This is a genomic window from Pseudoduganella buxea, assembly GCF_009720835.1.
Taxonomy (GTDB): Bacteria; Pseudomonadota; Gammaproteobacteria; order Burkholderiales; family Burkholderiaceae_D; genus Rugamonas; species Rugamonas buxea.
Genome location: NZ_WNKZ01000021.1, coordinates 1 through 57,671, shown reverse-complemented (window position 1 = coordinate 57,671; position 57,671 = coordinate 1). Strand labels below are relative to the sequence as shown.

Genomic DNA, 57,671 nt, shown 5'->3' with positions numbered 1-57,671 from the left:
GAGCTCATGAATTGGAGCCCGGCATGCAACCCATCATTGTTATCGGCGACAAAACCAGTCACGGCGGCACGGTCATTACCTGCTCATCCACCTGCGATACGCATGGAAAAGGCTGGGCACGCATTGGCGATAAAGTGTCCTGCCCGAGGTGCAAGGGAATATTCCCAATCGTTCAAGGTGACGCTACCCTGACCGACGAAGGCATGGCGGTGGCTTACCACGGCTGCAAGGTCGCCTGCGGCGCCACCTTGATCGCCGCGCAGCAATTCACATTCACCCGTCACGCGAAGAGCGGTGCATTAGGCGCTGCGGACGATGCTGGCGCCGCGCAAGAGGCACGCTCTGGCATGACCGGGCCGATCGGGTCCGGACTGGCGGCCACCTACGAAGACGAATCCCTGCCAGGCGAGCGATTCCGGGGCCGCTTCCAGCTGGTCGATGGCGCCACCGGCAAACCCGTGGCCGGAATGAAGGGCCGCATCCGCTCGACCGGCGGTCAATACATCATCGGAAGTACCGATGCCGATGGCTTTACCGAATGGATCGAGCGCGACGCCGCGGAGGCACTGGCCTTCGACTTGCAGGGAGAAGAGCCAGCATGACGGCGCCAACCACGCCAGCGCCGCCTCTGGCTACGGGCGGGATGTCGCAGGACGGCACCACGACGATCGTAACGATCCACCGCCCTGAGCTCGATCCAGCTGACAAGAAGGTGCTTTGTTCGGCTATCTGCAAATGCAATGCGATGCCCAGTGTCGGTGTGAACGGGCAGTCGCTGAAGCAGTCGTGTGTGTCCAACAGGCTCAAGGCGCTCGACGCAGTGAGCAGGCACCGCACTCCATACAAGGCCGAGGTGACTTACGATATGACAAAGCGACCGCCCGCGCCGATAATGGACAAGGAGGTCGAGACGATGCCCAGGAAACTCTGGAAGGGGTGGACGAAGACGCTCTGGCCCAAGGACCCGGAACGGCCAGTGCCTTACGAGCCGGGCGTTGGCTACACGCGGCGGCCAGACGTGGTGATCGTGATAGATCCCATGAAGCCGCCGACGCAGGACAATATCAACAAAGTGGTCGAGATCAAATTCCCGGGTGACGCTATCCGAGGAAATCAGATGTTCGACTACGAAAGGATCGCCGGGGACAAGAATAAGGCTGTTCGTATCGGACCTAAAGAGTGCGACTGCGCGCTACAAGAAACAAAAAAGGCGGAAGTGCCGGTCGAAAAGATCAGCATCGCGGCCGCTGCGGCGATGGCGGCTCGCATCGCGATTGCAATCATCACGAGGCGCCCGCCACCGCCGGTGCCGGGATGGTAAGCAAATCTGGGAGCAAACATGACTGATCTGCCCTTCGATCCGGTAAAGCTGATGCGCGAGCACCCGGAGAAAATGCGCATACCTGGGGGACTTTTCTATCCTCACGGGCCGGATGATTACATCGGTGCCGTCCCAGCCCTTTCCGGCGTTCTGTTTTTCCACGGCGGCCATGAATTGGCGGTTCGAGAAGCTATCTGCGCCTGCTTCGATGAGTATGAGGCAGTCGCCAAAGCGCACTTGACCTGGCTGTGGCGCGCGGAGCCGCCCGTGGGGCCGAACAAGATCGCCTATCCGAAGGCGAAGCCGATGCGCGAACTGATGAAGCAGCTGAGTGCCAACCATATGGTGAGCTTTGCTTACACCAGTGGCAAGCAGTCGGTTGACGCGGGCGACTGGGAGTTCCAGGTGTATGGCTTGCAAGGCTGGCGCGCAAAAATGGGTGACTGGGGGACCAGTGCTTTACGCTTTGCCATTCCCTTGTTGAGCCTCGACGACCATCCGACGCTGTTCCAGTCCATGTTCGTCAGTTTTGCCCGCCGGCTGCACGCCCTGCATGGCTATGGCGGTCACGCACTGGTGCTGTCGGCCGCCCGGTCGAATGAAAACGAGGCGTTCGAAGCCTACCTGGGCGGCATGCTCAACGGCCTCGATGCGGGCGACCTGATTCAGGCTGCCGCCGATGCCGAGAAGGGCATCAAGACGGTTTCTTGGTTGACGGCGGTGAATTACACGATGGTGAAGCAGCTCGGGGGCCTCGACGTACTGCGCTCCGAGTTGCCGCGTGACTGGTTCGCGCTGTACGACTACGGCGATGGCCTGGTCGTACAGGCCGGACCGGCACCAGAAGGCGCTCCGGTCGAATCCGACGGTAAGCCAGCGCGCCTGGTACTGCCGAACGCGCTGTTCAAGCCCTTGCGCGCGCCGGAGGTCGGCATGCACACCGGCTCCGTGAATGGCGAGCCGCGTTTTGCGGGTTGGGCAGCCCAGCATTGGCTCAAGCGCCTCGATGTCGAGGAAGAGGAACTGATGGCCTACAAGAACAAGCTGCTGGGCGAGCCGAAGCTGACGCCGGCTACCACGTTGCCGGAACGCCTGTAGGCCCGCCAGCGCCCACGTCCAATCGAGTACCCCAGGTGCTGGTGCTTAAACGTCGATATTCCCAGCCCGCAGCGCATTCGACTCAATAAAGTTCCTGCGCGGCTCGACATCATCGCCCATCAACGTCGTGAAGATCTGGTCCGCAGCAATCGCATCCTCGATCTGCACCTTCAGCAGCCGGCGCACGGTGGGGTCCATCGTGGTTTCCCACAGCTGGCTTGGGTTCATCTCGCCCAGACCCTTGTAGCGCTGCTTGGAGACGGTGCGTTCGGCTTCGTCGCGCAGCCAGCCCATGGCGTGGTGGAAGTCGACGACGGCCGATTCCTTGACGCGCTCGCCTTCGCCGCGGCGGATCAGGGCGCCTTCGCCGATCAGGCCGGTGAAGGTTTCGGCGGCTTTCGACAACACGGCGTAGTCGGCGCTGGTGACGAAGTCGGCGTCGATCGTGCTGACTTTCACGTTACCGTGGTGCATGCGCTCGATCCACAGCATGTGCTTTTCCGACAGGTCGTCCGAACGCACGGAAACCGTGACGGCCGGGTCGTCGACGTTGTCGGCCAGGGCTTGCGCCGAGGCCTTGGCCGCGTCGATGGTCGACAGGTCGAGTTTGACGCCCGTCATGATGGCCGTCAGGGCGGCGCGGTCGATCACGCGCGTCAGGCGCGTCATGACGGCGTTGGCCAGGTTGTACTGGCGGGCCAGTTCGGCCAGCGGTTCGCCCAGGATCGGGTCGGCGCCTTCGCGCGGCGTCAGCACGGCCGTGTTCAGGGCCACCGTCATCATGTAGCTGGCTTCCTCGACGTCGTCCTTCAGGTAGCGCTCATCGCGGCCCGCCTTGACCTTGTACAGCGGCGGCTGGGCGATGTAGATGTGACCACGTTCCACCAGTTGCGGCATCTGGCGGTAGAACAGGGTCAGCAGCAGCGTGCGGATGTGGGCGCCGTCGACGTCGGCGTCGGTCATGATGATGATGCGGTGGTAGCGCAGCTTGTCGGCGTTGAATTCGTCCGGTCCGATCGACGTGCCCAGGGTGGCGATCAGGGTCGTGATCTGCTCGGACGACAGCATCTTCTCGAAGCGCGCCTTTTCCACGTTCAGCACCTTGCCGCGCAGCGGCAGAATGGCCTGGAACTTGCGGTCGCGACCCTGCTTGGCCGAGCCGCCTGCCGAGTCACCCTCGACGATATACAGTTCGGACAGGGCCGGGTCTTTTTCCTGGCAGTCGGCCAGCTTCGCCGACAGGCCCAGGCCGTCCATGACGCCCTTGCGGCGCGTCAGGTCGCGGGCCTTGCGGGCCGCTTCGCGGGCACGGGCCGCTTCGACGATCTTGCCGCAGATGATCTTGGCGTCGTTCGGCTTCTCGGCCAGGAAGTCCGTCAGGGTTTTCGCGACGATTTCCTCGACGGGGCCGCGCACTTCGGACGACACCAGCTTGTCCTTCGTCTGCGACGAGAACTTCGGCTCGGGCACCTTCACGGACAGCACGCAGGTCAGGCCTTCGCGCATGTCGTCGCCGGCGATTTCGACCTTGGCCTTCTTGGCAAAGTCGTTCTCGTCGATGTACTTGTTGATCACGCGCGTCATGGCCGCGCGCAGGCCCGTCAGGTGGGTGCCGCCGTCGCGCTGCGGAATGTTATTCGTGAAGCACAGTACCTGCTCGTTGAAGGCGTCGTTCCACTGCATCGACACGTCCACGCTGATATTGGTGTTCTGGTCCGACATGCGCTCGCCGGTGGCCTGGAAGACCGTCGGGTGCAGCACGTTTTTCGCCTTGTTGATGTACTCGACGAAGCCGCGCGTGCCGCCTTCGAAGGCGAATACTTCTTCCTTGCCGGTGCGCTGGTCCGACAGCTTGATGTTCACGCCGTTGTTCAGGAACGAGAGTTCGCGGATACGCTTGGCCAGGATCTCGTAGTGGAACTCCACATTGCCGAAGATGGTCTCATCGGCCCAGAAGTGCACGTCGGTGCCGCGCTTGTCGGTGTCGCCGATGACCTTGATCGGCGAGACGGTGAAGCCATCGACCACTTCGATTTCACGGTTCTGCGGCACGCCGCGCACGAATTCCATGAAGTGGACCTTGCCGTTGCGGCGGATGGTCAGCTTCAGCAGTTTCGACAGCGCGTTCACGCACGACACACCCACGCCGTGCAGGCCGCCCGACACCTTGTACGAGTTCTGGTCGAACTTGCCGCCCGCATGCAGCTCCGTCATCACGATCTCGGCGGCCGAGCGCTTCGGATCGTGCTTGTCGTCCATCTTCAGGCCGGTCGGTACGCCGCGGCCGTTGTCGGTGATCGAGATCGAGTTATCGGAATGGATCGTGACGTGGATTTCCGTGCAATGCCCGGCCAGCGATTCGTCGATCGAGTTATCCAGCACTTCGAACACCAGGTGGTGCAAGCCGGTGCCGTCCGAGGTATCACCGATGTACATGCCGGGGCGCTTGCGGACCGCTTCCAGACCTTCCAGGATCTGGATCGATGCTGCGCCGTATTCTTCCTGCTTTGCCGGGATTGGTGCTGCGTTCTGGCTTTCGGACATGGGACTGCTTTCTCTAGAATTCACAAAATCAGGGACTGACAAGACACTGGCCCGCGGATCAGATCCGCATCGGCATCACGACGTACTTGAAGTCGGGATTGTCCGGAATCGAGATCAGTGCGGACGAGTTGGAGTCGCCCAGCGACACATTGACCTGGTCGCATTTCAGGTTGTTCAGCACGTCCAGCAGGTAGGTCACGTTGAAGCCGATGTCGATATTGTCGCCACCGTAGTCGATTTCCAGTTCCTCGACGGCTTCTTCCTGGTCCGCGTTGGTGGACGAGATCTTCAGCGAGCCGGGGCTGATGATGCAGCGCACGCCCTTGAATTTATCGCTCGTCATGATGGCGGCGCGCTGCAGGGAGCGCAGCAGCTCGTCGCGGCTGATGGTGAAGTCGTTCTTGTAGCCCTTCGGGATCACGCGCGTGTAGTCGGGGAACTTGCCCTCGACCAGCTTGGAGATCAGTTCGATGTCCGTGAAGCCCAGCTTGACCTGGTTGGCCGCGATGTCCAGCTGGACCGGCTCGTCGTTCTCTTCCAGCAGGCGTTGCAGCTCGATGATGGTCTTGCGCGGGATGATGACTTCCTGGCGCTCGAATGCCTGCTCGGTCTTCACCTGGCAGAAGGCCAGGCGGTGGCCATCGGTGGCCACGGCGATGACGTTCTCGCCGTCCAGCACCAGCAGCAGGCCGTTCAGGTAGTAGCGGATGTCCTGCTGGGCCATCGCGAAGTGGACCATGTTGAACAGGTGCTTCAGCGTCTTTTGCGGCAGGGTGAACGAGGCGTTGAAGGTTTCCGCTTCCTGCACGGTGGGGAATTCCTCGGCGGCCAAGGTCTGCAGCGCGAAGCGCGACTTGCCGCTCTGGACGGTCAGGCGCTTGTTCAGCAACGTCATCGTCACGTCGCCCGATTCGGGCAGCGCGCGCAGGATGTCCAGCAGCTTGCGCGCGGCCACGGTGGTGCCGGCAACGTCCGCGCCGGAGCCGATATTGGCGTTCGTCGTGATCTGCACTTCCGTATCGGTGGACAGGAACGAAACGGCTTCGCCTTCCTTGCGGATGAGGATATTGGCCAGAATCGGCATGGTGTGCCGACGCTCGACAATACCGCTCACGATCTGCAGTGGCCGGAGAAGCGTGTCTCGGGTGGTTTTGACCAGTTGCATAAATATCCTCGATGTAAAGTGTTTGTTGAATCGGCCGCGCCGCGCACGGGGCGCGGCGTGGCTCAGCAGTTTATCAAATCTGTACCGGTGCTTCGGTCCGGGGTAATGGCTTGCAAGCCATTACCCGCTGAGTGGGCGGCGAGCATGCTCGCCGAAACCCCCACTCAGCCCTTGAGAGTTTGCTCCAGCACATGCAGCTCGTGGTTGCATTCCGGGTTCTTGGTGCGGTCGTTGGCGATCTTGCGCACCGCGTGCAGCACGGTGGTGTGATCGCGTCCGCCGAACAGCTCACCGATCTCCGGCAGGCTCTTTTGCGTCAGTTCCTTGGCCAGGTACATGGCGATCTGGCGCGGGCGGGCGATATTGGCCGGCCGGCGCTTCGAATACATGTCCGCCACCTTGATGTTGAAGAAGTCCGCCACCGTCTTCTGGATGTTCTCCACGCTGATCTGGCGGTTCTGCACCGACAGCAGGTCCTTCAGGGCCTCCTTGACGATGTCGATGGAGATGTCCTTGCCGTGGAAGCGCGAGTAGGCCAGGATCTTGCGCAGCGCGCCTTCCAGCTCACGCACGTTCGAGCGCAGGTGCTTGGCAACGAAGAAGGCCACGTCGTCGGACAGGGTCACGCCTTCCGACTTGGCCTTCTTCAGCAGAATGGCCACGCGCATTTCCAGCTCCGGCGGCTCGATCGCCACCGTCAGGCCCGAGTCGAAGCGCGAGATCAGGCGGTCGTCCATGCCCGTGATCTCCTTCGGATACGTGTCCGACGTGATGATGATCTGCTTCTTTGCCGCGATCAGCGCCTCGAACGCATAGAAGAACTCTTCCTGCGTGCGGCTCTTGCCGCCGAAGAACTGGATATCGTCGATCAGCAGCATGTCCAGCGAGTGGTAGTAATGCTTGAAATCGTCGAAACCCTTGCGCTGGTAGGCCGTCACCACGTCGCGCACGTACTGCTCGGCGTGGATGTAGCGGATGCGCGCGCCCGGCTGGTCGGCCATCACCTGGTTGCCGATGGCATGGATCAAGTGGGTTTTACCCAGGCCCACGCCGCCGTAGAAGAACAGCGGGTTGTACGACACGCCCGGGTTGTTCGCCACCTGGATGGCGGCAGCGCGCGCCAGCTGGTTGGCCTTACCGGTCACGAAGCTGTCGAAGGTCAGGTCCGTGTTGATGCGGCTTTGCTCGCGTCCCCGTGCATTGGCGAAGTCGTTGGCCGCGGCCGACGACGAGGCCTGCGGCATGTCGCGCACGTCCTGCGTGGGCACCGAGGGCAGGGCGGTGTTGCCGATGGTGTTGCTGACCGGGTTGGCGCTGTTACCGGTACCACCGCCGATGCCGCCGTTGACGGTGGGCGGCGAGGGCTTGCGGGCCGGGTTGGTACGCGGGTCCAGCACGAACTGCACCTCGGTCGGCGCCTCCCAGTATTGCGACGCCAGGGCGGTGATGCGGCTGGCGAACTGGGTTTTCACCCAGTCAAGCTTGAAGCGGTTGGGCGCAGCAATGCGCAGCTTGCCGTTCTCGTAGTCGAGCGGTACAAGCGGTTTTATCCACGCGCTGAATTGTTGCGGCGTCAGCTCCAGTTCCAGTTGAGCGGAACAGGTCTGCCAGAAATTTTCCATGAATCGTCTATCTGCAAAAGCTTGGGGAGGGCGCCGGGGAAACCCCATACGCGCCACACGTAACACGCTATTCTAACTCCGAACCCAACAAGTTATCCACAGGGTTGTTCCAAAATTTGCGGAAAATCGGTGCGGCGGGTGCCCCTGGCGGCCCTGTTGGCTGTTGACAAGCACCTCTCAAATGCTGATAATTCAGGGTTCCCCGCCCGTACTCCGTGATTTTTCAGTTTACGATCAGCGCGGATGAAGCGGGCGATGAGATTGGCCAGCTTGTGCCGGACGTGTGGGCATAAGTGCGCGAAATGTCATTGGCACCAATAACTGAAGGGATAACCCGGCGTGCGTGCTGAGTTTCAGCGCTGTGCGGCAGGCCCGATTTTGCATTTTTTTGCTTCTTTAGCGAGACCAACATGAAACGTACTTACCAACCTTCCGTCGTGCGCCGCAAGCGTACCCACGGTTTCCGCGCTCGTATGGCTACCCGTGGCGGCCGCCAAGTCCTGAACGCACGCCGTGCAAAAGGCCGCAAGCGTCTGGCTGTATAAGCCACTGCTTGTTTGCTGAGTGGACAGTAGTTCAAACAGCTCTTCAGGCGAAGGTTCACACGACTTCGCGCGCGCTCGGCGCATCGTTAAAACGGATGAATTTTCATCCGTTTTTCGTTTGCGCCCGACCCAGAAAAGCGCGCATTTCGTGCTGTACACCCGCCAGAATCAGCTGCCCCACGCGCGGCTGGGGGTCGTCGTTGCCAAACGCCTGGCGCCACGCGCCGTCACCCGCAACACCATCAAGCGCGTCACCCGCGAGCTGTTCCGCCTGACGGGACTGCCCGCCATCGATTGCGTGGTGCGGCTGTCGAAATCGGTCAATACCAAGGCCGGTCCGGCCACGACGGCGAAGCTGAAGGCGGAACTGCGCGTCGAACTGACGCGCCTGTTCGCTGCCCAGGCCGCCCTGTACGCGAAAACCCGGCCCGCGCCATGAAAACCCTGCTTTCCCTCCTGCTGCGGTTCTACCAGGTCGCCATCAGCCCCCTGGTGGGACCTTCGTGCCGCTTCTATCCGAGCTGCTCGAACTACGCGCTGGAGGCGCTGCGCACACACGGCGCGGCAAAAGGCAGCTGGCTCGCGGCACGCCGCGTCTGCCGCTGTCACCCGTGGAATCCGGGCGGGCTCGATCCCGTCCCACCCCGGCATTCTTCAACAACCGCTAGCGGTTGCAACCACTCCTGACTGTACCCAATGGATATCAACAAACGCACAATCCTGTGGATCGTCTTCGCTGTTTCGCTGGTCGCCCTGTGGAACGAGTGGATGATCTCGTCCGGCAAGCCGTCCATGTTCTCGCCGGCGCAAACCACGGCCGCCAAGCCTGCCGCCACCGCTAACGGCCTGCCCGCTCCGGTCGGCAACGCCACCGTCGCCGGCGCCGCCGCCGTGCCCGGCACCGCGGCCCCGTTCAAGAGCGAAGTCGTGACGGTCACGACGGACGTGTTCAAGGTCGACATCGACAGCCTGGGCGGCCAGATCAAGCGCCTGGAACTGCTCAAGTTCAAGGACAATATCGACCCGACCCGCAACCAGCAGCTGTTCCAGCAGGCCGGCAACCGCGTCTACCTGGCCCAGACCGGCCTGGTGGGCGCCGCCGGCCTGCCGAACCACAACACGGGCTTCACGGTCCGCCCCGGCCCGCGCACGCTGGATGCGTCCGGCCAGGTGCAGGTCGTCATGGATGCCGAGCAAAACGGCGTCAAGCTGACCAAGACCTTCACCTTCAAGCGCGGCGACTACACCATCGACGTGCGCCACGACGTGACGAACACGGGCGCCGCACCGGTCAAGCCGGAGCTGTACATGCAGCTGGTCCACGACGGCAACAAGCCGGAAGGTTCGTCCTGGTTCAACCCGAGCTTCACTGGCCCGACCCTGTACACGGACGCCGACAAGTACAAGAAGCTGTCGTTCGAAAAGGTTGAGAAGGAAGACGTCGCCCAGAAGGAAAACCCGGGCAAGACGCACATTCCGGATCACCCCACCAAGGCCGACAACGGCTGGGTGGCGATCTCGCAGCACTTCTTCGTCTCCGCCCTGGTCCCGCAGGACAAGCTGGCGCGCGACATCTTCACGCGCAAGGTCGACACGAATACCTACGCCATCGGCGTGGTGCAGCCGCTGGGCACCCTGGCGCCCGGCGCCACCGTGTCGAACAACGCCAAGCTGTTCTCCGGTCCGCAGGACGAGCAGGCGCTGGAAAAAGTCTCGCCAGGCCTGCCGCTGGTGAAGGACTACGGCATGCTGACCATCGTCGCCAAGCCGATGTACTGGGTCATGGAGAAAATCCACGCCGCGCTGGGCAACTGGGGCTGGACCATCATCGCCTTCACCATCCTGATCAAGCTGATCTTCTTCCCCCTGTCGGCCGCGAGCTATCGCAGCATGGCGCGCATGAAGGTGGTGACGCCGAAGATGACGGCCATCCGCGAGCGCCATAAAGGCGATCCGCAGAAGATGAACCAGGCCATGATGGAGCTGTACAAGACCGAGAAGATCAACCCGCTGGGCGGCTGCCTGCCGATCGTCGTGCAGATGCCTGTCTTCATCGCCCTGTACTGGGTCTTGAACGCGTCGGTGGAAATGCGCGGCGCGCCGTGGATCCTGTGGATCGACGACCTGACCAAGCCGGACCCGTTCTTCATCCTGCCGGTGCTGTACGCCATCTCGATGTTCGTGACGATGAAGCTGAACCCGCAGCCGGCCGATCCGGCCCAGGCCAAGATGATGCTGTTCATGCCGCTGGCATTCTCCGTCATGTTCCTGTTCTTCCCGTCCGGCCTGGTGCTGTACTGGGTCGTCAACAACCTGTTCTCGATCGCCCAGCAGTGGGTCATCACGAAGAAGCTGGCACCGGACGTCAAGATGCTGAGCTGATGCGCCGCTAGCATCTGTTGCCAAAAAAATAGGGACAGACCCCATTTTTCAGGAAACATTTCCTGAAAAATGAAGGTCGGTCCCTTTTTTTATTAAAATCCCACTATGAATCTCGATACTTCCCCCATCGCCGCCATCGCCACCGCCCCGGGCCGCGGCGGCATCGGCGTGGTGCGCGCCTCCGGCAAGAACCTGCAGGGGCTGGCGCAGGCGCTGTTCGGCACGGCCCTGAAGGCGCGCCACGCCACCTATATCCCTTTCACGCAGGACGACGGCAGCCTGATCGACCAGGGCATCGCCATTTATTTCAAGGGCCCCCATTCGTACACGGGCGAGGATGTCATCGAGCTGCAGGGCCACGGCGGCCCCGTGGTGCTGCAGATGCTGCTGCAACGAGTGCTGCAGGCGGGGCATGAATTCGGCGTGCGGCTGGCCGAGCCGGGCGAATTCACCCGCCGCGCCTACATGAACGACAAGCTCGACCTGGCCCAGGCCGAAGCCGTGGCCGACCTGATCGACGCCTCGACGGAAGCGGCGGCCAAATCGGCCACGCAATCGCTGTCCGGCGCGTTCTCGAAGACCATCCACACGCTTGTCGAGCGCGTCACGCACCTGCGCATGCTGGTCGAGGCCACGCTCGACTTCCCCGAGGAAGAAATCGACTTCCTGGAAAAATCCGACGCGCGCGGCCAGCTGAAAGGCATCGTCGAGGCGCTGGACCACGTGTTCCGCCAGGCCTCGCAGGGCGCCCTGCTGCGCGAGGGCCTGAATGTCGTGCTGGTAGGCCAGCCGAACGTCGGCAAGTCCTCGCTGCTGAACGCACTGGCGGGGGCAGACGTGGCCATCGTCACGCCGATTGCCGGCACCACGCGCGACAAGGTCAGCGAGACGATCCAGATCGAGGGCATCCCGCTGAACATCATCGACACGGCCGGCATCCGCGGCCACGACGAAGCGGTGGACCTCGTCGAGCGCATCGGCATCGAACGCACGTGGGGCGAAGTGGGCAAGGCCGACGTCATCCTGCACATGCTGGACGCCAACCACGGCCCCACCCTGGCCGACGAATCGATCCTGGCCGCTTTCCCCGAAGGCGTGCCGGTGCTGCGCATCTGGAACAAGATCGACCTGTCCGGCCACAAGCCGTCGCTGGACCAGTCGCCGGAAGCGACCCACATCTACCTGTCCGCCCACGACCACCTGGGCATCGACCTGCTGCGCGCGGAACTGCTGCGCATCGCCGGCTGGCAGCAGACGGGCGAATCGCTGTACCTGGCGCGCGAACGCCACCTGATCGCCTTGAAGAACGCCGCCCGCCACCTGGACCACGCCACGCAGCACGCCGCCCAGACCGACCAGTCGCTCGACCTGTTCGCCGAAGAGCTGCGGCTGGCGCAGACGCAGCTTTCCACGATCACCGGGGCGTTTTCGTCGGATGATTTGCTGGGGGTGATTTTCAGCCGGTTCTGTATCGGGAAGTGATGGCGTCGCCGAGAGGTTATTGGTCGACAGCGATATGCCGGCAGAGCACCTGACTCAATGGAGACTTGCGTGGGACTTCTCACCTTCAGCCTCAACGTCACCCTGGACGGCTGCATCGACCATCAGGAAGGCATCGCCGACGACGAGACGCACGCCTTTTTCACCCGCCTGATGGATGAGAGTGGAGCGATGCTGTGGGGCCGCACCACCTACGAAATGATGGAAAGCTACTGGCCGGCGGTCGCCCGTGGTGACGTGGCGGCGCCGCCTGCGGTCCATGAGTGGGCGCTCAAGTTGGAGACCAAGCCGAAATACGTCGTATCGGCCACGCGAATGGACTTCCCGTGGACGAATTCACACCATATCGTGGGCGACTTGCGCGCGGGTGTGCAACAGCTGAAGGACATGAATCCGGCTGGCGTGCTGCTCGGTAGCGGCAAGCTGGCGGCCGCGCTGGATCGGGTGGAACTGATCGACGAATACCAGTTCCTCGTTCACCCCCGGATTGCCGGTCACGGCCCCACGCTGTACCAGAGCGGGCTGCCCAGCACGCGAAAACTGGAGCTGCTGTCGGCAAAGCCGCTCCGTAACGGCGCCGTCGCCATGCATTACAGGCGCGGCTGACTATTGGCGAGTGAAAAATCGCCGCAGCCGCTGCACCCTCAATTCCGGCATACGATACTGAACTGGTTCTGCCCGGCGTATTTGTCCTTGCGCGATGGCGGCAAGTAAAGGTTTATCGGCAGCTCCTGCCGATGCCTTGACAATTAAGGTTTTTTACGCGGCCGTACCCGGGTATTCGCCCGGTCACCTTTCGACATCGCCCCACCCATCCAATCCATCACGAACGACAACGCATAAAACATCGCCGGCAGCATAAACAGCATCACCCACCGCCAAGGCCCGGCCAACCTGGGTTCCGTGAACATGCCCAAGCCCAGCAGGAACATCAGCCCCGCGCACAGGTGCGTGAAGACGCGGCCGGGGTCGGCGGGGCGGCCGCGCAGCCGCAGTGCGGCGCAGATGGCGTCGCGCACGGCGTACAGCAGCACGACCGAACCCACCAGGAAGATGCCCACGCCCACATTGCCCAGCGCGCCTTCGCCGGACGCTCCCAGCACTGCCAGGCCCGCCAGCATCGTGCTCACTGCTAGTGCAATCTTGATCAATTCTTTTCGCATGGCAGCGAGCATAGCACCAAGCCGGGGCAGGCTGCTGCTATCGGTGAAGCCACTCTCATTGGCAAAATAATGGGCTGATCCACGGCGAGGATTGGTACTGTTGTGAATCTGCATGAAGGTGCGCCAACGCACGAAACTGCGTGCTTTCAGCTGTTTTAATCCTGCTATTATTTATTCGGGCAAACACCATCGGCCCCGCATTCCGCCTTGCCCTGCCTTGTTGCGTGGCGGATGAAAGGCCGGTGGAGGTTGAGGATTCTCATGCCTGCGCACTTTTCGCTGACGTAATCTTGCTACCAGGCTTGAAGTGCATCCGAAAGGGGAAAATCGTGGAACAGAATCAAGAGCAATTGTCGTCCGATGGCGCGCCGCCGCTGCTGCCCCCGATGCCGGTGCTGTCCGCGGCAACGCGTACGCGTCAGTCGCTGCCCCCGAAAGGATCGTGCTGGTATTGCGAGAAACCGCTCGACAGCGTGCGCCGCTTCTGCGGCAAGGAGTGCGCCGACTCGTTCGACGAGGAAGCCGAGTACACCCGCTGATAAAGCGGCTCGCCCCGCTCCGTCACAGGGCCGGGCGCAGCAGGCCGAGGGCGCGATCGAAGTCGTATTCGTCGATGGCCGCCGCCACTGCCTGCCAGGGTTCGGCCCCTAGCGTTTCCGCCAGCACCATGCCATAGCGCGTCGCCAGGTCCACGGCGGCCCCGTTTCCTTCATCGAGCAGGCGCGCCAGCTCCTGCAGCAGTACCGCACCATCGCTCTGTTCCGGCACTTGCGCCGCCGTCGCGGGCGGCGGGTGGCGTTCCAGCTCCCTTGCGATTTCCACCAGCAGTGCCTGCAACGCCGCTTCCAGTGGACCCACCAATTCGTCGATACCCTGGCCGGCGGCCAGCGCGTCTTCCGCCTGGCCCGCCAGTGCCGCCAGCTGCGGCGCCGAGACCAGCCCGGCTGCTCCCCTGAGGGTATGGATGGTGCGATGGGCCGCGTCACGATCGCCGCTGGCCAGTTGTGCCACCGCGTCCCGGATCGACGAGGCATAGCCGGCGAAGCGGCGCAGCACATTACCGTAGACGTGGCGGTCGCCCAGCAGGCGGGCCAGCCCCCGTTCGGGATCGAGGACGGGCAGGGTATCGGTTGCTTGGTGGTGAAGGGTCATCAACGTGTCGTGAAGGACCAGCTGCGCGTGACGGTGCTGCCGTCGACGGTGCCGCTGAAGCTGACGTCGTACGTCGTGCCCGCGGCCAGCCTGGTCAGTGGAATAATGGCCGCAGCCGATTTCGGTGTTTCGCCATCGACGGCCTTGCTCAGCAGCCGTGTCGCCAGCTCCGCACCGCCGCGCGGGCGCACGGTGAAACTGTTCACCGTGATGGTCGACGTGTTGTCGGCATGGATGCTGACGGGATAGCCGACTTCGTTCTGGTTCGGCACCGGGTCCGGCGACTCGCTGTCGCTGAGGAAATTGGGCGGCACGGCGGTCTGGTTGTTGACCGGGTAGGTCACCAGGTTGCCGCGCCCGAGGCCCGGGCCGTAGCCGTTATTGGCTGAAAAATCTGTCGTGAAATACGTGTAGTTGCTGGCATTCGTGGCGGCGCCCGTGCCCATCTCGCGGAACAGGGGCTCGAACACGACGAAGCGGTGATAGATCGCCGCGATCAGTTCTTCCGCATGATAAAAACCATCGCGTTCGCCAGCGGCGGAAATCACTTCGCCATAGGCGCGCGCGCCCGTAAAGAAATAGCCGGCGTTGTTCAGGCGGTTCAGCAGGGTCTGGCCGGTGAAGCCGGGGTTGCCGGCCACCTGGTCATGCGAGACGGTATTGTTCAGGCGCTGGTAGTTCGAGTGGCCCAGCGCGGCCTGGTCGATGATGCTGTTGCGCGTCAACGTGGACAGGCCGACCTGGTTGCGCCGGTAGTTGAACCAGGCAAAGCCGTCGCTGGCCGTGTCGCCGCTGGCCGTGGGCGCACCGGGCGGCGGCGTGACGGGCGTGACCGGCGTGGGCGTGGGCGTGACGGCACCGTTCGGGCTCGAATCGCCGCCGCCGCCGCAGGCGGCCAGCAGCCCCGCCAGCAGCAGGGCGGTCAGGGGCCATTTACAGGTGTCGATTGCGCGCATGATCAGCTCCGACAGGGGCCGGTTCAGCCCGGCCATGGGCCGATTCTAAGCCAAATCCGCCAGCCCATCGGTTTTCTTGCTTCTTTTCTAACGAGGTTGGGTGGCGCTGCGGGGGTGCCGGCAGCGTTACAATAGCTCCGGATATCAAAAGGCATTGTTGCCGGAAACCTCACAGTCCAGAAAATAATTTGACTACTCCCCACACCCGCCGCATGCAGCGCGCCAAGTTTGCCTTGCCCAGCTTCGTCACCCTGCTGTCGATCGCCTGCGGCTTCGGCAGTATCGTCATCTCCGTCGATAATGCCTACGTCGGCTTCCCCCAGGATTACCGACTGGCTGCCGCGCTGCTGGTGCTGGCGGGGATCTTCGATGCGCTGGACGGCTTCGTGGCCCGTGCCACCGGCACCAGTTCCGAGTTCGGCGTGCAGCTCGATTCGATTGCGGACGTGATGAACTTCGGCTGCGGTCCGGCCATGCTGCTGTACTGCTACGGCTTCGTGCTGATGGGGCCCGCCGATCCGACCCTGCTGCGGGCCGGCGGCATCGCCGCCTTCTTCTTTGTTGCCTGCGGCGCGCTGCGGCTGGCCCGCTTCAACGTCAACGTGGGCCGCACCGACCCGAAATACTTTGTCGGCATGCCCATCACGGCGGGCGCCGCCTGCGTGGCCTCGGTCGTCGTGGCCTGGCCCGAGCCGCCCGATACGTCGCTGCACGGCTGGCTGGTGGTGGCCCTGCTGTTCGTCGTGGGCAGCCTGATGGTGTCGACCATCCGCTTCCCCAGCTCGAAGCAGAACAAAAGCGCGGGCCTGTTCGTGCTGCTGGCAGTGAACGTGGGCCTGCTGGTCTGGCTGCGCGCCTACTACTTCGTACTGTTCTTCCTCGTGTATATCACCGGTACCGTGCTGCTGAACCTGGCCTGGAAGCGGGGCTTCCGCAAGATCCCGCCGCCGGTGGTGTACGAGGACTAAAAACGGGAACTAAAGGCTAGCGCCAGGCTGACCAGAGAGGGCTTCGCGGTAGTGACAATATAGTCGGTCGGAGCGACGGCCGCTCTCGCGCCAAACCGGACGTACACGAACAGAGGTGTGAGCGCGGTGTCTGCTTATCACATGCGACCCCGATCGAGCGCCAGCGTTAACCTCGCCGTCGTTGCTAGAAGCATAAATGGCATAATGGCAGACTCGAGTTGGCCAACGTCATTTGGGTGAGGCGTCGCACGCGCGCACCGATCGATCAGACCTCAACAGAACAATGAGCAATCCTGTAACCCAGAGCATCAAAACCGTCCTGGCACAATTTAGCAGCACTACCCGGCTATACGAACTCACACTGTCGGACGCCGATGTCGTGCTTCCTCCCGGCGGCCTGTTGGTCGAAGCCTTCTTCGCGGTCGATGGTATCCAAGAGCTGGGCGTGCGGGACGTGATTGTTCTGGCGCTCGATGCCCACCTGGACTTGCGCGCATTGCTCGGCAGTACAGCTTCTCTTGAGATAAGCCTGGCGGATGGCTCACGTACCAAATTCTCAGGCGATGTATCGGAAGTCGCGATGCTGGGTAGTAACGGCGGTTTTACGCGCTACAAGCTGCGCTTGACGCCATGGTTGTGGCGGCTAACTCAAGTACGTAATAGCCGGGTCTGGCAAGACAAGACTGTCGTCCAGATCGTCGATTCCGTTCTGGACGGTCTTCGTCCATTGGCGCAGTGGTGCTGGAGCGCGGACACGGCTACTTTCATGCATGAGCTCTCCGAGCGTAGCTACTGCTGTCAATACCGAGAATCGGACCACGATTTCCTGTTGCGCCTGTTGACTGAAGAAGGGCTGATGTGGCGCTTTGAAGAGACCGCCGATGGCCAGTGCATGGTCCTGTTCGCAGATAGCCGATCGGAAGACGGGGTTCCGGAAGACGCGACCAGCGCCGGTGCGAACGGAATCGCCTTCCGTGGAGCACGCGCTTTAGAAAGCCAGGATACGATCCAGGCGCTCCAAGCGACGCGTAGTATCGTGCCCACGATGATTGCTCTGCTCAGTTACGACTACAAGGCGAAGAAGGCGATCGTCGGCTCGGCTCCCTCCAGCTCCATCTATCCAGCGTTACCGGCTTTGGAAAGTTACGATATTCCGGGCCAATACGCGTATGCGAACGCATCCACAGCTCAACACTATGCCGCTATCCAGATGCAGGTTCGAGAGGCACGTAGTGATCTGTGGCGCGGGCGATCAACGGCCCGGACCCTAGCTGCGGGAACAAGAATTCGCATTACCGATGTGCCACGGTCGGAAACAGCAGATGCAGCGCCCGCGTTTACGGTGGTGAAAGTCATCAGCGTGGGCGTCAACAATCTGCCGACACGCGCTACTGATGGCCTGGCCGAACTGTTCGGCCCTATCCCAGAGCTGCTGGAAGAAGCTTCGCATGGGTACGCGGTGCAGCAGGAAGACTTCGCCTTAGTGATCCAGCAAGCCCTTTCGACCGGCTACGCCAACAGCTTCGAAGCAGTAACGGCTGACACCGCGTGGCGCCCGATGATGCCGCACGGCGATGGTCGTATGCATGCCAAACCAACGGCTCATGGCTGCCAGACCGCGATCGTTATCGGACCGGACGGGGAAGACGTCGCTGCCGGTGCTGACGAACTATACTGCGATAAGCTTGGTCGGGTAAGAGTCCGGTTTCACTGGCAGGATAGTGACGCCGCATCGTGCTGGGTTCGCGTCGCACAGCGTGCCGCTGGCGGCGGAATGGGCATGCAGTTTCTGCCGAGGATAGGCCAGGAAGTCCTATTACAATTCCTCGAAAACGATATCGATCGCCCCATCATCGTCGGAGCCCTCTACAACGGCCGGGGAGAAGGCGGCATGACGTCGTTACCTGGCACGCAAGAATCTGTAAATGAAGACACCGATGTATATGCCCTCGCGACGGACCATCGACCGTCGGCGCAGGGCAATCTGGCAGCTGGTAATAGTCCAGTGTGGCATGGGGCCTCGGCGGGCGTAGCGGGCCATGGCAATGCGACGGCGCAGTGGGGCCTGCGCAGCAAGGAGTTCGGCGGGCCGGGCTATAACCAGCTGCTGTTCGACGATACCGACGCGCAGGGCCGCGTGCAGCTGCGGTGCACCCATGCATCGACCGAGCTCAACTTGGGCCACCTGATCCACGCGGCGGACAATTACCGCGGTAGCTTCCGTGGTCAAGGCGTCGAGTTAAGAACGGATGCGTATGGGGCGGTTCGCGCCGGTGCTGGCGTTTTTATCTCAAGCTATGGAATCGACCACACTGCCGCGCAACGCGACCCCGCTGGCGACTCGGCGCCGCTGATTGCGATGCTCAAGCAATTGAGTCTCTTATGCTCAACGTTCAGCGCTGCGGCAACGACGCATCAGACTGTCGCTCTGGCAGGACATATCGGATCGACACGCGCAGGCCAGAGCAAGCGCGATTCTTCCGTAGCGCCAATCGCTTCGATGCTGGCCAGTACATCGGGCATGGTTTCCTCCGACGATCTTAATAAGGCGATGCAGGACCGCGCCAGTACATCGGTGCAGCCCGCGGCCGGCAAAATACCGCATTTTGGCCGTCCCACGGTCGCCATCGCAGCAAAGGCAGGCTTCGGCGTGTCCGCCGGCGCTAGCGTGCAGATTTCTTGCGGGGACATCGCAACACTGGCCAGCGGCGCCGACAGCGAGTTTCTTAGCGGCGGAAAGTTGCGTATCCATTCCGGCCAGGCCATCGGCGTGCTCGGCGGCGCGATCAAGCCTGGGGACGCGAATTTCGGCTTGCAATTGATTGCCGCCCAAGGCGAGGTAAATGTACAGGCTCAAGCCGACCAGCTTTCGATCCAGGCACGGGACGAAGTAAACGTGATCAGTGCGAATGGCAGTGTTGATTGGGCAGCAGCGAAAAGTATTTCTCTGTCTACGGCCGGTGGCGCCAACATTACGATCAACGGCGGAAACATTACCGTACAGTGTCCAGGAAAACTGCTGGTGCATGCGGGAGCAAAACATTTCGCCGGCCCCGCCACCACTCAATTCATGATGCCCGTTCTCCCGAATACAGATAACACCTGGGTCGAACTCGATGCTAGATACGATGACGCGTGGAACACACCGTGGCCGCTTGAAGCACTAACGTTCGAAATCGCGGGCACGCCGATAACGAAATCCGCCACGGTCAACATCCTGAAGTAAAGGACAAGTGAAATGTCAGAAGTCATTCGCCTAGAAGCACCCCGTGACGGTGGTGTCCTGGTGACCGCAGTGCCCGTGGTAACGGAGCGAGAGATCGTCCGTGATCGGGACAACATCATCCAAACGCTGCACGCAGCTTACTTGGCGCTGTGCGAGGATATGGCCGACTTTCAGCATCAGTGGGACGCCGATCCAACGAAGGCTTTCCTGGATAGCGCCCGGGCCGGCGCAAGCCAGGGCGCCGCCGATTGGCTTGGTGATCAAGCCGCGCTCTTCGATAAAAAAACTTGGGTCGAGATAGGTCATAAGGTCGAGAATTTCACTGGAGACTGCCTCGACCGGATGGCCACCTACAGCAAACAGCAGTATCAGGACCTGGCGCGCGAGATTAACAAGCACGTCAGCAATCCTGAGCGCACGTTATATAACTGGGCTTGGTGGCAGAGGACGATTGAAGATGAAGCGCGGGCTGCAGTGGATTCTCAGCGTGCTCGGCTCAACGCAGCCGTGGCAAGCGTTAATGACACCGCATCGAGCATGCTCGCCACGGCAGAAAAAGCCCAGAAGCTGTACAAGCATCGCGATGCCATTCTCAATCTTCCCAGCCTGATCGCGATCGGCGACCCAAAGCCCATCCAAGCCTTCGTGGAGAACGAGCTCATGGATATCGATCCGAAATTGGCAAAGGCTATCCGAAACGACCCACGCTTCTCCATCGTTCTGGAAATCATTGCCGACAACGAAAGCGCACTAAGTTTCCTGGCTTACGCAAGCCTGATGATCGAAGCGATACCACCAAATTTCTATGCTTTCATCGCTGGCAAAGGAGCAATCTACATCGTTATTGAGGTGATTCTCCTGGTGGTGACCGCACTCCTGAGCGCAGGTGCCGCCGCGGCCACCCGCGTCGCGTGGCTGGTGGCACGGCTCACGTCGGCCAGTGCCAAATTAGCTGGCGCGGCGGCGAAGGTCAGACGCGCAAAGGCTGCGCTGGACGCTTTCGTGCGGATGCTCGAGGATCTGATGAGAGCGGTCAACGAGTTGCACGATCTTGGCGGGAAGCTCATTCGAGCACGTCTGAAAGGTCTCTCTGTTCGTGGCAGCACCAAAACCAAGCTGACAGCCAAGAAAGAGAGCATCCGCCGCGATAAGCGCTGCCGGATTTGTGGCAGGACCGATCATCCGACACCCCGACATCGTCGTGGTCACGTTGTATATCGATAAGGAACTCTGAAAGATCATGGCATTTTCGTTACCATCTGACGAGCGTGGGCACACGACAAAAGGCGCTTACCTGGAATTCATGAAGAGTCGCACCGAGAGCGATTCGCATCCGCGCCATCACATGGACATGCAGGCTCACCACGCGATCTCAGAAAAGGCAATTTTCGACGCCAAGCTTGACGATCGTCTTGCCGACTTCGGATATGAGATTGACGTGCCGGAGAACCTCGTGTTCATTCCTTCGACGTTGCAGGGGGCGTGTCTCCTCCAAGTACAACCACATCGGGGGAATCATACTGCTAGGCTGATCAAAGGTGACGATGACGACAGCTGCCATCCACCCGCATATCACATCATGGTGGCTAATCGGCTGAAAGCGATTTTCCCTGCCTTGGAGGAAGAATGCGGCGATCACGGCACGAACATCGCCAAGAAAACGCAGAAAGCGCTTGACCATATCAGCACGGATATTATCAAGAAAATTCAGCACAAGCCTCGTGAGGCACGGCTGACGAAATTGTACGCCTATTTCAATCCAGGACATCCGCGCGGTTGCGGAGGCGAAGATAGCGTCACCAAGACCGGTGTGGACACCTGCCCAGTAGAACGGGACCACCGCAATCAGCGCAAAGGGCCGAACCAGGAACAAGAAGGCATTACCTATCCGCACTGCGCCCCTTACACGCTTGAGCCAGGAAAATAAAATGACTGACTACGACAACGAGTATTACTTCATTCGCATGGACGATAACCGGGAGTCCCTTCCGTATCTTCGCCCGGACACCAACACGAACGAGCGCCGGTTCCGGAATAAAGCCCCGGCGATGGGCTCTTCCCCGCTTATTTTCACCAACGCCTTGAAAGATGACTTTCGCAAAGCTGGGGCCAAAGCCGAGATTGCGGATATCTTGTTTGAAAGCAGCAATTTCGTCGTACGCGACCACATCCGTGCCAAAATCCTGGAGCACGAGATCCCAGGTATGTTCCTGCACCCTGCCGTGTACATCGACGACGAAGACGAGTGGCATGAGGATTACTGGTTTGTTGGCTTTTCCAGCCGCTTTGATTGCTGGGACCGTGAGAACTCCACGTACTCGTCGCCACCGCTGCAGATCGGCGCGAACGAGTTCTATGATATGTACACTTACTCTTTGAACAGCAAATTACTGGATGCGACGCCTTTGGAAGACCGGTTAATGTTCCAAATGGGTGGCACGCAGGATGCGATGATCGTCTGCCACAAGAGCCTTGCGCGCGTCTTCCGCGGAGGCGGACAGAGCGGTGCACTCCTACAGTTAGTCTCGGACTATTAATCCGTTTTTCCAGTTGCACCCTTATGACTGCAAACAGGAAAACGTAGCTTCTGGCCGAGAGCAGCCGGTCGCATTGTCAAGGTGGACCTGGTTGTTGCCCCCAAGGATAAGTGAGAGATTTTGTTAGGCGTTCTAAGCCACCTCGTGGCCCCGGGCCGCGCGCAGGATCTCGAACCACTGCGGGCGGCTCAGCGTGAAGCGGGTCGCTTCCACCGCTTCGGCAATCGCTGCGATGCGCCCGCTGCCCGTCAGCGGAATCGGCGCGCACGGCAGCTGCATGATCCATGCGAACACCACGCTGGCGAACGGCCGGCCCGTCTCCTCGGCCACCTGCCGGATCTTGGCACGCAGCGGCGTGGCGGCAGCGTCGTCGCCGAACAGACGACCGCCCGCCAGCGGCGACCAGATCATCGGTGCCACGCCCTTGTCCTGCAGGCCGTCGAAGGTTTCGTCGAACAGCGGGTCCAGGTGCAGCGGCGAGAACTCGACCTGGTTGGTGACCAGCGGCACGCGGCGGTGCAGGCTTTCGAACTGGTGCCGGCTGAAGTTCGACACGCCGAAATGGCGCACCTTGCCGGCCGCACGCAGGCCCTCGAAGGTTTCGGCGATGTCGTCGAAGTCCATCAGCGGGTCGGGGCGGTGGATCAGCAGCAGGTCGAGGTGTTCCGTTCCCAGGGCCTTCAGTGAATTGTCCACCGAAGCGCGGATATGGTCGGCCGACGTGTCGTAATGCTGGATCGTGTGCGCGGGGCGCGCGGGCGACTTCAGCTTGATGCCGCATTTGCTGACGATCTGCATATGGTTGCGCAGGCCCGGCTGCAGTGCCAGCGCCTGCCCGAACAGCGTTTCCACCCCATAGCCGCCATAGATGTCGGCATGGTCGAAGCTCGTCACGCCCAATTCGATGCACTGCTGGATAAAGGTCAGGCGCTGCTGGGCCGACATGTCCCATTCCCCCATGCGCCACATGCCGGCCACGATACGCGACAGCGCAAGGCCGTCCTCGGAAGTGCGGACGACGGGGCAGGGGGCGGGAAAATGGGCCATGACGATGCTTTCAGTTCGAGAGGGAGGAGGGCTGATTATAGTGCCGGCATCGCCTTTCGGGCGCGGCGATGCAGTAACCGTCTTACACAAAAAAAAGCGGCCCGAAGGCCGCCGAAAGTGAGAACAAGCGCGCGGCCTTGGATTTCCGCGTTCAGGGACGTTCTCGATAAAACCGTGAATTACGTGGTGCGACCTCGTCAGAAACGGTACATCACCGAAGCTTCCCACGTGCGGCCGAACAAAGGGCGGGCATTGATGGGGCCCGCGCCGCCCGTGGTCAGGCGCGAATTGCCTTCCGTCAGGCCCAGTTCGTTCGACAAGTTGCTGCCGTTGACGCGCAGCTCGATCTTCTCGCCCAGGCGGTAGACGGCGCCCAGGTCCACCGTCTTGTACGAGGGCAGGTACTGCAGGTTGGCCTGGTCGGCCCAGCGCTCGCCGATATGCGTGTAGGTGCCGTAGAGGCGCAGCTCGTTATCGCCCATCGGGATGCGGTAGGTGGGCGTGAAGCGGTATTGCAGCTTCGGCTGGCGCTGCACGCGCTTGCCGGCCGTGCTGGGGTTGTCCTTGTATTTCGAATCCTGGTAGTCGCCCGTCAGGGTCAAGGTCAGGTTGTGGATCGGACGCAGCGCCAGCTCGAATTCGATGCCGTCACCCTTCGAGCCGCTGACGGAATTCAAGATGGTGCCGTCGGCCAGGATCTGCTGGAAGGCGATGCCATCGAACTCCGTGTGGAAGTAGTTGATGTAGGCGCTGTAGAGCTGCGTGGCCGTCTTGAAGCCCACTTCGAACTGCTGGATCTTCGGCGTCGGCAGCAGGCCGCGGTCATTCACGTTGGCCTGGCTGCCAGCGTTGCGCAGATCGTCGAACGCGACGAAGGTGTGGCCCGTGTTGGCGCGGGCGAAGATGGCGGCGTCGCGGCTCAACTTGAAGTTGCCGCCGATGGTGAAGGAGTTGGCCGAATCCGTGCGCGTCAAGGCCGTGTTGCCCCCGGTCGGCATCGAGGTGCCGTTGTTGTAGACGGTCAGCGGGTTGTTGTCCGTGTCGCCCGAGCGCAGGTTCGATACGGTGGCGTCGAGCTTCTGGCGCTCGCGGCGGATGCCGCCGTCGACCTTGATGCGGTCGTTGATCTTCCACTCGTTGGCAATGAACAGGGCCGTATTGCTGCCATCGTACGAGGCCACGGGGGCGTAGTTGACGGGGCCTTCCTTGCCCTGGTTCGCCACGATGACGCCGTTGTTTAAGCGCACGTCGATCAGGCGCGCGTTCGGCACGGCCGTCATCAGGTGGCTGTTGCCGAGGAACCAGACGTCATCCGACGAGTAATTGGCGAAGTAGCCGCCGATCGTCACCGTGTTGTCCTTCATCCATTCCTTGCTGACACGGATTTCGTCCGTGAACGACTGGAGTTTCTTCTCGACCGCCCACAGGCCGGCCTGCACCACCTGCTGGTTGGCGGGCACGGGCGTGCCGTCCAGGTAGGTGGCGGTGGCCGTCGTCGCCGTCTGGCCCGCCACGGCGTTGCGGTAGGTCGACAGGGCGGTGGCGTTGTATGCGCCCATGGCCAGCGGGTTATTGCCCGTGAACATGGCGATGGTGTTCATGTCGCCGTCGAAGTAATTGAATTTGTTCGACACGTTCCAGCCCGAAATGGTCTGGTTGAAGTCGACGCCGAACACGGTGGCGGCCAGGCCGCGGCCGTCGCCCAGGTCGTAGTTCAGGGTGCGGCCTGGCGCGGCTTCCACCGTGAAGCGGCGCATCTCGCCGCTCATCAGGGTGCCCGTCAGCGGATCGAAGCCGGGGAATTCGGAGATCGAGCGGCCTTCGTTGGCTGAAATCAGGGGCACGCCCGTATAGAACGCATTCTTGTCGTCCGTGCGGCGGGCGTAGAAGGTGACTTCGCCCTGGTCCAGCTTGCGGGTCAGCGTAGCGGTGATCTGGCCGCCCTTGTCGGAGGGGAAGCCGGCATCGCGTACGCCGTTGGTGTTGCGGTAGAAGCCACCGACGGTACCGTACCAGCCGTCCGAAATCTTGCCGCCGTAGAAGACGTCGACCCGGCGCAGCTCGCCCGTGCCCGTGGAGAAGCGGATCGACCCTTCCGGCGTGTCCGTGCCCTTCTTCAGGATGAAGTTCATCGTCGCGCCCGGCTGGCCGTTCGAGAAGATCGTGCTAGGGCCGCCCCGCAGCACTTCGACGCGCTCGATGGTGTCATCCAGGCGGAAGGCGGACGAGCCCTCGAAGAAGGACAGGGTCGGCACCGGATAGATCGGATTGCCCATCATCTGCACGGAAACGAAGGGCGAGTCGGAGCCGGACGGGAAGCCGCGCACCTCGATATTCGCGCCGGACTGGCCGCCGGTGGCTTCCGCATACACGCCCGGCACCAGCTTCAGGATGTCGGCCGTGCTGCTGGGCGCGGCCTGGCGCAGCTGTTCCTCGGAGGCTGTCGTGATGGAGAAGGCGGAATCAAGTTTGCGCACGCCGCCCGTGGCGACGCCGGTGACGACCACCTGTTGCAGCTCGGTCTGGACAGCGTCGTTGCGGGCGGCAGCGGCCTGGGTTTGCGGCGCGGCCGGCTGGGCGTCGGTGTTCGTGCCGGTAGCGGCGGCCGTGCCGGTGCCGCTGGTGTCCTGGGCCTGGGACTGGGCAGGGCCTGCCAGCGCCAGCAGGGCCAGCGAGATGGACGAAGCAAGGCAAGTACGAGAAATTCTCATGGGATGGGCTTTCTTATGGGTGAATGTCGTCTCCGGGACCAACGCCCGGTCATTCCCGGGCGTTCCCGCCGCTTTACAGCGTGGTGAAGCTTGAGTGGTGCTTGTTCTTCTGTTGTTGCCTGCCATTGAAACAACAAATGATATCGATGTCAATCAGATTGTTATCGATGTCATTTTTTACGACAAAGTTTTTGAATCTGTCATAATGCCCCCCAGACTTTGACCCCGAGCGACCGATGCCCCCAGCCAAACCCAGCGAATCCGGATTGACAATGGAAGACCTTGCCCGAGTGGCGGGCGTCTCCAAGATCACCGTGTCGCGGGCCCTGCGCAACAGCCCGCTCGTGACGGAAGCGACCCGCGACAAGGTGCGCAAGATCGCCGAAGAGCAGGGTTATCGCCTCAATGTGAGCGCTCGCAACCTGCGCATGGGCCGTTCGTATTCCGTCGCGGTTGTGGTGGAAATGACACCGGCGAAGGGCCGGCCCATGTCCGACCCGTATCCGCTGGAGCTGTTGGGCGGCATCACGCAGGAACTGACGACGGCCGGCTACAGCGTCGTGCTGACGTCGAAGCAGTTGCTGGACACGGCGCCGGTGCAGGGCGCGGACGGCCTGATCCTGCTGGGCCAGGGCTCGCACGGCGAAGCGGTGACGACCCTGAAGAAGACGGGCCTGCCGCTGGTGGTGTGGGGCGCGCCGGAGCCGGGCTCGGACACTATCGTCGTCGGCAGCGACAACCGCAAGGGGGGCATCAGCGCGGCGCAGCGTTTCATCGAGCTGGGCCGCACCAAGCTGGTGTTCCTGGGCGACGTCGACCACGCCGAAGTGCAGGAACGCTGCGCCGGCTTCATCGACGCCATGGGTGGACGGGGCACGGTGCACATCATGCGCCCGAAGGCCTTTACCTTCGAGGCCGGCTTCGACTGCATCTCGGCCCTGCTGAAAAAGAAGGGCCAGAGCTTCGACGGCGTGTTCGCCGCCAGCGACCTGCTGGCCATGGGCGCGATCCGGGCGCTGGCGGAGAAAAGCCTGCATGTGCCGGAGACCGTGTCCGTGATCGGCTACGACGACACACCGGGCGCGGCCAGCTTCGTGCCGCCGTTGACCAGCGTGCACCAGTATCTGCGCGACGGCGGCGTGCTGCTCGCGCGCAAGATGCTCGATCTGATGAACGGCGAAGCCGTCGCTTCCGAAGTGCTGCCGACGACCCTGATGGTGCGGCAGACTTAGTACCTACAACCGTGCCCCGCCCGTGCGGGGCAGTTTTTTAATCCGCTTCCAAACCGGTTTGGATAAATGGGGACAGACCCCATTTTTTGAGCAACATTGCCGGGAAAATGGGGTCTGTCCCCATTTTTGAAGCAACATTCGAAGAGGTAACCGTGCTAGATACTCACCGCTTCCCGCCCGATCCGTGGCGCCTGCAAGAAACCTCGCCCGACGCGGCGACGCATTTCCTGAACGAGACCCTGTTCGCCCTCGGCAACGGCTATATCGGCGTGCGCGGCACGGCGGAGGAAGGCTGGAGCGGTCCGGCCGGCACGTCGCTGGACGGCACCTACCTGAACGGCTTCTACGAGTCCGAACCGATCCATTACCCGGAAACGGCGTACGCGCTGGCCAAGACCAACCAGTTCATGCTGAACGTGCCGAACGCAAAAGGCATCGCCGTGTACCTGGAGGACGAGCGCTTCGATCCGCTGCAGGGCACGGTGGAGGCCTACCAGCGCACGCTGGACCTGCGCACGGGCATCCTGGAGCGCTCGCTGCGCTGGACGTCGCCGGGCGGGCGCACGATCGCGTGGCGCAGCCGACGCCTCGTCTCGTTTGACAACAAGCACCTGCTGGCGCTGCAGGTGGAAGTGACGCCCCTGAATTTCGCCGGCACGGTGCGCATCGTCGCCACGCTCGATGGGGCCGTGAAGAATATCGAGGCGGGCGACGATCCGCGCGTGGGGTCGGCCGTGTCCGGCCCGGCATTGACCTTGCTGGGTGTCGAGCAGGATGAGTCGTTCGCGGCCCTGGTGCAGCAGACCCGCAACAGCGGTTTTCGCCTGGTCAGCGCGACCCTGACGGCGGTCGAATCTTCACATGCCACCGCATTCGAACAGGACGGCTTGCGCCTGGCGCAGACTTTCACGGTGCCGGCGGTGCAGGGACAGCCGATTGTCGTCACCAAGTACGCCAGCTATCACTCGTCGCGCGACTACCCGGAAGGCGAGCTGCTGCCGCGCAGCCGCGCGCTGCTGGCACAGGCACGGGCCGACGGCTTCGAGGCATTGGCCCAGCGCCAGTGCGCCTACCTGGCCGATTTCTGGCAGCAGGCAGACGTGGAGATCGACGGCGACGACGCGCTACAGCAGGGCATCCGCTTCAACGCCTACCACTTGCTGCAATCGGTGGGCCGCGACGGCAAGACCAATATCGCCGCCAAGGGCGTCACGGGCGAGGGCTACGAAGGCCACTATTTCTGGGACACGGAGATCTACATCTTCCCCTACTTCCTGTACAACAAACCGGAAATCGCCCGCAAGCTGCTGGACTACCGTTGGGCGGGGATGGAGTCGGCACGCCGCCGCGCGCGCCAGATGTCGCACGAGCGGGGCGCCCTGTACCCGTGGCGCACCATCGCGGGCGAGGAGTGCTCGGCCTACTTCCCGGCCGGGACGGCGCAGTACCACATCAACGCCGACATCGCCTATTCGATCAAGCTGTATTGGGATGCCACGGGCGACATCGACTGGCTGCGCGCGCACGGCGCGGAGATCGTCATGGAGACGGCGCGCATCTGGACCGGCATCGGCAGTTACGACCGGCAGGGCCGCTTCGTCATCAACGAAGTGACGGGGCCGGACGAGTACACGGCCCTCGTCAACAACAACTACTACACCAACGCGATGGCGCAGCTGCACCTGCGCTTTGCCGCCACCGTGGCCGACAAGCTGGCCGCCGGCTACCCGCAGGACCATGCCCGCATCGCCGCCGCCATGGGCCTGCAGGAAGGCGAGCCGGCCGAATGGCGCCGCGCCGCCGACCTGATGCACCTGCCGTATGACACCGAGCTGGGCATCCACGAACAGGACGACAGCTTCCTGTCGAAGAAGCGCTGGGACTTTGCCAACACGCCGGCGGACAAATACCCGCTGCTGCTGAACTACCACCCGATGGTGATCTACCGCCACCAGGTCTGCAAGCAGGCCGACGTGGTGCTGGCGCTGCTGCTGCTGTCCGACCAGTTCACCCTGGACGACAAGCGCCGCGACTTCGACTACTACGAGGCCGTGACGACGCATGACTCCTCGCTGTCCTCTTGTATCTATTCCATCGTCGCCGCCGAAGTGGGCTACCAGGACAAGGCCTACGACTACTTCATGGAAACGGCGCGAATGGACCTGGACGACACCCATGGCAACACGCGCTACGGCGTGCACACGGCGGCCATGGCCGGCACGTGGCTGGGCGTGGCCTACGGCTTCGGCGGCATGCGCGTGGTGGACGGCGAAGTGCGCTTCGCACCGACCCTGCCGGCCCGGTGGCGCCACTACCAGTTCCACATCCACCTGCACGGTTGCCTGCTGCGCGTGCGTGTCGGCGGCGACGGCACCACCTACACGCTGCTGCGCGGCGAGGCCCTGCGCATCCACCATCGCGGGCGCCAGGTCGACCTGACGGCAGCACAATCCACGCACACGGAGGCATGATGAAAAAGGCAGTCATCTTCGACCTGGACGGCGTCATCACCGATACCGCCCGCTACCATTACCTGGCCTGGAAACGCCTGGCCGAAGGGGAGGGCGTGCACTTCGACGAAGCCGCCAACGAGCACCTGAAGGGCATCGACCGGATGGGGTCACTGGACCTGATCCTGGCATCGAGCCCGCGCAGCTACACGGCCGACGAAAAGCTGGCGCTGGCGACGCAGAAGAACGAGCATTACAAGGAGCTGATCGCCACCATGAGCCCGGCCGACCTGCTGCCGGGCGCCGTGCAGGCGCTGATCGATTGCCGCGCGGCCGGCTTGAGAATCGGCCTGGCCTCCGTCAGCCGCAATGCCTTTACCGTGCTGGCCAGCCTGGGCATCACGGACAAGTTCGACTACGTGGTGGACGCCGCCACCATCGCCCAGGGCAAGCCCGATCCGGAGATCTTCCTGGCGGCGGCAACTGCGTTGGGCGTGGCGCCCGAGGACTGCTTCGGCGTGGAGGATGCCGTGGCCGGCGTGGCGTCGATCAAGTCGGCCGGTATGTATGCCGTCGGCGTGGGCGACCCGCAGGTGCTGCGGCAGGCCGACGTGGTGATACCGAGCCTGGCGCAGTTCAGGCTGGCCGATTACCTGGCCGCGTAAAAAACAAAAAACCGGAGGAGACAAAATGAAGACCCGCCGCATCCTGTTCATCCTGTTCCTGATCTACTTTGTCTTCGCCATCCTGCTCAACAGCGTGGGCACGGTGATCCTGCAGATCATCAATAACTACGGCGTCAGCAAGGGCGCTGCCAGTGTGCTGGAAGGCTTCAAGGACCTGCCGATCGCCATCGTGTCCTTCCTGGTGGCGTCCTTCCTGCCAAGGCTGGGCTACAAGAAGGCCATGCTGGCGGGCCTGGCCATCGTCACGCTGGCCTGCCTGGCCATGCCGCTGGTGCCGGGCTTTGCGACGGCCAAGCTGCTGTTCGGCGCCGTGGGCGTGTCCTTCGCGCTGGTCAAGGTGTCCGTGTATTCGACCCTGGGCCTGGTCGCCACGAGCCCGCGCCACCATGCCGGCATCATGAACACGCTGGAAGGCTTCTTCATGATCGGCGTGCTGTGCGCCTACTGGGTGTTCGGCTGGTTCATCGATTCCGCCAACCCGCGCTCGACCAGCTGGCTGAACGTCTACTGGCTGCTGGCCGCGCTGTGTGCCGTCACCTTCGTGCTGCTGGCATTGACGGCCTTCGACGAAAGCCTGGCGGCGCTACCCGCGGAGCGCACGCCGGCCCAGGATTTCGCCGCGATGCTCAAGCTTTTCTTCAAGCCCCTCGTGTGCATCTTCGTCATCACGGCCTTCCTGTACGTGCTGATCGAGCAGAGCGTGGGCACCTGGCTGCCCACGTTTAACAATGAGATCCTGAAGCTGCCCGCGGCCATGAGCGTGCAGGTCACCAGCATCTTCGCTGCCTGCCTGGCGCTGGGCCGCCTGTCCGCCGGTGTCGTGCTGCGCCGCCTGCACTGGTATCCCGTGATGAACGTATGCCTGCTGGGCATGGGCGCCGTGGTACTGCTGGCGCTGCCGCTGACGCACGATATCGCCCTTGACCCCAACGTAACGTGGGCCAGCGCGCCGGCGGCGGCCTACCTGTTCCCGCTGATTGGCCTGTTCATGGCGCCGATCTACCCGGGCATCAATTCCGTCATGCTCAGCTCCCTGCCGCAGCACCAGCATTCGGCCATGACGGGCCTGCTGGTGATCTTTTCCGCGCTGGGCGGCACTACCGGTTCGATGATCACGGGCTATGTGTTCGGCGCCTTCAGCGGCCACTTCGCGTTCTACCTGACCCTGGTGCCGATTGCCGTCGTGCTGGTGATGCTGTATTTCTTCCGCCGTGCGGTCGAAGGTGGCCATCGGGACAGCGGCTCCGGCACGGCAGGGGCCTCCGCTATAATCGGCGGCTGATCGACCCTTGTCCGACGCATGAACCTGAAAGCCCTGGCCGATACGCTCGGCATGTCCAAGACCACCGTGAGCCGGGCGCTGAACGGGTATCCGGAAGTGTCCGAACGCACCCGCGCCCGGGTGCTGGCGGCGGCCAGCGCGGCGGGCTACCAGGCCAATCCTGCCGCGCGCACCCTGGCGGTGGGACGCAGCAATGTGCTGGGCATTATCTACCCGCTGCTGCCGGCCGACCTGGGCGACCCGATGTTCCTCGACGTCGTTGGCGGCATGTCGGCCGCGCTGGAAGCGGCCGGCATGAACCTGATCATCGTGCCCGTCTCGCCCGCCAACGAACTGCCGACCTACCGCCAGCTGGTGCGGGGCCGCCGCGTCGATGGGCTGGTGGTCAGCCGCACCCTCGTGGACGACGAGCGCATCGCCTGGCTCAGCGAAACGGGCTTTCCGTTTGTTGCCCACGGCAGGACGCAGCTGGACCGGCCCTACGCGTGGTTCGACTATGACAACGCGGCTGGCATTGCCCAGGCCGTGGAGGCACTGCTGCGCCACGGTCACCGCCGCATCGCCCTGCTGGGTTCTCCGCTGACGTTGAACTTTGCGCGCCAGCGCCGCGACAGTTTTACCGCTGCGCTGGCGGCGGCCGGCATCGTGCCCGATGCGCGCTACCTGATCGAATCGGCCATCGACCGCCGCAGCGGCTACCAGGCCATGCAGGCATTGCTGGAAGCGTCGCCCCGGCCCACCGCCGTCATCGTCGACAATCACCTGTCCGGCGTCGGCGCCGTGCGCGCGCTGCTGGACGCCGGCGTGCACATCGGCCGCGACATCTCGTTGATCGTCTGGGGCAGCATGGCCGATACCCTGGCCGGACTGGATGTGACGACAATCGACCAGCCGGACGCACGCGCGGCCGGCGCCAGGATGAGCGAGATGCTGCTGGCGCTGCTGGAGGGCAGGCCGCCGGCCGCCTTGCAGGAGCTGTGGCAGCCGGCGCTGGTGGCCGGATCGACGGTGGGGCCCAGCCCCGGCTGACGATCACACGATCTTGCGTCGCCGGCCCCGTCCCCGCTCCTCCGGCACCATCAAGTCATCCACCGCCAGGTCGTCGCCCGCGTGGGCCAGCAGGTCGGCAAAGGTGCGGCGGCGAATCTCGTCGCGCAGCAGCTCGGCCACCACCTGCGATTTCAGCAGGCCCAGTTCTCCCGCTTCTTCCGCCAGGTCCTTCGGCAGCGATATCTCGATGGTCGTCATAAGTGGCTTGCCTTTCGGGGTTACGCCAGGATCAGGCGGTTGATGTAGCGGTCGAACGCAGCGTCGCCCTCGTAGGGCTCCGGTTCATACAGGTAGGCATAGCTGCGAAACAGCGAGTACTGGATCTGCAGCATCAGGCGCGGCCGGCCGGTCGGCGGGGCGCCCTTGTGTACCCCCGCCGTGTCGACGGCGAAGGCGAAGCCGCGCTGGCCGGTCGCCACGATCAGCCGGTCCTCGCCATACTGCCGGCAGATTTCGCCGTCCGTCTGCAACCGCAGCCGGAACGGCGCGCGCGTCTTGTGGGTACCGCGCACGTAGACGTGCGGGCCGTCGCCGGCATCGACGTCGGTCAGGTAAACCAGCACCTTGAAGTAGCGCCAGTCCTCGGAATCGCGGTGGAAGGTCTGCAGGTCGCTGCGCAGGCCCTGGGTGGGGAAGGACCAGCGCACACCCAGTTGCGAGATGGTGGGCTTGCAGCCGATATAGCTCTCCGCCAGCGCCAGCAGGGTGCTGTCATTGGCCAGCGCCAGGATATGGGGGCAGTGCACGATGTCGCGCAGGCTGTACTCTGCCAGGCGGGCTGCCGCCGGCACGTCGGCAATGGTGAAGGTGGAATGCTCGTCCTGGCGGTCGGTGAGGACCTTGTCGTGGAAGTGGCGGTGGATGTCGTCGCACTGCGCGGACGTCAGCACATTGCCCAGCGCCGCATAGCCTTCGGCGTGCAGGTGCTCCAGCAGGGGCCGGAGGCGCTGCTGCGGGCCGGCCCCGGGCACGCCCTGGCGCAGCCTGACCCACTGGCGGAACATGCGCACGCACAGGCCCCGCAGGGGCGGCGATACGATGATGCGCTGCAGGTAGTAAAGGAAGCTGTTGACCGGCTTGAAACCATGGCCCGGCGTCAGGCGTGCATATCTCATTTGCGGTCCTCATCAGGGGGAGGCCAGTGCAAGGAGCTATCACGTTAGCGGTAGGGAACAAACCGGGTATTGATCAGCAGCAGAGGCTGCCGGGCTGAAGGGGGCGTCTTGGCGCCGGATCAATGCAGGGGACGAAAGGCGTGTGTAAACGTGACGCGGGGGCGCCTTGCGCCCCCGCGTCGCTTAACAAAGCTAACCTTCCGGCAAAGCTGACGTTTACATATTGCGGCGGTACTGGCCCCCCACTTCGAACAGCGCCGTCGTGATCTGGCCCAGCGAGCAGACCCGCACGGCGTCCATCAGCTTCTCGAACACGTTTTCGTTGTCGATGGCGGCCTGCTGCAGGGCCGCCAGCGCGGCCGGGCTGTGCGCCGCGTTGCGGGCATGGAAGTCGTCCAGGCGCTGCAACTGCGACTGCTTTTCGTCATCCGTGGAGCGGGCCAGTTCGATCGTCTGCGGCGCCTCGCTCCCCTTCGGATTGCGGAAGGTGTTGACACCGATGATGGGCAGCGAGCCGTCATGCTTCTTGTGCTCGTACAGCAGCGACTCTTCCTGGATCTTGCCGCGCTGGTAGCCCGTTTCCATCGCGCCCAGCACGCCGCCCCGTTCGGCGATGCGCTCGAACTCCTGCAGCACGGCTTCTTCCACAAGGTCCGTCAGCTCCTCGATGATGAAGGAGCCCTGGCTGGGGTTCTCGTTCTTCGCCAGGCCCCACTCGCGGTTGATGATCAGCTGGATCGCCAGCGCGCGGCGTACCGATTCGTCCGTCGGCGTCGTGATGGCTTCGTCGTAGGCGTTGGTGTGCAGCGAGTTGCAGTTGTCGTAGATGGCGATCAGCGCCTGCAAGGTGGTGCGGATGTCGTTGAAGTCGATCTCCTGCGCGTGCAGCGAGCGGCCCGACGTCTGGATATGGTATTTCAGCTTCTGGCTGCGGTCGTTTGCGCCGTACTTGTCGCGCATCGCCACGGCCCACAGCCGGCGTGCCACGCGGCCGAGCACCGTGTATTCCGGGTCCATGCCGTTGGAGAAGAAGAACGACAGGTTGGGCGCGAAGTCGTCGATGTTCATGCCGCGCGCCAGGTAGGCCTCGACGAAGGTGAAGCCGTTCGACAGGGTGAAGGCCAGCTGCGAGATGGGGTTGGCGCCCGCTTCGGCGATGTGATAACCCGAGATCGACACCGAGTAGAAATTGCGTACCAGGTGACGCACGAAGTATTCCTGGATGTCGCCCATCACCTTCAGCGAGAACTCGGTGCTGAAGATGCACGTGTTCTGGCCCTGGTCTTCCTTCAGGATGTCGGCCTGCACGGTACCGCGCACGTTCTGCAGCACCCACGCGCGGATCTGCGCCGCTTCCTCGTCCGTCGGCTGGCGGCCCTTGTCGGCCTCGAACTTCGCCATCTGCTGGTCGATGGCCGTGTTCATGAACATGGCCAGGATCGTCGGCGCCGGGCCGTTGATCGTCATCGACACGGACGTGGTCGGGCTGCACAGGTCGAAGCCGTCGTACAGCACCTTCATGTCGTCCAGCGTCGCAATCGACACGCCCGAGTTGCCCACCTTGCCGTAGATGTCCGGGCGCAGCGCGGGATCGGCGCCGTACAGGGTGACGGAGTCGAAGGCCGTCGACAGGCGCTTCGCGTCCAGGCCTTCGGAGACCAGCTTGAAGCGGCGGTTGGTGCGGAAGGCATCGCCTTCGCCGGCGAACATGCGGGTGGGGTCCTCGCCTTCGCGCTTGAACGGGAATACGCCGGCCGTGAACGGGAACGAGCCGGGCACGTTCTCCAGCATCAGCCAGCGCAGCAGCTCGCCGTGGTCCTCGTACTTCGGCAGCGACACCTTCCTGATCTTGTTGCCCGACAGGGTCTCGTAGACCAGTCCCGTGCGGATTTCCTTGTCGCGGATCCTGACGACGAATTCGTCGCCCGCATACGCGGCCTGCACCTGTGGCCAGCTGCCCAGCAGGTGCTTGGTGTTCGCGTCCAGCAGTTCGTCGCGCGCGGTGATGACGTCGTCGAAGTCGGCGTTCTTGCCGGCGGCGGCCAGCATGCGTTTGGCTTCCGTCAGCTGCTGGCGTTCGCGCGCCAGGGTCGACTGGCGGCGCACGGTCTTATGGTAGCCGCGCACGGTGTCGGCGATTTCGGCCAGGTAGCGCGCGCGGGCCGGGGGCACGATGACATGCTTGCCGGAGCTGAAGCGCACATTCACGGGCGCGAGTTTACCTGGCTGGATGGCCAGGCCGAACCCGGCCAGCTTCGGCAGCAGGCCCTGGTACAGGGCGGTGACGCCGTCGTCGTTGAAGCGCGAGGCCTGCGTGCCGTACACGGGCATCTGCTCCGGGCTCTGGCTCCACAGTTCGCGGTTGCGCTGGTACTGCTTGGCGACGTCGCGCAGCGCGTCCTGGGCACCCTTGCGGTCGAATTTGTTAATCGCGATGAAGTCGGCGAAATCGAGCATGTCGATTTTTTCCAGCTGCGAGGCGGCGCCGAACTCGGGCGTCATCACGTACATCGACACGTCCACATGGGCCACGATGGCGGCGTCGCCCTGGCCGATGCCGGAGGTCTCGACGATGACGAGATCGAACCCGGCCACCTTGCACGCGGCGATCACGTCCGGCAGCGCCTGCGAAATCTCCGACCCTGCCTCGCGCGTGGCCAGCGAACGCATGAAGACGCGGGCCTGGCCCGCCCACGGTGCGATGGCGTTCATGCGGATGCGGTCGCCCAGCAGCGCGCCGCCGGATTTGCGGCGCGACGGGTCGATCGAGATGATGGCGATGTTCAGGGCGTCGTTCTGGTCCAGGCGGATGCGGCGGATCAGTTCATCCGTCAGCGAGGACTTGCCGGCGCCGCCCGTGCCCGTGATGCCCAGCGCCGGCGTGGACAGCTCGGCCGCCGCGGCCAGCAGCTGCTTGCGCAGCTCGGGCGCGGCGCGGTCGTTTTCCAAAGCCGTGATCAGCTGGGCCAGCGGCCGGTGGCGCTGCGCGATGTCGCCTTCCCTGAGCGGGGCCAGCGACGTCGGCGAATACTGCGTCAGGTCGATGTCGCACTGCTGCACCATCCAGCGGATCATGCCGACCAGGCCCATGCGCTGACCGTCTTCCGGGCTGAAGATGCGGGTGACGCCGTAGTCGTGCAGCTCGGCGATCTCGGACGGCACGATAACGCCGCCGCCGCCGCCGAACACCTTGATGTGGGCGCCACCGCGCTGGCGCAGCAGGTCGATCATGTACTTGAAGTATTCGACGTGGCCGCCCTGGTAGCTGGAGATGGCGATGCCCTGCACATCCTCGGCCAGCGCGGCGGTGACGACATCGTCGACCGAGCGGTTGTGGCCCAGGTGGACCACCTCGACGCCGTTCGACTGCAGGATGCGGCGCATGATGTTGATCGAGGCATCGTGGCCATCGAACAGCGACGCGGCGGTAACGAAGCGCACCTTGTTGGCCGGGCGGTCCTGTTCGGCATCGGCGGCAAGGGTCTTGGCGGAGGTCAGATCGTTCATGGGATTCCCTGGAATATCGACGGATCGTGCTGATCCGATTATATGACGTTTACGTCAACGTAAACCTACCACGATTTTGTTGCTCCAAAAATGGGGACAGACCCCATTTTTGGAGCAATGTTGCCGAGAAAATGGGGTCTGTCCCCATTTTCTCGGCAATGTTTTATGCGGCGTGCTGGCGGGCGCCGCCGAAGGCTGCCAGCAGGCGGACCTTGTCGGCGTGGTAGGTGGCGACGGCCGCTTCCTTGACGTGGCCGAAGCCGCGGATTTTCTCCGGCAGGGCGGCGATTGCCACGGCCTGGTCGTAGTTGTCCGCCGTGACGCCGGCCAGCAGCTCGGCCACGATCTGGCGGTATTCGCCGATCAGGGCGCGCTCCATGCGGCGCTCCTCGGTACGGCCGAAGATGTCGAAGGTGCCGCCACGCAGGCCTTTCAGCTTGGCCAGCACGGCAAAGGCCTTCCACATCCACGAGCCGTATTCGGCTTTCACCAGGTGGCCCTTGGCGTCCTTCTTCGAGAACAGCGGCGGCGCCAGGTTGAATTTCAGGCTGAAGTCGCCCTCGAACTGGCTTTTCAGCTGTTCGACGAAGCGGCCGTCCGTGTACAGGCGCGCCACTTCGTATTCGTCCTTGTAGGCCATCAGCTTGAACAGCGACTTGGCCACGGCCATCGACAGCTTGTTCGGCAGGCTCAGCGCCGTTTCGCGCGCGCGCACCTGCGACACCAGCTGCTCGTATTGGGCGGCGTAGGCGGCGTTCTGGTAGCCGGTCAGGAAGTCGATGCGCTTCTTGATGACGCTATCGAGGCTTTGCGGCATCTGCACGACGATGGCTTGCGTCGGCGTGGCCGTCTTCTCGACGGCCTTCAGGTCGACGGCGGCGCGGCGGCCCCACAGGAAGCTGCGCTTGTTCGATTCGACGGCCACGCCGTTCATCTCGATGGCGCGCAGCAGCGCCGCTTCGGACAGCGGAATACGGCCGCGCTGCCACGCGTAGCCGAGCATGAACAGGTTGGCGGCAATCGAGTCGCCCATCAGCGCCGTGGCCAGCTTGGTGGCGTCGACGAAGTCGGCGGCATCCGCGCCGCCCACGGATTCGACGATCAGCGCGCGCACTTCCTCGACCGGATACTGCCAGTCGGCGTTCTGGGCGAAGGTGCCGGGCGGCTGCTCGTGCAGGTTGACGACCGCCAGGGTGCGGCCAGGACGCATTTTGGACACGGCATCGGCCGCGCCCGTGGTCAGCATGTCGCAGCCCAGCACCAGGTCCGCTTCGCCGGTGGCGATGCGCTGGGCGCGCAGGTGGTCCGGCGTGGTGGCGATCTTCACGTGCGACGTGACGGAGCCGTTTTTCTGCGACATGCCCGTCATGTCCAGCACCGACGCGCCCTTGCCTTCCAGGTGCGCGGCCATGCCCATCAGGGCGCCGACGGTGATGACGCCGGTGCCGCCGATGCCGTTGATGAGGATGTTGTACGGCTGCTCGCAGTCCGGCAGGCGCGGTTGCGGCAGTTCGGCCCAGCCGTCGGCGGCCGTCTTGTCCTTGCTGACGCCCGTCTTCGATTTCTTCAGGGTGCCGCCTTCGACCGTGACGAAGCTGGGGCAGAAGCCCTTCACGCAGGAATAGTCCTTGTTGCAGCTGGACTGGTCGATGGTGCGCTTGCGGCCGAACTCCGTTTCCTTCGGCAGGATCGACACGCAGTTGGACTGGATGCCGCAGTCGCCGCAGCCTTCGCACACGGCTTCGTTGATGACCATGCGCTTGTCCGGGTCAGGGAATTCGTTCTTCTTGCGGCGCCGGCGCTTCTCGGCCGCGCAGGTCTGGTCGTAGATCAGCACCGTGCAGCCGGGCAGTTCGCGCAGCTCGCGCTGGATCGCGTCCATCTCCTTGCGGTCGTGCAGGGTGACGATGGCCGGCAGGTTCGAGCGGTCCGTGTAGCGCGACAGGTCTTCCGTCACGAGGGCGATGCGCTTGACGCCTTCGGCCGCCATCTGCTGGGCGATCATCGGCACGGAGACGGTACCGTCCACCGGCTGGCCGCCCGTCATCGCGACGGCGTCGTTGTACAGGATCTTGTAGGTGATGTTAACCTTGGCGGCGACGGCGGCGCGGATGGCCAGGTAGCCGGAGTGGAAATAGGTGCCGTCGCCCAGGTTCTGGAACACGTGCGGCACCGTGGAGAAGGCGGCCTGGCCGATCCACGGCGCGCCTTCGCCGCCCATGTGGGTGGTCAGCTTGTTCATCTCCGGGTAGATCGACGTGGCCATCACGTGGCAGCCGATGCCGGCCAGCGCGAAGCTGCCGTCCGGGACCTTGGTCGACGTATTGTGCGGGCAGCCGGAGCAGTAGAACGCGGGGCGGAACGGCGTGCTGATGGCCTTCTTGAGCACCGCGTCCTTGGCATCGAGGAAGGTCAGGCGGGCCTTGATCTGGTCCTGGATATGGGTGTCGTCGATATAGCGCTTCACGCGCGAGGCGATCACGCGCGCCACCTGCGAGACCGAGAAGTCGGCCTTCGGCGGCAGCAGCCATTCGCCGCGCGGTGCCACCCACTCGCCCTTGTCGTCGAACTTGCCGATGACGCGGGGGCGCACATCGTCGCGCCAGTTGTACAGCTGTTCCTTCAGCTGGTATTCGACGAACTGGCGCTTCTCTTCCACGACCAGGATCTCGTCCAGGCCCTGGGCGAATTCACGCACCGAGTCCGGCTCCAGCGGCCACGGCATCGACACCTTGAACAGGCGCAGGCCCACCTGTGCGGCCATGGCTTCGTCGATACCCAGTTCTTCCAGCGCTTCCAGCACGTCCAGGTAGGACTTGCCGGAGGCAATGATGCCCAGCTTGGCGTTCGGGTTGTCGATGGTGGTGTGATTGAGCTTGTTCTCGCGCGCATACGCCAGCGCCGCGTAGATCTTGTAGTCCTGCATCAGCGCTTCCTGGTTGCGCGCCTGCTGGCCCAGCGGGATCGACGACAGGCGGGCATTCAGGCCGCCTTCGGGCATATGGAAGTCCTGCGGCAGCCTGACCTCGACGCGGAACGGGTCGGCGTCGACCGAAGCCGACGATTCGACCGTGTCGGCCAGCGCCTTGAAGGCGACGGCGCAACCGGAGAAGCGCGACATGGCCCAGCCGTGCACGCCCAGGTCCAGGTACTCCTGCACATTGCAGGGGTAGAGCACAGGGATCATGCAGGCCGAGAAGATGTGGTCGGACTGGTGCGGCAGGGTGGAGGAGTAGGCGCCATGGTCGTCGCCGGCCACCAGCAGCACGCCGCCGTTCTTCGCCGTGCCGGCATGGTTCATGTGCTTGAAGACGTCGCCGCAGCGGTCCACGCCGGGGCCCTTGCCATACCACATGGCGAACACGCCATCGTATTTGGACGGGCCGATCAGGTCGACCTGCTGCGAGCCCCAGACGGCGGTGGCGGCCAGGTCCTCGTTCACGCCCGGCACGAACTGGACGTTATGCGCGGCCAGGTGCTTCTGCGTCTTCCACAGCGTTTCGTCCAGGCCGCCCAGGGGCGAGCCGCGATAGCCGGAAATGAAGCCTGCCGTGTTCAGGCCGGCACGGGCATCGCGCTGCTGCTGCATCAGCGGCAGGCGCACCAGCGCCTGGATACCGGAGAGGAAGATCTTGCCGGACGTGGCAGTGTATTTGTCGTCGAGGCTGACGTTGTTCAGTGCGACTGGCTGCGCGGGTGCGCCGGCGCGGCGGGGCGCGGCGGAACCCATTGCCGGGGTATCGGGCATGGCTTGTCTCCAAAATTCTTTATTTCGGTTGCGCCCGTACCTAGGCGCGCCGGGTGGGCGCGGGCCGGTACAGGCCACGTGGCCGCAGTGGGCGGCGCTCGGTCAGCTCTTACGGCTGCTCGGAGCGGTCAGTCTACGCCTTGGTTGACGTATACGGAAATAGGCGATGCCGATGGGGGTATAAGAAAAAGTGATGGCTCGGCTGCTGCCAGGACACGGCCTCGTCAGCGCAGGGTGGCGCCGGGCCACTGGCCCGAGCTGCACAGTTCGCTTGCGACGTCGACGGCCAGCCGGCTGATGGCGGTCGCGGCATTCGTCAGCGGCAGGGTGCGCGAGGCGCACAGCACTACGGTGCGGGAGATGGCGGGGCCGTGGATGGCCAGCGCACGCATGGCACCCCGGTCGATTTCCGGCAGCACGGGGGCAACGGGCAGGATGGTGGCGCCCATGCCGGCCATCAGGGCGGACTTCAGGATGGCGATGGAATTGATTTCGATGACTTCGCCCGTGGCCAGGCCGGCGGCTTTCGCCACGGCCTCGATGCGGGGACGCACGCCATGCTGCAGGCCGGGCAGGATCAAGGTGGCCTGCAGCGCTTCCTGCAAGGTGATGACGTCGCGGCCGGGGAACCACGGCGCGTCGGCACGGCAGATGAAGCACAGCGATTCCTCAGCCAGCACGGTGGTGGCGAAGGGGGTCAGCTGGCCGTCGTCGAACAGCACGGCCAGGTTGACGCGGCCCGATTTCAGCTGTTCGGCCAGGTTGCCCGTCAGTTCCTCCGTCAACTGCAAGGTGATATCGGGGTAATGCTGGCGCGCCGCCGTCAGCAGGGGCAGGGCCAGTGCGCCGGAAATACTGTGCGGCAGGCCCAGGGTGACGCTGCCCGATGGGCGCGCCGACTGCGTCACGGCCGAGCGGGCATCGGCGACCTGCTTCAGGATCGCCTGCGCATGCTCATAGAACACCTTGCCCGCGTCCGTGCTGTGCACGCCCTGGGCAGTGCGGTGCAGCAGCTGCGCGCCCAGGTCCTGTTCCAGCTGGCGTAGTTGCTGGGTCAGCGCCGGTTGCGCCACGTGCAGGACGACGGCCGCGCGGGACAGCGAGCCGTGATCCACAATAGCAACAAAGTAACGAAGTTGGCGCAGTTCCATAAATTATTCGATGCTTTTAACTTACGATTAGTCCCGTATGGAAACTGTTTGGTTATACTGTTATTGTAGCGTGAGCGCTTAACGGTTACTAAAACCTCGCAGGTTTCCATGTTAAAGAAAGTCGACGCCTCCCAATTAAAGGTAGGCATGTATATCCACGATCTCAGTTGCGACTGGATGGCGCACCCGTTCGTCCGCAACCGGTTCGAGATCGTTTCGGACGCGGAAATCCGCAAGATCGTCGGCGCCGGCATCCGCGAGGTCGTCATCGATGCCGCGCGCGGGCTCGACGTGGCGGACGCGCCCACGTTGCGCGAGGCCCAGGCGGCGCTGGAAAAGGAGGTGGTGCACATCGCCACGGCGCCGGCGCGGCCCTTGAAGACGGCGCTGGGCCAGGAAATGCAGCAGGCCGTGCGCATCCGCAACCAGGCAGCCGGGCTGGTGCGCAACGTCATGGCCGACGCCCGGCTCGGCAAGGCCATCGAGATCGGCGGCGTCCAGCCCGTGGTGCAGAACATCACGGAATCGATCCTGCGCAATCCGGGCGCGTTGCTGGGCCTGCTGCGCATCAAGACCAAGGACGACTACACCTTCCTGCACTCGGTCAGCGTGTGCGCGCTGCTGGTGGCCTTCTGCCATTCGCGCGGCATGGACGACGATTTGATCCGCGAAGCGGGCCTGGGCGCACTGCTGCACGACACGGGCAAGGCCCTGGTGCCGGACGCCATCCTGAACAAGCCGGGGCCGCTGACGGACGCGGAGTTCGACATCATCCGCAAGCACCCGGAGGACGGCTACAACATCCTGCGCCAGTCGCCGGAAGTGGGCCAGATCGCCCTCGACATCACGCGCCACCACCACGAGCGGCGGGACGGCACGGGCTACCCGGACAAGCTGGCCGGCGACGCCATCAGCGAGCTGGCGCAGATGGCCGCCATCGTCGACGTCTACGACGCCATCACGGCCGACCGCTGCTACCACAAGGGCATGCCGGCGGCGGCGGCGCTGCGCAAGATGTATGAGTGGAGCAAGTTCCACTTCGATCCGCAACTGGTGCAGCAGTTCATGCGCTGCGTCGGCATCTATCCCGTGGGGACCCTGGTGCTGCTGGAATCGGGCCGCCTCGGCGTCGTGGTCGAGCCGCACGAGAGCAACCTGCTGTCGCCCAAGGTGAACGTGTTCTTCAGCACGCGCACGAATGTGTATATCAAGCCGGAAATGGTCGACCTGGCGCGCGGCCTGGGCTTCGGCGGCGCCGACAAGATCGTCGGGCACGAAGACCCCCTGCGCTGGAACGTCGATCCGATGCGCTTCCTGGTGCTGTAACGGAGTGTCGCCGGGCGGGACCGCCCGGCGCGTCAGAAGAATTCCGCCGTATCGTTCGATTCCACCGTCTGCAGCAGGCCGCCACTGACCAGTTCGTCATAGTGGCAGGCCATGTTGCGGCCGTGGCTCTTGGCGTAGTAGAGGGCCTGGTCGGCGCGTCCCAGGATGATGACGGGCGCTTCGAACAGGCTGATGCTGACGAAGCCGACGCTGACGGTGACCTTGCCCACCTGGGGGAAGTCGTGCTGCTCGACGTTCATGCGGAAGCGGTCGATGATTTTTTTCGCATTGTCCAGGGTCGTCGAACGCAGCAGCACGACGAATTCCTCGCCGCCGAAGCGGAACACGCGGTCCTGGGCCCGGAATGACGACGTCAGCAGGTTGGCGATCAGGATCAGCACTTCGTCGCCGTACAGGTGGCCGAATTTGTCGTTGACATGCTTGAAGTGGTCGACGTCGACGACGGCCAGCCACTGTTTTTCCTCTTCCGAATGCTGGCGCCGCTCCGGCTCGCCCGGCGGCAGCGACAGCGAATCCTGTTCCACGCTGCTGGCCTGCAGCATCTTGGCCAGCTGGTCGTCGAAGGTCTTGCGGTTGAGCAGCCCCGTCAGCGAATCGCGTTCGCTGTAGTCGAGCAGGTTCTGGAAGTTGCGGTAGACGCTGACGATGCCGCCGATGACGTGGATGGTGTCGCTCGTGTACGGCGTCGGATTGACGATTTCCAGGCAGGTATCGGCCTTGTCGCCCAGCCAGATGGGCAGCCACAGCGTGTGCTTGCCGTCGGCGTCCATCTGGTCGGCCGACGATTCATGGCGGGCGATGCAGGCGGCCAGCGCCGGGTAGGTGCTGATCGGGTCGCCGGGACTGGCCGGATCGGGATGGTCCTCCATGCGCGCGGGCTGGCCCGCCACGACGACGGCACGGGCACGCACGAACAGCTGGTCGCGCACGGCGGCCAGGGTCAGCACGCGGGCCTGGGTGGCGCCGGCCAGTTCCTGCACGGCCGAGATCACGGAGATGTCGAGCATCGTGTGATCGCGGTGACCGGTCATATCGACCATGTGTTTCAGTAGGGAATCCATGCTCGTTCTCTGAAGTATCAAGACGCGCGTCGCCGAAGTGTTTCCGAAAAATCAAGGCACACAGTGACGCAAAGCACGAGGCCTTTCCAAAGGACAGCTGATCAGCATAAATGTTTTTTGCATTCTGAGCAATTCTCCTTTGCGAAAATTCTTCAAAAACGCCACGATTCTACTCTTTGTCTCACTCTCGCAGCGCGCGGCGCCAAGGGCGCGCCCGCCCTGTCGTGTCATCTCGGCCTAGTGTGACATAGGCCCGCACCGTTGTCTGTCGGAATCTGGTTGATCGCGGTCGACCGCAGTCATGCGGAAAATTGCGCAGAGTCAATATTGCCGGGTGGCATAAAACTTAAAGTGACTCCAATGGCGAACGAAACGGCATGCCAGAGTCATTTCAACCATTGTTTGTGACGAGGAGAACTCCATGAAAGCATTAATTGCGGCGGCCCGGGACTTTGCCCGGGATGAAGAGGGTATTACCGCGATCGAGTACGGCCTGATCGCGGCGCTGATTGCCGCCGTCATCGGTACTGCATTCACCAGCGTGGGCACGGCCATCAAGGGCGCGTTCACCAGCATTGCAGCAAGCATCACCTCCGGCGCCACCCCTGCGACTCCGTAAGGAAGCACGGTCCACCGGCCCCGGGCCGGTGGACCATTTCCGAAAATTCCCATGAACCAGGCCCTCCAGATCCTGCTGCTGTGGCTCGTGCTGCAGGCAGCCGTCACCGATCTTGCCGTTCGCCGTATCCCGAATGTCCTCGTGCTGGCCGGGCTCGTCATTGCTGCCCTGCTGCACTGGCGCGTCGGGCCGCCGATGGCCCTGGCGGGCACATGGCTGGCCGGCATGGCAAGCGGCTTCTTCCTGTTCCTCCCCCTTTACCTGCTGCGCGGCATGGCCGCCGGCGACGTCAAGCTGATGGCGATGACGGGCGCCTTTGTCGGCCCCGCCATGGCCGTCCATATTGCCCTAGTCGCCTGCCTGGCCGGCGGCGTGCTGGGCCTGGGCATGGTCATCCTCAATGGGCGCTGGACCGTACTGTGGCGCAACTTGCGCGCACTCGGCCTGGCTGCGCTGCGGCACACCGCACCGGTCACGATCACGCGCGACGCCAGCGCCGGCGGCATTCCCTATGGCGTCGCGATCGCCCTCGGCACGGCCTTTGTTGTGCTGTGAGTACAGCACCGCCGCCTTTGCCGCACGTCAATATCCTGCTGGAAACACACCGCTAGAATCGTTTTCCTCAACAGGAGATACGGCATGGACCCCTTGACTTATTCCAGTGTTGTGCCAGACGCAAGCGGGCGCGACGACGAAACGCCGCTGCTGCCGGCCCAACCGAAAACCGTGCGCGAAACGGGCCTCGAGCTGTCCTTGCTGGTCGAGCTGGCCAGCAAGGCCCTGTTCGGTTCCGGGCGCACCCACCTGCCCGTGCTGACGACCCGGCTGCGCCTGTCGATCAATGTGCTGCGCGAAGTCTTCGACTTCATGGTGCACGAACAGCTGGCCGAGGTGGCGTGGCGGGGCGAGTCCGATATCGACGTGCAATACCAGCTGACGTCGGCAGGCCGGCAGCGCGCCGCGGCGTGGCTGGAGCGCAGCCCGTATGCGGGCCCGGCGCCCGTGCCGCTGGAAACCTACCGCGCCATGCTGCAGCGCCAGTCGGCGTCGCTGCCATCCGTGACGGCCGCCGACGTGGCCGCCGAGTTCGCCGACGACTGCCTGCCGCCGGCCGTGCGCCAGTTGGCCGGCGCCGCCCTGCACGCGCACCGCTCACTGCTGTTATACGGGCCGCCCGGCAGCGGCAAGACGTCGCTGGCACGCCGCCTCGGGCACCTGCTGGCCGGCACCGTCGCCGTGCCGTATGCCGTCGTGGTGGGTCATGAAATCATCCAGGTCCATGATGCCTCGGTCCACCAGGGCGCCGTCCAGCCGTCCCGTGCGGCGGCCGACCGGCGCAGTACCGATACGCGCTGGGCGCAATGCCGCCGGCCCGTGCTGCACCTGGGCGCGGAACTGGGGCCGGAGCTGCTCGACCTGCGGCACGATGCCTTCAGCGGCAGCTACCACGCCCCGGCCCATGTGAAGGCGGCCGGGGGCCTGCTGATCATCGACGACCTGGGCCGCCAGCGCCTGCCCGCCGCCGAACTGCTGGGCCGCTTCACGCAGGCGCTCGATACGGGTGCCGACCAGCTGGCGCTGCAGGGTGGCCATAAATTCGTCGTGCCGTTCGACACGATGATGGTCTTCGTCACCAACCAGGCCCCACACGCCGTGCTCGACCCTTCCTCGCTGCGCCGCATCGGCTACAAGGTGCACGTGGGACCGATCGGCGAAGCATCCTACCGCACCTTGTTCCGCCAGCAGTGCCGCAGCTTCGGGCTGCAGCCGGACGACGGCGCGCTGGCCTACCTGATCGGCGAGCTGCACCGGGGCAGCGGCCAGGCGCTGCTGGCCGGCTTTCCCCGTGAAATCCTGGGCCGCATCCGTGAATTCGCCGCGTTCGGCGGCCACGCCCCTGTCCTGACGGTGGCTGCCCTCGACCAGGCCTGGTCCAGCATGTTCGCCGACGCCGTGCCGCAGCTGTCGCAGCCGGACGCCACCCTGCTCGAGAGGATCGCATGAAGAACCGTCGCGCATTCACGATGATGGCCCTGGCGATCGTGCTCGGCCTGGGGGCGGTGGCGATGGCCTCGCACTTCCTGCTGCGCCAGAGTCAGGTCAAGGGCGTGCGCGTGGTGGTCGCCACGGCCGACGTCAACCTGGGCCAGCGCCTGGTCCCGGAAATGCTGAAGGTGGCGGACTGGCCGGCCGACAGCCTGCCGGCCGGTGCCCTGCGCGATCCGCTTGCACTCTCCGGCAGGGTGCTCAAGTCCAGCGTGCTGCGGGGCGAACCGCTGACCGAGGCCAAGCTGGCCCCGGCCGGCACCCTGGGCGGCCTGTCGGCCCTGATCGCCGAAGGCAAGCGTGCCATCACGGTGCGCGTCAACGACGTCGTCGGCGTGGCCGGCTTCGCGCTGCCCGGCAATTTCGTTGACATCCTCGTCAGTACGCAGTCCGGCAGCAACGGCCTGCCGCAGGGCGAACAGGCGATCTCGAAGATCGTGCTGGAGCGCATCCTCGTGCTGGCCGTGGCCCAGGAAGTGAGCCGCGACGACACCAAGCCGCGCGTCGTCAACGCCGTCACCCTGGAAGTGGCGCCCGAGCAGGCCGAAAAACTCGACCTGGCACGCAGCGTCGGCAGCCTGTCCCTGGTGCTGCGCAACCAGATCGATCCCGAACCGGCCACGACGGCCGGCGCCACCAAGAACAGCCTGCTCGGCATCGCAGCGCCGGCACCCGAGCCCGTCGCGGCGCCGGCCGTGCAGCGCACCGTCGTGCGGCAGGTCGCGCGCCGCGAAGCGCCGCGCCATTGCATCGGTGCCATCGATGGCCTGCGCAGCCGCCAGGAATGCCTGTAAAGACTTGCCCGTGAGGACAGCCATGAAACCACCTTTTGCCTGCACCATCGCCGCGCTGGCGGCGCTGGCCTTGCCCTTACCGGTTTGTGCCGGGGCGGCCGAGCCAGCCAAGGCGCCACCGGCCGCGCCCGAGGCGGGCGCCGTTCCGGCCGCCACCGTTCCGGCCAGGGCCGCGGCCCGCGTCGACGGGCCCCGCTGCTCGGGTGCGCCGGCGGCGCCGGCGCGCATGTCGCTCCAGCTGGGCAAGTCCACGCTGATGCGGCTGCTTGAACCCGTACAGGGCCGCAGCGTCGGCAATCCCGCCGTGCTGCAGGCCATGCTGGTGTCGCCGGAGACCTTGTACCTGGTCGGCGTCGATGTGGGCAGCACCAACCTGATCGTGCAGGGCCGCAGCGGTGCCTGCAGCGTCATCGATATCGTCGTGGGCATGGACGTGTCGGGCCTGCAGGCGGCACTGGCCGCGCTGCTGCCGGAAGAAAAGGAGATTCGTGTCAGCGCCGCGGCCGACGCGCTGGTGCTGTCCGGCACGGTTGCCGACGCCACCGTGCTGGCGCGGGTGCTGGAACTGGCGCAGGCCTTCGTGCGCCGCCCGGCCAAGGCGCTGGCCCAGCCGAAGGGCGAGGGCGCCGAGCCGGCCGGCGAAGCGGGCGCGGGGCCCCGCATCGTCAATATGCTCGGGGTCAGCGCACCGCAGCAGGTGATGCTGGAAGTGCAGATCGCCGAGGTGTCGAAGACCCTGCTGGACCGGCTGGAAGTGGCAACGTCGATGCGGCGCACGGGCGAGTGGGCCGCCGCCCTGGCCAGCAATTTCCTCAGCGGTACGGCCAAGGGCAGCCTGGCCATCCTCAAGGGCAGCAGTATTGTCGAAATGGCCGGCGAACGCCAGGACGGCCTGGTACGTATCCTCGCCGAGCCCACCGTGATGGCCATCAGCGGCCAGGAAGGCAGCTTCCTGGCCGGCGGCAAGATCTTCATCCCCGTCGCCCAGGACAACAACCGCGTCCAGCTGGAAGAAAAGGAATTCGGCGTCGGCCTGCGCTTCACGCCCACCGTGCTGGCGGGCGGGCGCATCCACCTGAAGGTGGCGCCGGAAGTGTCGGAGCTGGCGCGTGACGGCATCGGCATCAGCTCCGGCGGTGTCAGCGGGCGCGCCATCATGCCCCTGATCACCACCCGGCGGGCCACCACGACCGTCCAGCTGCACGACGGCCAGAGCTTCGCCATCGGCGGCCTGATCCGGGATAACCAGGTCGGTAACGTGAACGCATTGCCGGTGCTGGGCGAGTTGCCCGTGCTGGGGGCGCTGTTCCGCAGCACGGATTTCCAGCGCGAACGCACGGAGCTGCTGTTCATCGTGACCCCCCGCCTGGTCAAGCCATTGAAGCCCGGCTATGCCTTGCCGACCGATGCCCTGCAGCCGCCCAGCCGGGCCGAGCTGATGTTGGGCGGCATGCTCGAGGCCACGCCCACGCCGCCATCCTCTGCCGCGCCGACGGCGGCCCCGGCATCCGCCCAGGGTCCCGCGCAGGTATCGGCGCATGGATCAGCGCATGTATCAGGTTTTCAGCTGAAGTAAGGAGTCGTCATGAAGCACTTCACATGCCTGGCCATGCTGCTGGCCTGCTGCGCCGGTTGCGGCAGCACCACCCCGCAGTGGGACAGCCGCTTCGGCGACGCCACCCGCACCGCGTTTGCGCAGCAGGTGATGTATCCCGATGCCGGCCGCGCCAACCGCGCCGTCAACGGCATCGACGGTGCCAGCGCGGCGGCGGCGCAGGAACGCTACCGCAAATCGTTCACCGAGCCGCCGGCGCCGGCCAGCGTGTTCACCATCGGCGTCAGCGGTGCAAAATGAAAACCCCAGGCAAGCGCCAGCGGGGTGCCCTCCTGATCGCCTATGCGATGCTGCTGCCGATGCTGCTCGGTCTGATCGCCCTGGTACTGGACTGCAGCCTCTATTACCTGCGCTCGGTGCAGGTGCAGCAGCTGGCCGACAGCATTGCCATCGCGGCCGCCGGGCCCCTGAACGGGACCAATGCGGGCATGAGCAACGCCATCCGGAATGCCAGGATCCTCGTCACGGATACGGCGTTCTGGCCATACATGACGGACCGGCTGGAATGGAATGCCGCCGCGCTGACGTTCGCACGCGAATCGAACGCGGCCCCCAGCGACTGGCGTGCCTTCGGCAACGCGGAAGATGTCAGCGGCGTGCGCTTCGCCCGCATCGACACCCGCCTGCTGAGTGGCATTCCGCCGATGAAACCCATCCTGATCGGGATGCTGGGGGTATCGAAGACGGGCGTCAACATGGGCGCCGTGGCGATCGCCGGCAAGCGCAAGCTGCAAGTGACACCGCTGGCGATCTGCGCGCTGCAGACGGCTGGCTCCGCCGTGCGCCAGAATGCAGGAACGCCGCCGCTGCGGGAATTGACCCGGCATGGCTTCCGCTACGGCGTCGCCTACAACCTGCTGGACCTGAACCCGGCCGGCACCACCGGCAGGTATTTCCTGGTCGATCCGATACGCGCGCCCGGCACGGAGGGCGGCATGCTCGACGATGCGACCGTTGCCCCATTCATGTGTTCCGGCACCCTGGCCTATGGCCGGATCGGCACCGGCGCCTTGCGCGTGAAGGAAACGACCCAGTTCAATCTGTGGCAGCAGCTCAACTCCCGTTTCGGCACCGACGGCGGCAATCCGCCCTGCACGGACTACATGGCGCCACCGGATACGAATGTACGCTCCTTTGGCGGTGCCGGCGCGACCTGGATGAAGACATCGGCCTCGCCCGCGGGCACGCAGACGCGCAGCAGCGCCATGCGCCAACAGATGCCCAGCGGCGGGCCGCTGCAGACCATCGCGGACGGCCCGGTGCCCCTGCCGGAAGCGCCGTGGGTCGACTACGGCCCCCTGTGGGCGTACGGACCGGCCAGGGCGCAGGACGGTACCGCCATCAACAGCAGCAAGATCACGCTGCTGTATCCCGGCATGACGGTGGCGGGCTTCTCGTACCAGAATACCGCCACCCAGACGCCCTATCTGATCAACATGCAGCCGCCGCCGAAGTCCGGCCGCGCCAACCGGCGCCTGCTCGCCATTCCGTTGCTGGACTGTTCCAAGCCGACCGCGCCGACGGCCAGGATGCTCGCCATTGCGCAGTTCTTCCTGACGGCGCCCGCCACGGCGACGGAAGTGCCGGGTGAATTCGCCGGCATCCTCGCCGAGGAATCGCTGTCGACGTCCGTGGAGCTCGTGCGATGAAAGCCCCGGCGCCACAGCGCGGCATCGCCCTGATCGAGTTTTCCCTGGTACTGATCTTCACGACGATCGCCGTGCTCGGCGTCTCCTTCCTGGCCCGTGGGATCTGGCATGCCACCGTCCTGCACAAGGCGGCCTACCAGGCCGCGCGGATCGTCGCGGCCATGCCGGAAGACGTGTTCCGCAACGATAGCGCAAGAACGGCGATCCCCGCGGTGGCGCGGCGCATTTTCCTGGAGGTGGCGGCCGACGCCGGCCTGGAATCGGTGCCTGCCGCGGATGATATCGCGGCCTCGTGCGACGCAGGTACCTGCACGACGGTGATGCCCCAGCAGATCATCGTCCGCGCGCAGATCATCTACCTCGATCCCCTGTTCGGCCACTCCGTACCGGTAATGGCCGGCGTGAAGCATGGGCTCATCATCGATGCCGTCGGCAGGGTGCCCTATGCCGCCGATTGAAGCGCGCAGGCAGTGGCGGCGCGCACCCGGCCGCCGGCAGCACGGCCTCGTCACGGTCGAGATGGCACTGGTGCTGGGCTGGTTCCTGGCCGCTGTGTTCATGACGATGGAAGTGGCCCGCTTCCTGTTCGTGCTCAATACCGCGCAGGTCGTCACGGCGCGGGCCGCGCGCGCTGCCGCGGTGACGGACTGGCGCGCCGCCGACGCCATCGCCAGCCTGAAGCGAACCGCCCTGTTTCGCGCCAGCGAAGGCGGCATCCCGTTGATGCCGGAGCTGAACACGGCCACCTTGAAGATCGATTACCTGTCGATGACGCGCGAGGGCGTGCTGGGCCCCGTCACGCCGATGCCGGCCTGCCCCCAGCAGAACCTCGTCAACTGCGCCGCCGATATCTATGGGGCGGCGTGCATCCGCGCTGTGCGCGTGCGGATCTGCGCGGCCGGCAGCGCCAACTGCGCGCCATTGAAATACCAGACCGTGGCTGGCCTGGTACCCATGCCTCTCAACCTGGCGGTGCCCATGTCCACCACCATCGTCAAATCGGAATCGCTCGGCCTCGGGCCCGGCGAGATTGCCTGTCCCTGACCGCAAAAAGGAAAAATGATGAAAGCACTGATAATCAGCAAAGACAGCATGCTGCACGCGGAGATCGCCGCGCAGGGCTCGGCGCGCCTGCCGGCCGTGCAGCTGGTGGCATCGCGCCAGGGCCTGCGCGACGCGGCCGACCGCCTGCTGGCCGATGCGCCCGAACTGGTGATCTTCGATGCCAGCGACGTCGAGCCGGGCGAGTGGGAGCTGGTCGACCGGCTGGCCCGCCAGTACCCCACCGCCTCCTTCATGCTGCTCACGCGTGACGCGCAGCAGGACCTCCTGATACGCGCCATGCGTGCCGGCATGCGCGAGGTGCTGCAGCTGCCGCTGGTGCACCGCGCCTTCCACGAGGCGATGGACCGGATCGAGATCGAGGCGGGCATCACGCGCATGCGCGACGGTAAGGTGTTGGCCTTCATCGCCTGCAAGGGCGGCAGCGGCGCGACCTTCCTGGCCACCAATTTCGGCTATGCGCTGGCCGCGCTGGCCGAGAAAAAGGTGCTGCTGATCGACCTGCACGGCCAGTTCGGCGACGCCACGCTGTACGTCTCGGACCAGAAGCCGACGATGACGCTGTCGGACATCTGCGGCCAGATCGGGCGCATGGACGGGGCCTTCCTGGAATCGTGCCTGGTGCATGTCTCGCCCAACTTCGGCGTGCTGGCCGCGGCCGACGACCCGGCCCAGACGGTCGACATGAAGCCCGAGCACATGGACACCATCCTGCGCGTGGCGCGCCAGCACTACGACTTCATCGTGCTGGACGTGGGCCGCCAGATCGACGCCCTGTCGCTGCGCGCGCTCGACAGCGCCGACACGATCTACCCCGTGCTGCAGCTGGCGCTGCCGGACATCCGCGACGGCCGCCGGCTGCTCGACATCTTCCGCTCCCTGGGCTACCCGCCCGAGCGCACCCGCCTGATCGTGAACCGCTACGAGAAGGGCGGCAAGCTGCGCCTGGCTGACCTGGAGCATGCCCTGGGAGCCGACGTGGTGCACACGGTGCCGAACGACTACCTGGCCGCCACCGATTCGGTCAACCAGGGCATCCCGGCCCTGCAGCTGTCGCGCAGCAGCCCGGTGGCGCGCAGCCTGGCCGACCTGGTCGAACTGGTGACGGAACGCCGGGTCTCGGAAAGCAAGGGCCTGTTCGACCGCCTGTTCGGCCGAAGCGACGCCGAACTCTGACCTTTCGCCTGACACTCTGAAGGAGCACACGATGAGCTTACGTGAACGGCTGGCACAGGCGGAGGAAGGCCGTGGCGGCACCATTACGCTGCCCGGGCAATCGAACGTGGCGTACCAGGAGCTCAAGCGCACGATGCACCAGCTGATCCTGGACCGCATCGACCTGGAGCGCCTGAAGCGGCTGACGCCGGAACAGTTCAAGCATGAACTGGCCCTGCTGGTGCAGCGCATTATCGAGGACGAGCGCATCGTCCTGAACCAGAGCGAGCGCCATCACCTCGTGCTCGACATCCAGCACGAGATGCTGGGCTTCGGCCCGCTCGAACCGCTGCTGGCCGATGCGGGCGTCTCGGACATCCTCGTCAACACGCATGCGATGGTGTATGTCGAGCGCAGCGGCCGGCTCGAGCTGACCGACATCACCTTCCACGACAATGCCCACCTGATGAAGATCATCGAGAAGATCGTCTCGCGCGTGGGCCGGCGCGTCGACGAATCGAGCCCGATGGTCGATGCGCGGCTGCCGGACGGCTCGCGCGTCAACGCCATCATCCCGCCGCTGGCGGTGGACGGTCCGATCCTGTCGATCCGGCGCTTCTCCGCCCAGCCGCTGACGGTGGCGAACATGATCGAATACAAGAGCCTGACGCCGCCGATGATGCAGGTGCTGCAGGCGCTGGGCCACGCCAAGATCAATATCCTGATCTCCGGCGGCACGGGCAGCGGCAAGACGACGATGCTCAATGTACTGTCCGGCTTCATTCCGCCCAGCGAGCGCATCGTCACCATCGAGGATGCGGCCGAGCTGCAGATGCGCCAGCCCCACGTGGTGCGGCTGGAAACGCGCCCGCCCAATATCGAGGGCAAGGGTGAGGTCAACCAGCGCGCGCTGGTACGCAATGCGCTGCGGATGCGGCCCGACCGCATCATCCTGGGCGAGGTGCGGGGCGCCGAGGCGGTCGACATGCTGCAGGCGATGAACACGGGCCACGAAGGCTCGCTCGCCACGATCCACTCGAACACCCCGCGCGATGCGCTGTCGCGGCTGGAAAACATGGTCGGCATGTCCGGCGTGAACCTGACCCCGCGCGCCACGCGCCAGCAGATCGCCTCGGCCGTCACGGTGGTGCTGCAGGTGTCGCGCCTGACCGACGGCGCGCGCAAGCTGGTCAGCCTGCAGGAAGTGACGGGGATGGAGGGCGACGTCATCGCCATGCAGGAGATCTTCCGCTTCGAGCAGACCGGTGTCGACGGCAACGGCAAGGTGCAGGGCCATTTCTTCGCCACCGGCGTGCGGCCCCGCTTCGCCGAGCGCCTGAAGATGTTCGGCGTGCCGGTGCCGGACAGCGTGTTCGACCCGGACCGCGTGTTCGAATAGGACGACGCCATGGACATGGTCTTTTCCGCCTTCGCCGTGCTGCTGTTCGCCGCCGTGATCTTCATGGTCGAGGGCGCGTGGCTGTGGTGGAGCACCAACCACGGCAAGGGCGCGCGCCGCATCGCCCGACGCCTCGACATGATGGCCTCCCGCAACGACGGAGCGGAGCGCATCAGCATCCTGAAGCAGCGCCGCTACGCCGCCTCGCCGCTGCTGGAGCGCTGGCTGCGCGCGATTCCGCAGCTCGATGCGCTGGACCGGCTGTTGCAGCAGTCCGGCCTGCGCTGGCTGGTGGCACGCTTCATCGGCAGCACCCTGGTGGCGCTGGTCATTGCCTGCCTGGTGCTGCCGCTCCTGGCGATGCCGCTGCTGCCGGCCTGCCTGGCGTTCGCCGGCATTGTCGCCTCGCCCTACCTGGTGCTGCTGCGGGCTCGCGGCGAACGCCTGAAGAAGGCCGAGCAGCAGTTGCCCGAGGCGGCCGACTTCCTGGCGCGGGCGCTGCGCGCGGGGCATTCGTTCGCCAACGTGCTGAAGATGGTGGGCGACGAACTGCCCGACCCCATCGGCGGCGAATTCAAGGTGACGTACGAGGAGATCAACTACGGCGTGCCGATGAACGAGGCGCTGCACAACCTGGCCACGCGCATTCCGCTGACCGACCTGCGCTACCTGGTGCTGGCCGTGCTGATCCAGCGCGAGTCCGGCGGCAACCTGGCCGAGCTGCTGGGCAATATCGCCCGGCTGACGCGCGCCCGCCTGAAACTGCTGGCGCAGATCCGGGTGCTGTCGGCCGAGGGCCGCATGTCCGCCTGGATTCTCGGGCTGCTGCCGGTACTGATGCTGGCGATTATGTCGGTCAGCAACTACGAATACATCAGCGTGCTGTGGACGACGCCTTCCGGCGTCCGGCTGATGTGGTTTGCCGCCGGCGCCACCGCTGTCGGCGTCTTCTGGATGCGCACCGTGATCAGGATCCGCACATGACTACCTCCCAACTGGTTTTCCTGCTGGTCGTCTTCGTCGTCGTTGCCGGCGTCGCCCTGGCTGGCGTGGCGCTGTTCGCACCGGCGGCACTGCGCGAGCGGCTGCTGGCTTTTCGGGCGGTGCCCGAGGAGCCCCTGCCCGGCGAAGGCAGCCAATGGGTCGAAAAGGTCGCACGGGTGGCCCAGCCCCTGACCAAGCTGTCCCTGCCGGAGGAGGGCTGGGAACGTTCGCCGCTGCGCACCAGGTTCATCAACGCCGGCTGGCGCCAGGCTTCCGCCCCGACCCTGTATTTCGCGGCCAAGACCGTACTGTCCCTGGCCATCCCCGCACCGCTGGCGATCGTGATGGCGGGCGCGCAGGGCGGCGGCATGCGCAACGGCTTCCTGGCCGTGCTGTTCACGGGCGCCGCCATCGGCTATTACCTGCCGAACCTGGTGCTCAGTCGCACCGCGTCGCGGCGACAGCGCGACATCTTCGAGAACCTGCCCGACGCGCTGGACCTGCTGACGGTGTGCGTCGAGGCGGGGCTGTCGATGGAACGGGCGCTGGCGAAAGTGGCGGCCGAGGTGCACGTCAAGAGCGTCGTGCTGGCCCAGGAACTGCAACTGGTGCTGATCGAGATGCGGGCCGGCTTCACGAAGGAAAAGGCGCTGCGCAACTTCGCCCTGCGCACCGGCGTCGACGACGTCGACACGCTGGTGGCCATGCTGATCCAGTCGGAACGCTTCGGCACGGGCATGGGCGATTCGCTGCGCGTCCATTCCGACAACCTGCGCACCAAGCGCAGCCTGCTGGCGGAGGAGGAAGCGGCCAAGGTGTCGCTGAAACTGATGTTCCCGCTGATCTTCTGCATCTTCCCCACCCTGCTGCTGGTGCTCGTGGGGCCCGCCGCCCTGAAGCTGTCCGAGGTCCTGCCGATGATGGCCGGTACCAACTGAAACGATGTATTCAACGTTTGCCACGTGCCAGGAGAAAACCATGAAAACGACAGCAAGAGTCGCCGGCGCCGCCTGCCTGGGGTCCCTGCTGCTGGCCTGCGGCGGCTTGCCGCCGGCCGGCACGCCCGCGGCCTCGCCGCCACGGCTCGCCATGCCGGCCGCGATCACGGCACCGCCTCCGCCGCCCCCGGCACCTTTCGGCAGTGCCGATGGCTACTACGCCCAGGGCCGCGTCGAGCACGGCGCGCAGCACCCGGCGCGGGCACGGCGTGCCTACATGCTGGCGCTGCAGCTCGATCCCCGGCATCGGGGGGCGCGCAACGGCATCGCCGTTCTGCTGGCCGAGCAGGGCAATTACAGCCGGGCGATCGCGGTGTGGCGCTCACTGCTGATGGAGAACAAGGCCCTGCCCGCGGCCGAGCAAGCTTTCCTGCTGGGGAACGTGGGCTATGCGCTGTACCTGCGCGGCGACAGGCACCAGGCATTGGCCGCGCTGAAGATGGCCTGCCAGCTCGACCCGCTGCAGCCGCTGGCGTGGGAACACCTGGCGGTCGTGCTGGAAACGCTGGGCCAGAAGAGCCTTGCGTTACCGCTGCTGAAGCAGGCCCGCACCTTGCGCGAGCATGACCTGGAAAGCGACTACGCGCTGGCCGCCACGGAGCGGCCGGCGCCGGCGCCGGCAGTCGACGGGGAAAACCCGTGGCCGGCCGACCTGCCCCGCACGGAAATCGTCGTCACGGGCCCGGCCATGGTCGAAGTGCGCAGAGTGGCGCCGCCCCCGCAGGCGCAAGCGGGCGTGCCCGCGGCCGGGCATGCCACGCCACGCTCCGGCATGCGCGCCGCC

49 protein-coding genes are annotated in these 57,671 nt (G+C 64.4%); 35 read left to right on the top strand and 14 right to left on the bottom strand.

What is annotated here, in order from left to right; all coding sequences use genetic code 11:
• Nucleotides 1-23: 23 nt before the first annotated feature.
• Genes GM672_RS09945 through GM672_RS09935 form a run of 3 tightly spaced genes read left to right on the top strand, consistent with a single transcriptional unit; the run spans nucleotide 24 to nucleotide 2,419 of the window.
• Nucleotides 24-602 carry a PAAR domain-containing protein gene (locus GM672_RS09945; RefSeq protein ID WP_155470371.1) on the top strand — a complete coding sequence of 193 codons (579 nt, stop codon included), beginning with the start codon at nucleotides 24-26 and terminating at the stop codon, nucleotides 600-602.
• Nucleotides 599-1,321, top strand: a complete 723-nt coding sequence (locus tag GM672_RS09940; protein ID WP_155470370.1) for a VRR-NUC domain-containing protein — start codon at nucleotides 599-601, stop codon at nucleotides 1,319-1,321. The genes GM672_RS09945 and GM672_RS09940 overlap by 4 nt, the downstream gene beginning before the upstream one ends.
• Nucleotides 1,322-1,339: 18 nt before the next feature.
• Nucleotides 1,340-2,419 (top strand): type VI immunity family protein, encoded by a 1,080-nt coding sequence (locus tag GM672_RS09935; protein WP_155470369.1) that lies wholly within the window; start codon nucleotides 1,340-1,342, stop codon nucleotides 2,417-2,419.
• 45 nt (nucleotides 2,420-2,464) lie between these two features.
• Here the strand turns inward: GM672_RS09935 and gyrB are convergent, their stop codons facing one another.
• The 3 genes from gyrB to dnaA form a co-directional block, all read right to left on the bottom strand.
• On the bottom strand, nucleotides 2,465-4,963 hold the full coding sequence (gene gyrB, locus GM672_RS09930; protein ID WP_155470368.1) for a DNA topoisomerase (ATP-hydrolyzing) subunit B: 2,499 nt from the start codon (nucleotides 4,961-4,963) through the stop codon (nucleotides 2,465-2,467).
• Nucleotides 4,964-5,021: 58 nt separating this feature from the next.
• Nucleotides 5,022-6,128: a DNA polymerase III subunit beta gene (gene dnaN / locus GM672_RS09925; RefSeq protein ID WP_155470367.1), complete on the bottom strand. Its 1,107-nt coding sequence runs from the start codon at nucleotides 6,126-6,128 to the stop codon at nucleotides 5,022-5,024.
• A gap of 164 nt (nucleotides 6,129-6,292) precedes the next feature.
• Nucleotides 6,293-7,750: a chromosomal replication initiator protein DnaA gene (gene dnaA / locus GM672_RS09920; protein ID WP_155470366.1), complete on the bottom strand. Its 1,458-nt coding sequence runs from the start codon at nucleotides 7,748-7,750 to the stop codon at nucleotides 6,293-6,295.
• A gap of 410 nt (nucleotides 7,751-8,160) precedes the next feature.
• Here dnaA and rpmH point away from each other — a divergent pair, with 410 nt between their 5' ends.
• The 6 genes from rpmH (at nucleotide 8,161) to GM672_RS09890 (ending at nucleotide 12,783) form a co-directional block, all read left to right on the top strand.
• Nucleotides 8,161-8,295: a 50S ribosomal protein L34 gene (gene rpmH / locus GM672_RS09915; RefSeq protein WP_040378179.1), complete on the top strand. Its 135-nt coding sequence runs from the start codon at nucleotides 8,161-8,163 to the stop codon at nucleotides 8,293-8,295.
• 19 nt (nucleotides 8,296-8,314) lie between these two features.
• Complete coding sequence (rnpA, locus tag GM672_RS09910; RefSeq protein WP_170300003.1) at nucleotides 8,315-8,734, top strand: ribonuclease P protein component; 420 nt, start codon at nucleotides 8,315-8,317, stop codon at nucleotides 8,732-8,734.
• A complete protein-coding gene (gene yidD, locus GM672_RS09905) occupies nucleotides 8,731-8,982 on the top strand; it encodes a membrane protein insertion efficiency factor YidD (RefSeq protein WP_155470365.1) in 252 nt (83 codons plus the stop codon). The genes rnpA and yidD overlap by 4 nt, the downstream gene beginning before the upstream one ends.
• Before the next feature lie 9 nt (nucleotides 8,983-8,991).
• A complete protein-coding gene (gene yidC, locus GM672_RS09900; RefSeq protein ID WP_155470364.1) occupies nucleotides 8,992-10,677 on the top strand; it encodes a membrane protein insertase YidC in 1,686 nt (561 codons plus the stop codon).
• 105 nt (nucleotides 10,678-10,782) lie between these two features.
• The gene (mnmE, locus tag GM672_RS09895; protein WP_155470363.1) at nucleotides 10,783-12,159 is read left to right on the top strand and encodes a tRNA uridine-5-carboxymethylaminomethyl(34) synthesis GTPase MnmE; all 1,377 of its coding nucleotides are present in this window, start codon (nucleotides 10,783-10,785) and stop codon (nucleotides 12,157-12,159) included.
• Nucleotides 12,160-12,228: 69 nt separating this feature from the next.
• The gene (locus GM672_RS09890) at nucleotides 12,229-12,783 is read left to right on the top strand and encodes a dihydrofolate reductase family protein (RefSeq protein WP_170300002.1); all 555 of its coding nucleotides are present in this window, start codon (nucleotides 12,229-12,231) and stop codon (nucleotides 12,781-12,783) included.
• 143 nt (nucleotides 12,784-12,926) lie between these two features.
• Here GM672_RS09890 and GM672_RS09885 read toward each other — a convergent pair whose 3' ends face one another.
• Nucleotides 12,927-13,454, bottom strand: a complete 528-nt coding sequence (locus GM672_RS09885; protein WP_155470361.1) for a hypothetical protein — start codon at nucleotides 13,452-13,454, stop codon at nucleotides 12,927-12,929.
• A gap of 215 nt (nucleotides 13,455-13,669) precedes the next feature.
• Between GM672_RS09885 and GM672_RS09880 the strand changes: the two genes are divergently transcribed.
• Nucleotides 13,670-13,879, top strand: a complete 210-nt coding sequence (locus GM672_RS09880) for a hypothetical protein (protein ID WP_155470360.1) — start codon at nucleotides 13,670-13,672, stop codon at nucleotides 13,877-13,879.
• A 22-nt stretch (nucleotides 13,880-13,901) separates the two neighbouring features.
• Here the strand turns inward: GM672_RS09880 and GM672_RS09875 are convergent, their stop codons facing one another.
• Together GM672_RS09875 and GM672_RS09870 are read right to left on the bottom strand one after the other, a co-directional pair.
• Nucleotides 13,902-14,492, bottom strand: coding sequence for an Hpt domain-containing protein (locus GM672_RS09875; RefSeq protein ID WP_155470359.1), 591 nt, complete (start codon nucleotides 14,490-14,492; stop codon nucleotides 13,902-13,904).
• A complete protein-coding gene (locus GM672_RS09870) occupies nucleotides 14,492-15,484 on the bottom strand; it encodes a CAP domain-containing protein (protein ID WP_308807435.1) in 993 nt (330 codons plus the stop codon). The genes GM672_RS09875 and GM672_RS09870 overlap by 1 nt, the downstream gene beginning before the upstream one ends.
• A 176-nt stretch (nucleotides 15,485-15,660) precedes the next feature.
• Here GM672_RS09870 and pssA point away from each other — a divergent pair, with 176 nt between their 5' ends.
• The 5 genes from pssA (at nucleotide 15,661) to GM672_RS09845 (ending at nucleotide 22,179) form a co-directional block, all read left to right on the top strand.
• The gene (gene pssA, locus GM672_RS09865; RefSeq protein ID WP_155470383.1) at nucleotides 15,661-16,416 is read left to right on the top strand and encodes a CDP-diacylglycerol--serine O-phosphatidyltransferase; all 756 of its coding nucleotides are present in this window, start codon (nucleotides 15,661-15,663) and stop codon (nucleotides 16,414-16,416) included.
• 283 nt (nucleotides 16,417-16,699) lie between these two features.
• Nucleotides 16,700-19,642, top strand: a complete 2,943-nt coding sequence (locus tag GM672_RS09860; RefSeq protein ID WP_155470358.1) for a type VI secretion system Vgr family protein — start codon at nucleotides 16,700-16,702, stop codon at nucleotides 19,640-19,642.
• A gap of 12 nt (nucleotides 19,643-19,654) precedes the next feature.
• Entirely contained in the window at nucleotides 19,655-20,866 is a 1,212-nt protein-coding gene (locus tag GM672_RS09855; protein ID WP_155470357.1) for a hypothetical protein, read from the top strand.
• Between the two features lie 16 nt (nucleotides 20,867-20,882).
• Nucleotides 20,883-21,569 carry an AHH domain-containing protein gene (locus GM672_RS09850; protein ID WP_155470356.1) on the top strand — a complete coding sequence of 229 codons (687 nt, stop codon included), beginning with the start codon at nucleotides 20,883-20,885 and terminating at the stop codon, nucleotides 21,567-21,569.
• A 1-nt stretch (nucleotide 21,570) separates the two neighbouring features.
• Nucleotides 21,571-22,179 (top strand): hypothetical protein, encoded by a 609-nt coding sequence (locus GM672_RS09845; protein ID WP_155470355.1) that lies wholly within the window; start codon nucleotides 21,571-21,573, stop codon nucleotides 22,177-22,179.
• A 132-nt stretch (nucleotides 22,180-22,311) separates the two neighbouring features.
• Here the strand turns inward: GM672_RS09845 and GM672_RS09840 are convergent, their stop codons facing one another.
• Nucleotides 22,312-23,226 (bottom strand): aldo/keto reductase, encoded by a 915-nt coding sequence (locus GM672_RS09840; protein WP_155470354.1) that lies wholly within the window; start codon nucleotides 23,224-23,226, stop codon nucleotides 22,312-22,314.
• 197 nt (nucleotides 23,227-23,423) lie between these two features.
• A complete protein-coding gene (locus tag GM672_RS09835; RefSeq protein WP_155470353.1) occupies nucleotides 23,424-25,937 on the bottom strand; it encodes a TonB-dependent receptor in 2,514 nt (837 codons plus the stop codon).
• 272 nt (nucleotides 25,938-26,209) lie between these two features.
• Between GM672_RS09835 and GM672_RS09830 the strand changes: the two genes are divergently transcribed.
• The 5 genes from GM672_RS09830 (at nucleotide 26,210) to GM672_RS09810 (ending at nucleotide 32,616) form a co-directional block, all read left to right on the top strand.
• A complete protein-coding gene (locus GM672_RS09830; RefSeq protein ID WP_188916005.1) occupies nucleotides 26,210-27,169 on the top strand; it encodes a LacI family DNA-binding transcriptional regulator in 960 nt (319 codons plus the stop codon).
• Nucleotides 27,170-27,321: 152 nt separating this feature from the next.
• Nucleotides 27,322-29,640, top strand: a complete 2,319-nt coding sequence (locus GM672_RS09825) for a glycoside hydrolase family 65 protein (protein ID WP_229427730.1) — start codon at nucleotides 27,322-27,324, stop codon at nucleotides 29,638-29,640.
• The gene (gene pgmB, locus GM672_RS09820) at nucleotides 29,640-30,284 is read left to right on the top strand and encodes a beta-phosphoglucomutase (RefSeq protein ID WP_229417653.1); all 645 of its coding nucleotides are present in this window, start codon (nucleotides 29,640-29,642) and stop codon (nucleotides 30,282-30,284) included. Before GM672_RS09825 ends, pgmB begins: the two co-directional genes overlap by 1 nt.
• Nucleotides 30,285-30,309: 25 nt before the next feature.
• The gene (locus GM672_RS09815) at nucleotides 30,310-31,587 is read left to right on the top strand and encodes an MFS transporter (protein ID WP_155470349.1); all 1,278 of its coding nucleotides are present in this window, start codon (nucleotides 30,310-30,312) and stop codon (nucleotides 31,585-31,587) included.
• Between the two features lie 18 nt (nucleotides 31,588-31,605).
• Nucleotides 31,606-32,616, top strand: coding sequence for a substrate-binding domain-containing protein (locus tag GM672_RS09810; RefSeq protein ID WP_155470348.1), 1,011 nt, complete (start codon nucleotides 31,606-31,608; stop codon nucleotides 32,614-32,616).
• Between the two features lie 3 nt (nucleotides 32,617-32,619).
• Here GM672_RS09810 and GM672_RS09805 read toward each other — a convergent pair whose 3' ends face one another.
• The 5 genes from GM672_RS09805 to GM672_RS09785 all read right to left on the bottom strand — a co-directional run bounded on the left by GM672_RS09805 (nucleotide 32,620) and on the right by GM672_RS09785 (nucleotide 42,158).
• Entirely contained in the window at nucleotides 32,620-32,835 is a 216-nt protein-coding gene (locus GM672_RS09805; protein ID WP_155470347.1) for a type II toxin-antitoxin system CcdA family antitoxin, read from the bottom strand.
• A gap of 20 nt (nucleotides 32,836-32,855) precedes the next feature.
• The gene (locus GM672_RS09800) at nucleotides 32,856-33,752 is read right to left on the bottom strand and encodes a phytanoyl-CoA dioxygenase family protein (protein WP_155470346.1); all 897 of its coding nucleotides are present in this window, start codon (nucleotides 33,750-33,752) and stop codon (nucleotides 32,856-32,858) included.
• Nucleotides 33,753-33,968: 216 nt separating this feature from the next.
• Nucleotides 33,969-37,259 (bottom strand): fused isobutyryl-CoA mutase/GTPase IcmF, encoded by a 3,291-nt coding sequence (icmF, locus tag GM672_RS09795; RefSeq protein ID WP_155470345.1) that lies wholly within the window; start codon nucleotides 37,257-37,259, stop codon nucleotides 33,969-33,971.
• A gap of 163 nt (nucleotides 37,260-37,422) precedes the next feature.
• A complete protein-coding gene (locus tag GM672_RS09790) occupies nucleotides 37,423-41,007 on the bottom strand; it encodes an indolepyruvate ferredoxin oxidoreductase family protein (protein WP_155470344.1) in 3,585 nt (1,194 codons plus the stop codon).
• Between the two features lie 224 nt (nucleotides 41,008-41,231).
• Entirely contained in the window at nucleotides 41,232-42,158 is a 927-nt protein-coding gene (locus tag GM672_RS09785; RefSeq protein WP_155470343.1) for a LysR substrate-binding domain-containing protein, read from the bottom strand.
• 108 nt (nucleotides 42,159-42,266) lie between these two features.
• Here GM672_RS09785 and GM672_RS09780 point away from each other — a divergent pair, with 108 nt between their 5' ends.
• On the top strand, nucleotides 42,267-43,484 hold the full coding sequence (locus GM672_RS09780; protein WP_155470342.1) for an HD-GYP domain-containing protein: 1,218 nt from the start codon (nucleotides 42,267-42,269) through the stop codon (nucleotides 43,482-43,484).
• 32 nt (nucleotides 43,485-43,516) lie between these two features.
• Here the strand turns inward: GM672_RS09780 and GM672_RS09775 are convergent, their stop codons facing one another.
• Nucleotides 43,517-44,566 carry a GGDEF domain-containing protein gene (locus GM672_RS09775; RefSeq protein ID WP_155470341.1) on the bottom strand — a complete coding sequence of 350 codons (1,050 nt, stop codon included), beginning with the start codon at nucleotides 44,564-44,566 and terminating at the stop codon, nucleotides 43,517-43,519.
• Between the two features lie 421 nt (nucleotides 44,567-44,987).
• Between GM672_RS09775 and GM672_RS09770 the strand changes: the two genes are divergently transcribed.
• The 14 genes from GM672_RS09770 to GM672_RS09705 form a co-directional block, all read left to right on the top strand.
• A complete protein-coding gene (locus tag GM672_RS09770; protein ID WP_155470340.1) occupies nucleotides 44,988-45,185 on the top strand; it encodes a Flp family type IVb pilin in 198 nt (65 codons plus the stop codon).
• 51 nt (nucleotides 45,186-45,236) lie between these two features.
• A complete protein-coding gene (locus GM672_RS09765) occupies nucleotides 45,237-45,740 on the top strand; it encodes an A24 family peptidase (protein WP_155470339.1) in 504 nt (167 codons plus the stop codon).
• 84 nt (nucleotides 45,741-45,824) lie between these two features.
• Nucleotides 45,825-47,189, top strand: coding sequence for an ATP-binding protein (locus GM672_RS09760; RefSeq protein WP_155470338.1), 1,365 nt, complete (start codon nucleotides 45,825-45,827; stop codon nucleotides 47,187-47,189).
• Complete coding sequence (cpaB, locus tag GM672_RS09755) at nucleotides 47,186-48,025, top strand: Flp pilus assembly protein CpaB (protein ID WP_155470337.1); 840 nt, start codon at nucleotides 47,186-47,188, stop codon at nucleotides 48,023-48,025. Before GM672_RS09760 ends, cpaB begins: the two co-directional genes overlap by 4 nt.
• A 22-nt stretch (nucleotides 48,026-48,047) precedes the next feature.
• The gene (locus GM672_RS09750) at nucleotides 48,048-49,601 is read left to right on the top strand and encodes a type II and III secretion system protein family protein (RefSeq protein ID WP_155470336.1); all 1,554 of its coding nucleotides are present in this window, start codon (nucleotides 48,048-48,050) and stop codon (nucleotides 49,599-49,601) included.
• 9 nt (nucleotides 49,602-49,610) lie between these two features.
• Nucleotides 49,611-49,880, top strand: a complete 270-nt coding sequence (locus GM672_RS09745; protein WP_155470335.1) for a hypothetical protein — start codon at nucleotides 49,611-49,613, stop codon at nucleotides 49,878-49,880.
• Nucleotides 49,877-51,289 (top strand): TadE/TadG family type IV pilus assembly protein, encoded by a 1,413-nt coding sequence (locus GM672_RS09740; RefSeq protein WP_155470334.1) that lies wholly within the window; start codon nucleotides 49,877-49,879, stop codon nucleotides 51,287-51,289. Before GM672_RS09745 ends, GM672_RS09740 begins: the two co-directional genes overlap by 4 nt.
• Entirely contained in the window at nucleotides 51,286-51,747 is a 462-nt protein-coding gene (locus GM672_RS09735) for a hypothetical protein (RefSeq protein ID WP_155470333.1), read from the top strand. Before GM672_RS09740 ends, GM672_RS09735 begins: the two co-directional genes overlap by 4 nt.
• Entirely contained in the window at nucleotides 51,734-52,333 is a 600-nt protein-coding gene (locus GM672_RS09730) for a TadE family protein (protein WP_155470332.1), read from the top strand. The genes GM672_RS09735 and GM672_RS09730 overlap by 14 nt, the downstream gene beginning before the upstream one ends.
• Nucleotides 52,334-52,351: 18 nt before the next feature.
• Nucleotides 52,352-53,527: a CpaE/TadZ family protein gene (locus GM672_RS09725; RefSeq protein WP_155470331.1), complete on the top strand. Its 1,176-nt coding sequence runs from the start codon at nucleotides 52,352-52,354 to the stop codon at nucleotides 53,525-53,527.
• Nucleotides 53,528-53,558: 31 nt separating this feature from the next.
• Entirely contained in the window at nucleotides 53,559-54,905 is a 1,347-nt protein-coding gene (locus tag GM672_RS09720) for a TadA family conjugal transfer-associated ATPase (RefSeq protein ID WP_155470330.1), read from the top strand.
• A gap of 9 nt (nucleotides 54,906-54,914) precedes the next feature.
• Nucleotides 54,915-55,889, top strand: coding sequence for a type II secretion system F family protein (locus GM672_RS09715; RefSeq protein WP_155470329.1), 975 nt, complete (start codon nucleotides 54,915-54,917; stop codon nucleotides 55,887-55,889).
• Nucleotides 55,886-56,827: a type II secretion system F family protein gene (locus GM672_RS09710; protein ID WP_155470328.1), complete on the top strand. Its 942-nt coding sequence runs from the start codon at nucleotides 55,886-55,888 to the stop codon at nucleotides 56,825-56,827. The genes GM672_RS09715 and GM672_RS09710 overlap by 4 nt, the downstream gene beginning before the upstream one ends.
• A gap of 40 nt (nucleotides 56,828-56,867) precedes the next feature.
• A partial coding sequence (locus GM672_RS09705; RefSeq protein WP_371867048.1) for a tetratricopeptide repeat protein occupies nucleotides 56,868-57,671 on the top strand: 804 nt, incomplete at its 3' end.

Bases quoted from the DNA above. Each gene is read 5' to 3' on its own strand.
- gyrB (WP_155470368.1), bottom strand. From the start codon at position 4,963: ATGTCCGAAAGCCAGAACGCAGCACCAATCCCGGCAAAGCAGGAAGAA.
- GM672_RS09800 (WP_155470346.1), bottom strand. From the start codon at position 33,752: ATGAGATATGCACGCCTGACGCCGGGCCATGGTTTCAAGCCGGTCAAC.
- pgmB (WP_229417653.1), top strand. From the start codon at position 29,640: ATGAAAAAGGCAGTCATCTTCGACCTGGACGGCGTCATCACCGATACC.
- GM672_RS09830 (WP_188916005.1), top strand. From the start codon at position 26,210: ATGGAAGACCTTGCCCGAGTGGCGGGCGTCTCCAAGATCACCGTGTCG.
- GM672_RS09760 (WP_155470338.1), top strand. From the start codon at position 45,825: ATGGACCCCTTGACTTATTCCAGTGTTGTGCCAGACGCAAGCGGGCGC.
- icmF (WP_155470345.1), bottom strand. From the start codon at position 37,259: ATGAACGATCTGACCTCCGCCAAGACCCTTGCCGCCGATGCCGAACAG.
- GM672_RS09945 (WP_155470371.1), top strand. From the start codon at position 24: ATGCAACCCATCATTGTTATCGGCGACAAAACCAGTCACGGCGGCACG.
- GM672_RS09745 (WP_155470335.1), top strand. From the start codon at position 49,611: ATGAAGCACTTCACATGCCTGGCCATGCTGCTGGCCTGCTGCGCCGGT.
- GM672_RS09775 (WP_155470341.1), bottom strand. From the start codon at position 44,566: ATGGATTCCCTACTGAAACACATGGTCGATATGACCGGTCACCGCGAT.
- dnaN (WP_155470367.1), bottom strand. From the start codon at position 6,128: ATGCAACTGGTCAAAACCACCCGAGACACGCTTCTCCGGCCACTGCAG.
- GM672_RS09750 (WP_155470336.1), top strand. From the start codon at position 48,048: ATGAAACCACCTTTTGCCTGCACCATCGCCGCGCTGGCGGCGCTGGCC.
- yidD (WP_155470365.1), top strand. From the start codon at position 8,731: ATGAAAACCCTGCTTTCCCTCCTGCTGCGGTTCTACCAGGTCGCCATC.
- GM672_RS09770 (WP_155470340.1), top strand. From the start codon at position 44,988: ATGAAAGCATTAATTGCGGCGGCCCGGGACTTTGCCCGGGATGAAGAG.
- GM672_RS09735 (WP_155470333.1), top strand. From the start codon at position 51,286: ATGAAAGCCCCGGCGCCACAGCGCGGCATCGCCCTGATCGAGTTTTCC.
- GM672_RS09765 (WP_155470339.1), top strand. From the start codon at position 45,237: ATGAACCAGGCCCTCCAGATCCTGCTGCTGTGGCTCGTGCTGCAGGCA.
- rpmH (WP_040378179.1), top strand. From the start codon at position 8,161: ATGAAACGTACTTACCAACCTTCCGTCGTGCGCCGCAAGCGTACCCAC.
- GM672_RS09725 (WP_155470331.1), top strand. From the start codon at position 52,352: ATGAAAGCACTGATAATCAGCAAAGACAGCATGCTGCACGCGGAGATC.
- cpaB (WP_155470337.1), top strand. From the start codon at position 47,186: ATGAAGAACCGTCGCGCATTCACGATGATGGCCCTGGCGATCGTGCTC.
- GM672_RS09835 (WP_155470353.1), bottom strand. From the start codon at position 25,937: ATGAGAATTTCTCGTACTTGCCTTGCTTCGTCCATCTCGCTGGCCCTG.
- GM672_RS09715 (WP_155470329.1), top strand. From the start codon at position 54,915: ATGGACATGGTCTTTTCCGCCTTCGCCGTGCTGCTGTTCGCCGCCGTG.
- GM672_RS09780 (WP_155470342.1), top strand. From the start codon at position 42,267: ATGTTAAAGAAAGTCGACGCCTCCCAATTAAAGGTAGGCATGTATATC.
- GM672_RS09860 (WP_155470358.1), top strand. From the start codon at position 16,700: ATGAGCAATCCTGTAACCCAGAGCATCAAAACCGTCCTGGCACAATTT.
- GM672_RS09720 (WP_155470330.1), top strand. From the start codon at position 53,559: ATGAGCTTACGTGAACGGCTGGCACAGGCGGAGGAAGGCCGTGGCGGC.
- GM672_RS09845 (WP_155470355.1), top strand. From the start codon at position 21,571: ATGACTGACTACGACAACGAGTATTACTTCATTCGCATGGACGATAAC.
- GM672_RS09840 (WP_155470354.1), bottom strand. From the start codon at position 23,226: ATGGCCCATTTTCCCGCCCCCTGCCCCGTCGTCCGCACTTCCGAGGAC.
- pssA (WP_155470383.1), top strand. From the start codon at position 15,661: ATGCAGCGCGCCAAGTTTGCCTTGCCCAGCTTCGTCACCCTGCTGTCG.
- GM672_RS09740 (WP_155470334.1), top strand. From the start codon at position 49,877: ATGAAAACCCCAGGCAAGCGCCAGCGGGGTGCCCTCCTGATCGCCTAT.
- GM672_RS09815 (WP_155470349.1), top strand. From the start codon at position 30,310: ATGAAGACCCGCCGCATCCTGTTCATCCTGTTCCTGATCTACTTTGTC.
- GM672_RS09790 (WP_155470344.1), bottom strand. From the start codon at position 41,007: ATGCCCGATACCCCGGCAATGGGTTCCGCCGCGCCCCGCCGCGCCGGC.
- GM672_RS09885 (WP_155470361.1), bottom strand. From the start codon at position 13,454: ATGCAGATTCACAACAGTACCAATCCTCGCCGTGGATCAGCCCATTAT.
- GM672_RS09870 (WP_308807435.1), bottom strand. From the start codon at position 15,484: ATGGCCGGGCTGAACCGGCCCCTGTCGGAGCTGATCATGCGCGCAATC.
- GM672_RS09855 (WP_155470357.1), top strand. From the start codon at position 19,655: ATGTCAGAAGTCATTCGCCTAGAAGCACCCCGTGACGGTGGTGTCCTG.
- GM672_RS09875 (WP_155470359.1), bottom strand. From the start codon at position 14,492: ATGACCCTTCACCACCAAGCAACCGATACCCTGCCCGTCCTCGATCCC.
- GM672_RS09940 (WP_155470370.1), top strand. From the start codon at position 599: ATGACGGCGCCAACCACGCCAGCGCCGCCTCTGGCTACGGGCGGGATG.
- dnaA (WP_155470366.1), bottom strand. From the start codon at position 7,750: ATGGAAAATTTCTGGCAGACCTGTTCCGCTCAACTGGAACTGGAGCTG.
- GM672_RS09785 (WP_155470343.1), bottom strand. From the start codon at position 42,158: ATGGAACTGCGCCAACTTCGTTACTTTGTTGCTATTGTGGATCACGGC.
- GM672_RS09805 (WP_155470347.1), bottom strand. From the start codon at position 32,835: ATGACGACCATCGAGATATCGCTGCCGAAGGACCTGGCGGAAGAAGCG.
- GM672_RS09810 (WP_155470348.1), top strand. From the start codon at position 31,606: ATGAACCTGAAAGCCCTGGCCGATACGCTCGGCATGTCCAAGACCACC.
- mnmE (WP_155470363.1), top strand. From the start codon at position 10,783: ATGAATCTCGATACTTCCCCCATCGCCGCCATCGCCACCGCCCCGGGC.
- GM672_RS09935 (WP_155470369.1), top strand. From the start codon at position 1,340: ATGACTGATCTGCCCTTCGATCCGGTAAAGCTGATGCGCGAGCACCCG.
- yidC (WP_155470364.1), top strand. From the start codon at position 8,992: ATGGATATCAACAAACGCACAATCCTGTGGATCGTCTTCGCTGTTTCG.
- GM672_RS09850 (WP_155470356.1), top strand. From the start codon at position 20,883: ATGGCATTTTCGTTACCATCTGACGAGCGTGGGCACACGACAAAAGGC.
- GM672_RS09710 (WP_155470328.1), top strand. From the start codon at position 55,886: ATGACTACCTCCCAACTGGTTTTCCTGCTGGTCGTCTTCGTCGTCGTT.
- GM672_RS09730 (WP_155470332.1), top strand. From the start codon at position 51,734: ATGCCGCCGATTGAAGCGCGCAGGCAGTGGCGGCGCGCACCCGGCCGC.